Source organism: Marinobacter sp. Hex_13 (assembly GCF_001566815.1).
In the GTDB taxonomy this organism is placed as follows: domain Bacteria; phylum Pseudomonadota; class Gammaproteobacteria; order Pseudomonadales; family Oleiphilaceae; genus Marinobacter; species Marinobacter salarius.
The window spans coordinates 1-57,399 of sequence record NZ_LSMM01000028.1 but is presented as its reverse complement, the minus strand read 5'-3'; the positions used below and the strand labels follow the sequence as shown (position 1 = coordinate 57,399).

General features: G+C 59.4%; 53 protein-coding genes. 25 read left to right on the top strand and 28 right to left on the bottom strand.

All coding sequences use genetic code 11. The features are described from left to right. Window positions 1–82: 82 nt before the first annotated feature. The 5 genes from AXW11_RS07170 (at window position 83) to argA (ending at window position 7,639) form a co-directional block, all read left to right on the top strand. Complete coding sequence (locus AXW11_RS07170) at window positions 83–2,710, top strand: phosphomannomutase/phosphoglucomutase (RefSeq protein WP_041332513.1); 2,628 nt, start codon at window positions 83–85, stop codon at window positions 2,708–2,710. Window positions 2,711–2,758: 48 nt separating this feature from the next. Beyond that, complete coding sequence (gene argB, locus AXW11_RS07165; protein ID WP_007153745.1) at window positions 2,759–3,655, top strand: acetylglutamate kinase; 897 nt, start codon at window positions 2,759–2,761, stop codon at window positions 3,653–3,655. A gap of 67 nt (window positions 3,656–3,722) precedes the next feature. Then, the gene (locus AXW11_RS07160) at window positions 3,723–4,961 is read left to right on the top strand and encodes an aq_1923 C-terminal domain (RefSeq protein ID WP_041332514.1); all 1,239 of its coding nucleotides are present in this window, start codon (window positions 3,723–3,725) and stop codon (window positions 4,959–4,961) included. 26 nt (window positions 4,962–4,987) lie between these two features. Further along, the gene (argE, locus tag AXW11_RS07155; RefSeq protein ID WP_041332515.1) at window positions 4,988–6,148 is read left to right on the top strand and encodes an acetylornithine deacetylase; all 1,161 of its coding nucleotides are present in this window, start codon (window positions 4,988–4,990) and stop codon (window positions 6,146–6,148) included. Between the two features lie 180 nt (window positions 6,149–6,328). Next, window positions 6,329–7,639 carry an amino-acid N-acetyltransferase gene (gene argA / locus AXW11_RS07150; protein WP_036210878.1) on the top strand — a complete coding sequence of 437 codons (1,311 nt, stop codon included), beginning with the start codon at window positions 6,329–6,331 and terminating at the stop codon, window positions 7,637–7,639. On the opposite strand, the gene AXW11_RS07145 is transcribed toward argA, so the two are convergent. After that, window positions 7,610–8,680 (bottom strand): aminopeptidase, encoded by a 1,071-nt coding sequence (locus AXW11_RS07145; RefSeq protein WP_041332516.1) that lies wholly within the window; start codon window positions 8,678–8,680, stop codon window positions 7,610–7,612. The genes argA and AXW11_RS07145 overlap by 30 nt on opposite strands. A gap of 168 nt (window positions 8,681–8,848) precedes the next feature. Here AXW11_RS07145 and AXW11_RS07140 point away from each other — a divergent pair, with 168 nt between their 5' ends. Beyond that, entirely contained in the window at window positions 8,849–12,598 is a 3,750-nt protein-coding gene (locus tag AXW11_RS07140) for a DUF1631 family protein (protein WP_036210884.1), read from the top strand. A 19-nt stretch (window positions 12,599–12,617) separates the two neighbouring features. Beyond that, the gene (locus AXW11_RS07135; protein WP_075194216.1) at window positions 12,618–13,484 is read left to right on the top strand and encodes a phosphoribulokinase; all 867 of its coding nucleotides are present in this window, start codon (window positions 12,618–12,620) and stop codon (window positions 13,482–13,484) included. Between the two features lie 6 nt (window positions 13,485–13,490). On the opposite strand, the gene AXW11_RS07130 is transcribed toward AXW11_RS07135, so the two are convergent. The 4 genes from AXW11_RS07130 to AXW11_RS07115 form a co-directional block, all read right to left on the bottom strand. Continuing rightward, window positions 13,491–14,348, bottom strand: a complete 858-nt coding sequence (locus tag AXW11_RS07130; protein WP_091642502.1) for a pirin family protein — start codon at window positions 14,346–14,348, stop codon at window positions 13,491–13,493. Between the two features lie 35 nt (window positions 14,349–14,383). After that, window positions 14,384–14,986, bottom strand: a complete 603-nt coding sequence (locus AXW11_RS07125; RefSeq protein ID WP_036210893.1) for an FMN-dependent NADH-azoreductase — start codon at window positions 14,984–14,986, stop codon at window positions 14,384–14,386. Between the two features lie 157 nt (window positions 14,987–15,143). Next, window positions 15,144–15,935: an adenosylmethionine decarboxylase gene (gene speD / locus AXW11_RS07120; protein WP_036210896.1), complete on the bottom strand. Its 792-nt coding sequence runs from the start codon at window positions 15,933–15,935 to the stop codon at window positions 15,144–15,146. Between the two features lie 256 nt (window positions 15,936–16,191). After that, entirely contained in the window at window positions 16,192–16,614 is a 423-nt protein-coding gene (locus tag AXW11_RS07115) for an OsmC family protein (RefSeq protein ID WP_036210899.1), read from the bottom strand. A gap of 236 nt (window positions 16,615–16,850) precedes the next feature. Between AXW11_RS07115 and crp the strand changes: the two genes are divergently transcribed. After that, window positions 16,851–17,492 carry a cAMP-activated global transcriptional regulator CRP gene (gene crp / locus AXW11_RS07110; RefSeq protein WP_007153756.1) on the top strand — a complete coding sequence of 214 codons (642 nt, stop codon included), beginning with the start codon at window positions 16,851–16,853 and terminating at the stop codon, window positions 17,490–17,492. Between the two features lie 66 nt (window positions 17,493–17,558). On the opposite strand, the gene AXW11_RS07105 is transcribed toward crp, so the two are convergent. The 7 genes from AXW11_RS07105 to AXW11_RS07075 form a co-directional block, all read right to left on the bottom strand. After that, on the bottom strand, window positions 17,559–18,440 hold the full coding sequence (locus AXW11_RS07105; RefSeq protein ID WP_041332517.1) for an alpha/beta fold hydrolase: 882 nt from the start codon (window positions 18,438–18,440) through the stop codon (window positions 17,559–17,561). A 96-nt stretch (window positions 18,441–18,536) separates the two neighbouring features. After that, window positions 18,537–19,613, bottom strand: coding sequence for a molybdenum ABC transporter ATP-binding protein (modC, locus tag AXW11_RS07100; protein ID WP_085678748.1), 1,077 nt, complete (start codon window positions 19,611–19,613; stop codon window positions 18,537–18,539). After that, complete coding sequence (modB, locus tag AXW11_RS07095; protein WP_041332518.1) at window positions 19,610–20,290, bottom strand: molybdate ABC transporter permease subunit; 681 nt, start codon at window positions 20,288–20,290, stop codon at window positions 19,610–19,612. Before modB ends, modC begins: the two co-directional genes overlap by 4 nt. Beyond that, window positions 20,290–21,090 (bottom strand): molybdate ABC transporter substrate-binding protein, encoded by an 801-nt coding sequence (gene modA, locus AXW11_RS07090; RefSeq protein ID WP_091642499.1) that lies wholly within the window; start codon window positions 21,088–21,090, stop codon window positions 20,290–20,292. Before modA ends, modB begins: the two co-directional genes overlap by 1 nt. Before the next feature lie 23 nt (window positions 21,091–21,113). Continuing rightward, on the bottom strand, window positions 21,114–21,911 hold the full coding sequence (locus AXW11_RS07085) for an SDR family oxidoreductase (protein WP_091642493.1): 798 nt from the start codon (window positions 21,909–21,911) through the stop codon (window positions 21,114–21,116). Window positions 21,912–21,975: 64 nt separating this feature from the next. Then, window positions 21,976–22,893, bottom strand: coding sequence for an alpha/beta fold hydrolase (locus AXW11_RS07080; RefSeq protein WP_041332519.1), 918 nt, complete (start codon window positions 22,891–22,893; stop codon window positions 21,976–21,978). 98 nt (window positions 22,894–22,991) lie between these two features. Next, complete coding sequence (locus AXW11_RS07075) at window positions 22,992–23,915, bottom strand: sterol desaturase family protein (protein WP_041332520.1); 924 nt, start codon at window positions 23,913–23,915, stop codon at window positions 22,992–22,994. A gap of 134 nt (window positions 23,916–24,049) precedes the next feature. Between AXW11_RS07075 and AXW11_RS07070 the strand changes: the two genes are divergently transcribed. Further along, window positions 24,050–25,063 (top strand): helix-turn-helix domain-containing protein, encoded by a 1,014-nt coding sequence (locus AXW11_RS07070; protein WP_041332521.1) that lies wholly within the window; start codon window positions 24,050–24,052, stop codon window positions 25,061–25,063. Here the strand turns inward: AXW11_RS07070 and AXW11_RS07065 are convergent. Continuing rightward, window positions 25,053–25,790: a glutathione S-transferase family protein gene (locus tag AXW11_RS07065; RefSeq protein ID WP_091642490.1), complete on the bottom strand. Its 738-nt coding sequence runs from the start codon at window positions 25,788–25,790 to the stop codon at window positions 25,053–25,055. The genes AXW11_RS07070 and AXW11_RS07065 overlap by 11 nt on opposite strands. Before the next feature lie 139 nt (window positions 25,791–25,929). Here AXW11_RS07065 and AXW11_RS07060 point away from each other — a divergent pair, with 139 nt between their 5' ends. Further along, a complete protein-coding gene (locus AXW11_RS07060; protein ID WP_041332522.1) occupies window positions 25,930–26,892 on the top strand; it encodes an META domain-containing protein in 963 nt (320 codons plus the stop codon). Here AXW11_RS07060 and AXW11_RS07055 read toward each other — a convergent pair. The 4 genes from AXW11_RS07055 to AXW11_RS07040 all read right to left on the bottom strand — a co-directional run bounded on the left by AXW11_RS07055 (window position 26,867) and on the right by AXW11_RS07040 (window position 31,015). Further along, on the bottom strand, window positions 26,867–27,733 hold the full coding sequence (locus AXW11_RS07055) for a substrate-binding periplasmic protein (RefSeq protein ID WP_036210927.1): 867 nt from the start codon (window positions 27,731–27,733) through the stop codon (window positions 26,867–26,869). The genes AXW11_RS07060 and AXW11_RS07055 overlap by 26 nt on opposite strands. Window positions 27,734–27,837: 104 nt before the next feature. After that, window positions 27,838–28,896, bottom strand: coding sequence for a quaternary amine ABC transporter ATP-binding protein (locus AXW11_RS07050; protein WP_091642488.1), 1,059 nt, complete (start codon window positions 28,894–28,896; stop codon window positions 27,838–27,840). 11 nt (window positions 28,897–28,907) lie between these two features. Continuing rightward, a complete protein-coding gene (locus tag AXW11_RS07045) occupies window positions 28,908–29,942 on the bottom strand; it encodes an ABC transporter permease (RefSeq protein WP_091642485.1) in 1,035 nt (344 codons plus the stop codon). Between the two features lie 104 nt (window positions 29,943–30,046). Next, the gene (locus tag AXW11_RS07040; protein WP_041332523.1) at window positions 30,047–31,015 is read right to left on the bottom strand and encodes an ABC transporter substrate-binding protein; all 969 of its coding nucleotides are present in this window, start codon (window positions 31,013–31,015) and stop codon (window positions 30,047–30,049) included. 297 nt (window positions 31,016–31,312) lie between these two features. Here AXW11_RS07040 and AXW11_RS07035 point away from each other — a divergent pair, with 297 nt between their 5' ends. The 11 genes from AXW11_RS07035 (at window position 31,313) to AXW11_RS06985 (ending at window position 42,041) form a co-directional block, all read left to right on the top strand. Beyond that, window positions 31,313–32,413, top strand: coding sequence for a M14 family zinc carboxypeptidase (locus AXW11_RS07035; protein ID WP_085678757.1), 1,101 nt, complete (start codon window positions 31,313–31,315; stop codon window positions 32,411–32,413). A 2-nt stretch (window positions 32,414–32,415) separates the two neighbouring features. Then, window positions 32,416–33,150 carry an alpha/beta fold hydrolase gene (locus AXW11_RS07030; protein WP_041332524.1) on the top strand — a complete coding sequence of 245 codons (735 nt, stop codon included), beginning with the start codon at window positions 32,416–32,418 and terminating at the stop codon, window positions 33,148–33,150. A 96-nt stretch (window positions 33,151–33,246) separates the two neighbouring features. After that, window positions 33,247–33,864: a glutathione S-transferase family protein gene (locus tag AXW11_RS07025; RefSeq protein ID WP_091642482.1), complete on the top strand. Its 618-nt coding sequence runs from the start codon at window positions 33,247–33,249 to the stop codon at window positions 33,862–33,864. Between the two features lie 4 nt (window positions 33,865–33,868). Then, window positions 33,869–34,480 carry a DUF4202 domain-containing protein gene (locus tag AXW11_RS07020; RefSeq protein WP_041332525.1) on the top strand — a complete coding sequence of 204 codons (612 nt, stop codon included), beginning with the start codon at window positions 33,869–33,871 and terminating at the stop codon, window positions 34,478–34,480. A 78-nt stretch (window positions 34,481–34,558) separates the two neighbouring features. Then, on the top strand, window positions 34,559–35,293 hold the full coding sequence (locus AXW11_RS07015) for a response regulator transcription factor (protein ID WP_228301367.1): 735 nt from the start codon (window positions 34,559–34,561) through the stop codon (window positions 35,291–35,293). Continuing rightward, entirely contained in the window at window positions 35,290–36,648 is a 1,359-nt protein-coding gene (locus AXW11_RS07010; protein ID WP_091642559.1) for a sensor histidine kinase, read from the top strand. The genes AXW11_RS07015 and AXW11_RS07010 overlap by 4 nt, the downstream gene beginning before the upstream one ends. Before the next feature lie 84 nt (window positions 36,649–36,732). Then, window positions 36,733–38,718, top strand: coding sequence for a TonB-dependent receptor domain-containing protein (locus AXW11_RS07005; RefSeq protein ID WP_228301368.1), 1,986 nt, complete (start codon window positions 36,733–36,735; stop codon window positions 38,716–38,718). 8 nt (window positions 38,719–38,726) lie between these two features. Further along, window positions 38,727–39,875, top strand: a complete 1,149-nt coding sequence (locus tag AXW11_RS07000) for an ABC transporter substrate-binding protein (protein ID WP_041332527.1) — start codon at window positions 38,727–38,729, stop codon at window positions 39,873–39,875. Beyond that, on the top strand, window positions 39,872–40,942 hold the full coding sequence (locus AXW11_RS06995) for a FecCD family ABC transporter permease (protein ID WP_041332528.1): 1,071 nt from the start codon (window positions 39,872–39,874) through the stop codon (window positions 40,940–40,942). The genes AXW11_RS07000 and AXW11_RS06995 overlap by 4 nt, the downstream gene beginning before the upstream one ends. Continuing rightward, window positions 40,939–41,718 carry an ABC transporter ATP-binding protein gene (locus tag AXW11_RS06990; RefSeq protein ID WP_041332529.1) on the top strand — a complete coding sequence of 260 codons (780 nt, stop codon included), beginning with the start codon at window positions 40,939–40,941 and terminating at the stop codon, window positions 41,716–41,718. The genes AXW11_RS06995 and AXW11_RS06990 overlap by 4 nt, the downstream gene beginning before the upstream one ends. A gap of 41 nt (window positions 41,719–41,759) precedes the next feature. Further along, the gene (locus AXW11_RS06985; RefSeq protein WP_041332530.1) at window positions 41,760–42,041 is read left to right on the top strand and encodes a DUF2218 domain-containing protein; all 282 of its coding nucleotides are present in this window, start codon (window positions 41,760–41,762) and stop codon (window positions 42,039–42,041) included. On the opposite strand, the gene AXW11_RS06980 is transcribed toward AXW11_RS06985, so the two are convergent. From AXW11_RS06980 to rpe, 7 genes are all read right to left on the bottom strand, one after another. Next, window positions 42,038–43,408 (bottom strand): MATE family efflux transporter, encoded by a 1,371-nt coding sequence (locus AXW11_RS06980; protein WP_091642479.1) that lies wholly within the window; start codon window positions 43,406–43,408, stop codon window positions 42,038–42,040. The two genes, AXW11_RS06985 and AXW11_RS06980, sit on opposite strands and share 4 nt — an antisense overlap. A gap of 18 nt (window positions 43,409–43,426) precedes the next feature. Further along, entirely contained in the window at window positions 43,427–44,239 is an 813-nt protein-coding gene (gene trpC / locus AXW11_RS06975; protein WP_041332531.1) for an indole-3-glycerol phosphate synthase TrpC, read from the bottom strand. Window positions 44,240–44,252: 13 nt separating this feature from the next. Further along, complete coding sequence (gene trpD / locus AXW11_RS06970; RefSeq protein ID WP_091642476.1) at window positions 44,253–45,281, bottom strand: anthranilate phosphoribosyltransferase; 1,029 nt, start codon at window positions 45,279–45,281, stop codon at window positions 44,253–44,255. Window positions 45,282–45,292: 11 nt separating this feature from the next. After that, window positions 45,293–45,874, bottom strand: a complete 582-nt coding sequence (locus AXW11_RS06965) for an aminodeoxychorismate/anthranilate synthase component II (protein WP_036210957.1) — start codon at window positions 45,872–45,874, stop codon at window positions 45,293–45,295. Window positions 45,875–45,890: 16 nt separating this feature from the next. Beyond that, window positions 45,891–47,378: an anthranilate synthase component I gene (trpE, locus tag AXW11_RS06960; RefSeq protein ID WP_041332532.1), complete on the bottom strand. Its 1,488-nt coding sequence runs from the start codon at window positions 47,376–47,378 to the stop codon at window positions 45,891–45,893. Between the two features lie 176 nt (window positions 47,379–47,554). Beyond that, window positions 47,555–48,244 carry a phosphoglycolate phosphatase gene (locus AXW11_RS06955; RefSeq protein WP_036210963.1) on the bottom strand — a complete coding sequence of 230 codons (690 nt, stop codon included), beginning with the start codon at window positions 48,242–48,244 and terminating at the stop codon, window positions 47,555–47,557. Further along, complete coding sequence (rpe, locus tag AXW11_RS06950; protein WP_036210966.1) at window positions 48,241–48,927, bottom strand: ribulose-phosphate 3-epimerase; 687 nt, start codon at window positions 48,925–48,927, stop codon at window positions 48,241–48,243. Before rpe ends, AXW11_RS06955 begins: the two co-directional genes overlap by 4 nt. A gap of 167 nt (window positions 48,928–49,094) precedes the next feature. Here rpe and AXW11_RS06945 point away from each other — a divergent pair, with 167 nt between their 5' ends. Further along, complete coding sequence (locus tag AXW11_RS06945) at window positions 49,095–50,114, top strand: DUF3530 family protein (protein ID WP_091642473.1); 1,020 nt, start codon at window positions 49,095–49,097, stop codon at window positions 50,112–50,114. 7 nt (window positions 50,115–50,121) lie between these two features. Here AXW11_RS06945 and AXW11_RS06940 read toward each other — a convergent pair whose 3' ends face one another. From AXW11_RS06940 to AXW11_RS06925, 4 genes are all read right to left on the bottom strand, one after another. After that, window positions 50,122–50,409, bottom strand: coding sequence for a type VI secretion system PAAR protein (locus tag AXW11_RS06940; RefSeq protein WP_007155253.1), 288 nt, complete (start codon window positions 50,407–50,409; stop codon window positions 50,122–50,124). Between the two features lie 138 nt (window positions 50,410–50,547). Further along, window positions 50,548–51,303, bottom strand: coding sequence for a DnaJ domain-containing protein (locus tag AXW11_RS06935; protein ID WP_036210969.1), 756 nt, complete (start codon window positions 51,301–51,303; stop codon window positions 50,548–50,550). Between the two features lie 3 nt (window positions 51,304–51,306). Further along, the gene (gene murU / locus AXW11_RS06930; RefSeq protein WP_041332534.1) at window positions 51,307–51,987 is read right to left on the bottom strand and encodes an N-acetylmuramate alpha-1-phosphate uridylyltransferase MurU; all 681 of its coding nucleotides are present in this window, start codon (window positions 51,985–51,987) and stop codon (window positions 51,307–51,309) included. Next, window positions 51,984–53,021, bottom strand: coding sequence for an aminoglycoside phosphotransferase family protein (locus tag AXW11_RS06925; RefSeq protein WP_036210976.1), 1,038 nt, complete (start codon window positions 53,019–53,021; stop codon window positions 51,984–51,986). Before AXW11_RS06925 ends, murU begins: the two co-directional genes overlap by 4 nt. A gap of 341 nt (window positions 53,022–53,362) precedes the next feature. Here AXW11_RS06925 and AXW11_RS06920 point away from each other — a divergent pair, with 341 nt between their 5' ends. The 3 genes from AXW11_RS06920 to AXW11_RS06910 all read left to right on the top strand — a co-directional run. After that, window positions 53,363–55,663, top strand: coding sequence for an LPS-assembly protein LptD (locus AXW11_RS06920; RefSeq protein ID WP_091642554.1), 2,301 nt, complete (start codon window positions 53,363–53,365; stop codon window positions 55,661–55,663). Between the two features lie 64 nt (window positions 55,664–55,727). Next, entirely contained in the window at window positions 55,728–57,050 is a 1,323-nt protein-coding gene (locus AXW11_RS06915; protein WP_036210979.1) for a peptidylprolyl isomerase, read from the top strand. Next, a partial coding sequence (locus tag AXW11_RS06910) for a 4-hydroxythreonine-4-phosphate dehydrogenase PdxA (protein ID WP_286792041.1) occupies window positions 57,047–57,399 on the top strand: 353 nt, incomplete at its 3' end. The genes AXW11_RS06915 and AXW11_RS06910, both read left to right, overlap by 4 nt.

Below are 57,399 nucleotides of genomic sequence, written 5' to 3'. Positions count from 1 at the left end.
CGTCAGGCGCAGATCGCTGCTCAGGGTCTATACTTCCCTGATAATTGAAGAATTCGGGCGAATAACACCTGCAGGATGGACTATGAAGCTTGGTAAAAAGAAGAACTCTGAGGACGCTGCACCCGATGCCAAACCGGACGGGAAGCAGACAAAAAAACAGAGCAAGGAGAAAAAATCAGCCACCGGCCCACGGCATAAACGGCTGACGTCCGTTGCCGTTTCCCAGGCTGTCGTGGTGGTGCTTGCCGGCGTGGCTTCGGCAGCATTGCTGTATTTTCTGTTGGCGGTTCCGGCAGAGTCCCGTCGTTACGACAGTCAGGCTGCCCTGGAGGCAGACGCCGTGGCCGTGCGCGTCAATCAGCAGCTTGCCTTGCTGCAGTCCACGGTTGAGGGTGTCTCCGATCAGGATTATGTGCGCGCAGCACTGAGAGGGGAGGCTTCTCTGAGTGCCGCCGCAGCAAATCTTGCCAAGGTGTTGCCGGATATTGAGGCCGTCTACCTTTTCCCCTACGGAGACATCCCCCGTACCTCCTCCGAACCCACGCTGGGTTTTTCCGGCCTGGACCTTGCTCGTCGCGCCGAGACGGGGCAAAGGCTTTTCCCGGATGCGTTTCCGCGCAACGGCCAGTGGTATCTGCAGATGTCGACCCCGGTTCGCAACCCCCAGAGTCGAGCCGTCACTGGCAGTGTCCTGGTGGTGTTTGATGCTGCACGGCTGCAACCCCTGATGACCGGTATTAACTCGGCATTGGGCGGAGAGTTTTCCCTGGTACAGTCGGTAAATGGTTCAACCCGCAACATCGTCAGCCGCGGTAGTGGCAATGGCCCGACGTACGAGCGGGATCTTATCAACCCTGACTGGAAGCTCCGATACAAACCTGCCACTGCCCCCGCGCCGCTTTTCAGTGGCACGATGGCTATTGTGTTTGCGCTGGTTCCGGCCCTGGTCGCCGCAATCATTGTCTGGGTCTTGCTCGGCAATGCCCAGAAAGGGCTGCGACAGGACGTAACGGCCGTTATCCAGTGGACCCATAAGGTCTTTGGTGGTGAGCGGGTGAAGCCACCGACGTTGAAGTGGGACATGGTGGCGTCGACGGCTGAAGTGCTGCACCGGCTCGCCCAGATGGTGGAAAAACGGGTTGCCAAGGCCGGTGAATCGGCGCGGCCGAAACCGGGCAGTCGGCAGCCTTCCCCATCAACCGCCGATGAGCCGTTGTTCCAGGACAAGGATGTACTGGACATTGATATGCTTGATGGCGATGACGATGTGCTGGGCTTCGGCGGGTCCGATGGCCTTGACGATACGCCAGACGTCGAAGAGGTCAGCCTGCCTGAGGCCGAGGTCTCAGGCACCATATTCCGGGCCTACGACATTCGTGGCATTGTTGGCGATACCCTGACGGCGGATATTGTCACCGTCATCGGCCGTGCCATCGGCAGTGAGGCTATTGAGCGGGGAGTGGACAGTCTGTGCATCGGGTACGATGGCCGGCATTCCAGCCCCGACCTGGCCGATGCGCTGGCGCGGGGCGTCATGGCCACTGGATGCAACGTCATCCATGTGGGGGCCGTGCCCACCCCGGTACTCTACTTTGCGACCCACGAGCTGGATAACGGTTCCGGTGTTATGGTGACCGGCAGCCACAACCCGGCCAACTATAACGGTCTGAAGATCATGCTGGGTGGCGAAACCCTGTCCGGCGAGGCAATCCAGAAACTGCTGCAGCGAATCCGTACGGGTGACTTTGCCAGTGGCCATGGTGCCCAGTCTTCAGAGGATGTGCGCCGCGCTTATCTGGATCGTATCGTGGGTGACATTGCGGTTGCGGCGCCCTTGAAGGTGGTGCTGGATGCTGGAAATGGCATCGCCGGAGAGCTTGCACCGCTACTGATCGAAGAGTTGGGCTGCGAAGTGATACCGCTCTACTGTGAGGTGGATGGTAATTTCCCCAATCATCACCCCGATCCTGGCAAGCCGGAAAATCTGGCGGACCTTATCGAGCGCGTGAAGGCCGAAGGCGCCGATATCGGCCTGGCTTTCGATGGCGACGGCGACCGCCTGGGCGTTGTGACCAACACCGGGAAGATCATCTGGCCGGACCGCCTGCTGATGCTTTTTGCCCGGGATGTGGTGTCGCGCAACCCCGGTGCCGATGTTCTGTACGACGTAAAGTGCAGCCGTCGCCTTGCGGGTGTGATCTCCGAGGCTGGTGGCCGGCCAATCATGTGGAAAACCGGTCACTCGTTGATGAAGGCCAAGATGAAGGAATCCGGTGCCTTGCTGGCGGGGGAAATGAGCGGGCATATCTTCTTCGGCGAACGCTGGATGGGCTTTGATGACGGCTTGTACTCCGCTGCCAGATTGCTGGAAATCCTTGGCATCGAAGACCGGCACTGCGATGAGGTCTTTGAGGATTTCCCCGAAGATATCAGCACCCCGGAGCTGAACGTGGAGGTCTCCGACGAGACCAAGTTCCCATTGATGGAAAAGCTGGGCCGCGAAGGGGACTTCGGTGACGGAAACATCAGCACCATTGACGGTATCCGCGTTGAATTTACCGATGGCTGGGGCCTGTGCCGTGCTTCCAACACCACACCGGTGTTGGTACTCCGCTTCGAGGCTGAAACCGAAGAGGCGCTCGAGCGTATCAAGGCGGTATTCCGTGAGCAGCTTCAAAAGGCGGCTCCGGACCTTGTCGCGGATTTCTGACAGCTCTGAAATAATGAACCGACTTTTTTGACTAACAAGGCAAGATGAATGGCTCTGGATCGTGAAACAGCAATGCAGGTGGCGGCCGTACTGAGTAAGGGGCTGCCCTATATCCAGCGGTTTACCGGAAAAACGGTAGTGATCAAATACGGCGGCAACGCCATGGAAAATGAGGAGCTGAAAAGCAGCTTCGCCCGTGATGTCGTTCTGATGAAGCTGGTGGGTATCAACCCCATTGTGGTCCACGGTGGCGGCCCCCAGATCGGTGAATTGCTCGAGCGCCTCAACATCAAATCCAATTTTGTGAACGGTATGCGCGTTACCGATAGCCAGACCATGGACGTGGTGGAAATGGTGCTAGGCGGCCAGGTTAACAAGCAGATTGTCTCGCTGATCAACTCCCATGGCGGTACAGCAGTTGGCCTGACCGGAAAGGACGCCAATCTGATCCGCGCCCGCAAGCTGGAAGTCATGAACCGTTCCGCGGAGCTGCAGCGTCCGGAAATCATTGATATCGGTCACGTGGGCGAAGTTGCCAGCGTGAACGTGGAAGTGATCGACATGCTCACCCGTAGCAATGTTATTCCGGTGATCGCTCCGATTGGTGTTGGTCCCGATGGTGCGTCCTACAACATCAACGCCGATCTGGTAGCGGGCAAGGTGGCGGAAGCCATGAAGGCAGAAAAGCTGATCCTGCTAACCAATGTGTCCGGCCTCAAGAGCAAGGAAGACAAAGTGCTGACCGGATTGACCGCAAAACAGGTCAACGAGCTGATAGACGATGGCACCATCCACGGCGGTATGCTGCCCAAGATCCGCTGCGCCCTGAGCGCTGTGGAGAATGGTGTTCGAACCTCCCACATCATTGATGGCCGCGTAGCCCATGCAACGCTGCTGGAAATCTTCACGGATGAAGGTGTCGGCACCCTGATCTCCCGTAACTGACCAATGCCGCCTGTTGCCTCGCAATGCGAGGTAACATCCTGGCGTCACGCCCCAAGAGGACCACATCATGAAGCGCCTGCTGACCTTTCTGGTTGTCCTGGCCCTGATAGGCTACCTGTCGTTCAAAGGGGCGGTCTGGTGGCTGGCTGACCAGCGGCTGGCCGATGCCCAGCAGGCGATTGAGGAACTGGGCGTTATTGATCGGGGTAATATTCGCTCGGACCTCGTCGGCCGACTGGTGCTGGGTGATGGCAGCTACCAGGATTTCCGGCTTACCCGCCCGGTGGCGTTCGACCGGTTGATGTTCAATGCAGGCTCTCCGGTCGCCCTCGTGCGTGCGCTCCTGGACCCTGCGGACCTGCCCCCGCATTGGTCATTGGTGGCGGAGAACCTGAGCCTGGGTCTCGACACCAACATGTTCCGTAACTGGGTGACGGCAGCAGGCGACGCAACCCCGGCGTTGTTCTCACCGGTCTGCGGTCCTGATCATCGCCAGCAGTTGGGTAGCGGTGATCTGATGCGTCTTGGTGTCGATGGTGTGTCCGGGGAGGCTATGGTCATTCAGAGTGGCGATGGTCTCTACGCGGAGCTGACGACCGCCAACGCCGGCAGCGTGGAATTGGACTGGCCCGGCGCTCGCCTGAATCCCCTGTCATTGCCGGCCCTGCCGGAATCCACGCAGTCGCCGGTTACTGTGACATTGCGGGATGGTGGCCTGATGCGTCGTGTTGCGGCCTACTGTGCCAGGGAATCGGGTGTGGAAACCGGGGAATGGGCCGGTATCGTCATGGCAGCGTTTCGCGACTCGCTGGCGGCTCGTGGCTTTGGCGCCAGTGACCAGTTGCTGGCCCTCTACCGACAGTGGCTGACAGAAGGCGGAGAACTGACCCTGGAATTGAATCCTTCGGCACCGGTATGGGGCGTGCCTGTTCGCAGCGATGAATCCGCAGACGCCAGCCTGGCCGTCCGCTACAACCGTTCGGTGGTGCCCGATGTCTATCTTGAGCGCATCGAGCCCGCGGTGCCGGATGTGCCTCAGGAAGTGCTTGAACCGGTAGTGCCGGGAGAGGGTGCCCCGGTCGTCGATGGCTGGAACCTGGCCGACACGGAGAATGCTGAAACCTGGGTCGGGCGCACGGTGAGAGTTACGCTGGACAATGGTAATGTTGTGGAAGGCCGCCTGGTCAGCGTGGGTGACGAACGACTGGAAGTCGCACGGCTGATTGATGGCGGGGAAGTGGCGTATCCGATCGCCATCAGACTGATTGCAACGTTTGAGGTCTGGCGCCAAGGCCAGGCCCGCTAGCCCCACACCGGGGCGGAGAGTGTTCTATGTCCGGATCCATCCAACACCTGCCTGGCATTCGCGAGATGCTCACCAGGCTGATTTCACAGCCGTCGATCAGCAGTGCGTCTGCCGAGTGGGATCACAGCAACGAACCGGTGGTGCGTACTCTGGCCGAATGGCTGGAGCCCATGGGGTTCAAGGTCGAGATACTGGAAGTGCCCGGATTGCCCGGAAAGTACAACCTGATCGCGACACTGGGCAGCGGCCCTGGCGGTCTGGTGCTCTCGGGCCATACCGATACCGTCCCGTTTGACGACAAGCGCTGGCAAAGCGACCCGTTTACCCTGACCGAACGGGACGACCGCTGGTATGGCCTTGGCACCTGCGACATGAAAGGCTTTTTCCCGCTGGCCATTGAAGCGGCCAAAGCCTTTGTGGACCAGGACCTGAAGCAGCCACTGATCATTCTCGCCACCGCCGACGAGGAAAGCTCCATGGATGGTGCCCGGGCGCTGGCCGAGGCCGGTCGTCCCAAGGCCCGCTATGCGGTCATCGGTGAGCCTACCGGCTTGAAGCCTGTGCGCATGCACAAGGGCATCATGATGGAGCGCCTCGTGTTCGAGGGCCAGTCCGGCCATTCCTCTGACCCGTCCCTTGGCCGCAACGCGATGGAAGGCATGCACGAAGCGCTGGGTGAACTGCTCGCGCTGCGGTCGGGGTGGCAGGCGAAATACAGCAACCCCAATTTCAAGGTTCAGTTACCCACCATGAACCTGGGTTGCATCCACGGCGGTGATAATCCTAATCGCATTTGCGCCCGCTGCGAGTTGCATTTTGATCTGCGCCCCTTGCCCGGCATGGACATGAAGGCACTGCGCCAGGAGATACTCGACACCCTGCAGCCGGTCGCCAAAAGCCGTGAGTTGTCGCTGACATTTGAGCCGTTGTTCGATGGTGTGCCGCCATTTGAAACCCCGGCCGAAGCCGAACTGGTCCGCGCCTGTGAGAAACTGACAGGCCATACTGCTGAAGCGGTAGCCTTTGCCACGGAAGCACCGTGGTTGCAGAAATTGGGTATGGAAACCCTGGTTATGGGCCCCGGCTACATCGACCAGGCACACCAACCCGATGAATTCCTGGAGTTGTCGCAGTTGGACCCGGCGGTAAAAATCCTCAAAGGATTGATCACAAGGTTCTGCTTTTGATCGTTTGGAAGGCAGCTCAGAGGTATAACGAGGGTATTGGCGGGAGACTCTCCCAAAACCGTGGAGCGCCAGGGATGGCGCGACCGAGCCCTACAGGGACGTATTCACGGGCGTGTTTTGGGAGAGTCTCCCGCCAATACCCGGAACGCTCCATAAGCTGAAAACTCGCAGGAGAAGAGTTTGAAATCGAACGAATGGTTGCATGGATTCCGCCACTCATCGCCCTATATCAATGCACACCGTGGTCGCACTGTGGTGTTGACGATTGGGGGGGATGCGATTGCCCATGACAACCTGATCAACATCATTCATGACATTGCTTTGCTAAGCAGTTTAGGTATCCGGCTCGTGGTGGCCTTCGGTGCAAGGCCCCAGATTCAGTCGCGTCTGGACGCGGCAAACGAAGAATCCACTTTCCACCGAGGCTTGCGGGTAACGCCGGAACAACAATTGACGCCGGTGCTGGAAGCCATTGGTGGGCTGCGGGCGTATCTGGAAAGCCAGTTGTCCATGGGACTGGTGAACTCACCCATGCATAACGCACGAATCAGGGTAAGCAGCGGCAACTATGTCACCGCGAGGCCGGTAGGCGTTCTGGACGGCATCGATTTTGGCTATACCGGGCAGGTTCGTCGGGTAGACGTGGCCGGAATCGAGAAATTGCTGGAGTTGGGTCATATCGTACTGCTGCCGCCGCTTGGGTATTCGCCGACCGGAGATGCCTTTAACCTGTCTTATGAAGATGTGGGTAGCCAGGTGGCCGCTGCGCTGCAGGCTGAGAAGCTCATCATGTTTGCCGAGAATCAGGGGTTGCTGGATGAAAATGCCGGACTGATCCGTGAACTGTCCGCTCGTCAGGCATCTGATCGTCTGGCGGCAGGTATGGTGCAGGGGCATGATGGCGATCTGCTGCGGGCAGCCTGTGACGCCTGCGTGAAAGGTGTGCGTCGGGCTCATATTATCAGTTACGTCGATGATGGCGCGTTGCTGGAAGAGCTGTTTACCCGTGACGGTGCGGGCACGCTGGTCAGTGGTGACAACTACGAGCAGATCCGCCAGGCCCGGGTGGAGGACATTGGCGGTATTCTCGGCTTGATCCAGCCGCTGGAAGAGCAGGGCATTCTGGTGCGCCGTTCCCGGGAAATGCTGGAAACCGAAATCAGTCGGTTCGTGGTGGCTGAGCGGGACGGCACGATTGTGGGATGCGCTGCGCTTTACCATTACCCCGATGAAGGTGCGGGCGAGCTTTCATGTTTCGCCGTGGACCAGGCCTATCGCCGTGCCGGTCGCGGTGATGACATCCTGGCGATGGTTGAAAAGCTGGCCCGGGGCCAGGGCATCCAACGGTTGTTCGTGCTGACCACCCAGACCGAACACTGGTTCCGGGAACGGGGGTTCCAACCTTCCACGGTGCGTGAATTGCCGGGGCCGAAGCTGGCGTCCTACAACACCCAGCGTAACTCAAAGGTCTTCGTGAAAGCGTTGTCCTAGATCGGATAGCCGGCGCTGTCGAATGTCTTGGGACTGATCTGCCAGGGTCTCCACCGCTTTATAGAAGTCGCTGAAGTCGCCAGCATGGTCCCGGAGTAACTGTCGGAAGGCGGGCACATGCTGGTTGTACTGGCTGAACAGGGCGAGGTTGGCGTTGTTCAGTCCGGTCGGATTTTCTCCAAACGGTCCTGGCTGCTCCCAGGTTGCTGACAGGGCCAGGTAATCGTCCTGGAGGGCCTGGAACAGCTGCGCTTTCTGATGTCGGAGTTCCGTCTTGGGCAGGGTGCCCTGTCGGGCGTAGAGTGCTTCAAGCTGCCGTGATACGTCCTCGACCAGGGCGAGGGTCTGGTTGCGTTGACGTAGACGCGCCAGCGCCCTCTGGAACCCCGAACCATCGCCCTCTGTTTCTAGCCACAGCCGGAGGCCCTCCAACTCCACGGCAGTTGCGAAGCTCTCATTAAAGGCCGTATCGTCGCTTATATAGACCACGCGATGCGCCAGTTCATGGAACATCAGCGCTACCATGCGGTTGTCTGGCAAGGACGTGAAGCCGGTGTGTAGAGGGTCGTCGAACCAGCCCAGGGTTGAATAGGCGGTGACACCACCAATGAACGTGTCGTAGTTGTCCGCCATGAATAATTTCTGCTCGGTCCGGGCGTTCTCCAGCTCGTAGTAGCCCCGGTAGGCCTGGCAGCCAACCACTGGGTAGCACCACCGATGGGCCTGAAGGGAAAACTCCGGAACGGCCACCAGATTGACAACCACCCAGGGCCGCCCGAGCTCAGCGTACTCTGCAAAGGCGTCTCCCACCGGCAGTGCCAGACGATGCGCGGCAAACTGACGGGCTTCGTTCGCCACCAGGAGTTTCTGCTTCAACGCCGGCGGTGTTGATGGTGTGTCGATCAGTCCGGACACGGATTGCGTGGACATCATCAGTGACAGGTGGCCACTGACCGCCTGGCTGTAATAACCTAAAGTCGTACACCCTGAAAGTGTCGTTATCAGTAGCATAACGAAGTAGATCTGACTAAGCTGTTTCATAGTCCAGGCTGTTATTTTGTGGCTGGCTGGCATAGCTGCCAGACGCTATATTACAGCCATGTTCCCCCAAGTAGCAGGTAGCTACCGCTGCCTTTCAGGGATACCGGCCGGTGACAGAAACAGTTTACCCTATCGGGTCACTCGGCTTTACCAGATATCAGGTAGTTCATGGATCCGAAAGAACGTCGTTCTAGTCCCCGCCAACCGATTAAACTCGCTGCTCAGCTGGATGTAGGCAGTGGTGACAATCTACCGTGCCAGATCGCCGACTTTTGCGCGGAAGGCCTGTTTGTACGTTATTCCGGGGAAACGTCCAGAAAACTGGATCAGGTGCTCTCACGGGGTGCCGAGGAACTGGTGGTACGCTTTCGCAGCCCTGATGGCCGTAAGCGCCATGAGCTTCATGTAAATATCAGGCGGCGGATAGAGGGCGCCATGGGCGTGAGTTTTACCCGCTCCAACCCGGAAGCCGTCAGCGCCATGCTGGAGCAATGTGGTGCCAACCGTCATCAGGACCGTGCGTCACTACGGGCACCCAGTGACAAGGTCCAGTTTGTTCTGCATCAATCCGCGAAGGCGGTGATTCAGTATATTGAGCCGTTGATGGATGCCTGTCTTGTGCAGATGACAACCGCCTTGCGGGATGCTGCCCAGAAGGCCGGTAATGACCAGCAGGCGAATGAGTACATGGACGCCTCTGGCCAGCTTCAGGCCCGTCAGCGGGTCATCTGGCATCAGATGGCGCGTAGCCTGGAATCGCCACTAAAGCCTGCTCCGAAGGGGTTTCCAGGGTCTGAATTGTCGGTTGTCGACAAGGGCGAGTTCGAAGACTGGCTGACGATTCGGGTGATGGTCACGAAGGCGGATACCCAATATCGGGGTGAATTGCTTCAGCTGAAGTTGCGGCTCGATAAACTGGGCATTGCCAATTCCACGGGGCATCATAATCCGTTGGGGCCTTCGCTGATCTGTGAGTCATTCCATGTTGGCTTGAGCCAGCTCAAGGCGGATCGCGAGGTAGAAAAAGTCTGCTTGCGTGTCTTCGAGAAATCGGTGCTGATGCACCTTGGGCCGCTGTACCGGGAGTTGAACAGCATCCTGATCCGCCATGGTGTGCTGCCGGACCTGGATCTCAGCAAGTATCTCAGTGAGCAGGCGCCAAAGACATCCGAACAGAGCGAGAAAAAACCAGCTCCGCCGACGGAAGCACGGCAACCGGACGACTCTGGAGCGGCGGTACAGCAGGCCCCGGCGCAAAAGAGCAGCCAGCAGTCATCCCGTAAGTCGGTGACCGAGTTTCGGGGCTATGCCAGCGCCGCCCAGAACGCTTTTGCCACGGTAAAAAACCTCCTCGGTACCCTGTCTGCCAGCCGCCTGGCAAGGGGCGACGTTGCTCCTGCTGATTTTTCCCCCGGTGCGAGGGAGCTGTCTGCCGGAGAGTTACAGAAGCAATTGCAGGAGCTCCAGGTACAGGCTGCGACGGTGGCTCCGGACCAGCCCTCCCTCCGCGAACGTGTCGTGGAAAGAGTGAAGGAAAGCGGTGAACATGCCCTGGGCGAAGAGCAACAGGGCACGCTGGACGTGGTGGACCGCTTCTTCAACAGTGTGGTGGAAAGCCCGAAACTCAGTGAATACGCCCAGTCGCGGATGCGCCAGCTGGAAGTGCCAGTGTTGAAAGTGGTGATGCGCGACCCGGAATTCTTCGACGACCAGGAAAGCCCGGTGCGCGGTGTGATGAACCGGCTGGCCCAGTTGGGTGTGAAAGGCGGCCGCATCAATCCGGTTGTTCAGCGGCGTATTGATGAGCTGATCCAGCGGATAGCCACCGATTTTGAGCAGGATACCAGCGTGTTCGAGAACGCGGTGCAGGAGTTGGACTCGCTGATTGATCGCCAGAACCTGGTCTACCGCCGCAACGTGGAAAGGGTAACGGCAGCAGCGGAGGGCGCCCAGAAGGTTTCTGAATCCAAGAAGGCGGTTGCCCGGGTGCTGGAGCTTAAACTGGCCGGGAAAAAAGTGCCGAAAGCCGTGGTCAGTCTGCTGGATGGCGGCTGGCGAGACCTGCTGTCGCTGACCTGGATACGCCAGGGAGAGGACAGCCCACTGTGGCAGGATTACCTGTCGGTGATCGATTCGCTGATGACCTTCGCGGAGGATCCGCAAAGCAATATCAATCTGCCCGAACTGCTGCGGGTGATCCAGGATGGGCTGGCGTCTATCTCCAGCAACCACATGCCGTCCTCCCAGATACGCGACGAGCTCAAGCAGTTCCTGGTGCGCAGCCCTGAAAACCCGCCCGAGATGGTGGAGATTCCACCGTCGAAAAGCGAGGACGACAAGCGTCAGGCAATGTCCGAGCGTGATCAGCGCAGCCTGCAGCGGTGGATCAACCGGGCACAGCAACTGCGTACCGGCGACTGGTTGCGGGATCAGGAAAAACCGGATGAACCCCAGTATATCCGCCTGGTATGGGTAGCCCGAGGCTTCAGTCGATTTGTATTCGTCAATCATCAGGGTATGCGCGTGGTCGAGCTGGCTCTGGAGGCTTTGGCCCAACACATGCGCAAAGGCATTATCGTTCCGGACAACCAGTACGACCGGCCCCTGGTGGATGAGAGCATCGACCGGATGGTGCGTAAGGTCTATGACCAGTTGTCGTGGGCGTCCACCCATGACGAGCTGACCGGCTTGCTGGGGCGCCGCGAATTTGAACGTATGTTGGATCAGCAACTGGCCAGGCGCGAGGACCAGCGGGCTCTTGTGTTGCTGGACCTGCGGCAGTTCCGTCTGCTCAACGATACGGCCGGCTATCAGGCCGGTGATGAAGCATTGCGCAGGGTGGCTGATGTGCTTCGCAGCCATGTTGGTGATGGCATGCCGCTGGCCCGGTTCTCGGGGAACGAGTTCGCGTTTATGTTGCCGGCGGAAAACGCCCTGGACGCGTCCCGTGGGATAGTTTCAGCCATAGAAGCCATGGAATTTGTTTTCGACAGTGGCAGTTACCATCTCTCTGCCAGTGTTGGCCTGGCACCTGAGTTGCCGGCGCTGGCAAATGCCGAACGTTGGCTGAAGGCGGCGGAGGAAGCCATGAAGTCGGCCAAGAAACGCGGCCATGGCAAGGTGATGGAATACACCCTGGATGCGCATGACCATGCCCGTCAGGAGCAGATTGCAGCGAAGGTGGCCAACCTTGGGGATCTCAACGAGGAGCGTATGTTGCTGCGTTGCCAGAAGATTATCCCGCTGCACGCGCGTACGTCCATGGCAGCGCAGTATGAGGTTCTCATCAGTATGTATGGTGATGACGGCAACCTTATCACCGGCAAGGATTTTGTCCGCATGGCGGAGCGTTATGATCGCATGCAGGCGGTGGACCGCTGGGTGGTGGGGCATATGCTGGACTGGCTGCGCGACCACGCACCGGATCCGAAGCACATGGGGGGGATTTGCATCAACCTTTCTGGCCACTCGTTGAATGATCAGCAGTTGATGGAGTTTATTTACGACAAGCTGAGCCAGAAGGACGCACCCATTGAACGACTGTGGTTCGAAATAACCGAGGCCTCCGCGATCAACGACATTCAGGGCATTTCAGAATTCATTGAGGAAATGAAGGAGCTGGGATGCCGTTTCTGCCTGGGGGATTTTGGCAGTGGGCCAACGTCGTTCCAGTTCATGCGCAGCCTGCCGGTGGACATGATCAAGCTGGACAGCGCCTTCACCAGCCAACTGGACACCAGTGAAACCGATCAGGCCATGGTGAAGTCCATGGTGGATATGGCGCACTACATGAAACGGGAAGTGATTGCTTCACGGGTTGAAACCCGCGCGGTTCTCGATATGCTGACCAGTCTGGGTGTGGATTACGCTCAGGGTTTCACCATCGAAAAGCCGCGGCTGCTGACCAGCCTGGACTGACTTTCCGGACCTCCTGCTTATGTCTAAACGCCATCCGATCATCGCGGTTACCGGCTCCTCCGGCGCTGGAACCACCACTACGGGTGAGATATTCAGCCGCCTGTTTGCCAGCGAAGGGCTGCGGGCCGCCATGGTCAGTGGTGACAGCTTCCACCGCTACAACCGTGAGCAGATGGCCCGCCTCGCGGCGAAGGGGCAGTTCGGTGAACGCAATCATTTTGCCCTGGCGGCGAACCATGTCGACAAGCTGGAAGCCCTGTTCTATGACTATGGGCACACCGGCAACGGCCAGTTCCGCCAGTATGTGCATGACGAAGACCGGCGGTTGATTGAGGCCGGCCACAAACCGGGTACCTTCACCCCCTGGGGACCGCTGGCGGCGGAAACCGATCTTCTGTTCTACGAGGGGCTGCATGGGGGCGTGGTCAGCGATGCCTACAACATTGCCCAGTACGTGGATCTGTTGGTGGGAGTGGTACCGATCGTCAACCTGGAATGGATCCAGAAAATTCACCGCGACACCAATAAGCGAGGGTACTCACAGGACGCCGTCGTTCAGACCATCGTCAACCGTATGGACGATTACGTGCACGATATTGTCCCTCAGTTCGCGCACACCCATGTGAATTTCCAACGCATTCCGCTGGTGGATACCTCCAATCCTTTTGTGGTCCGCGATGTGCCGACAGAAGACGAGAGCCTGATCGTCATCCGGTTCCGAGACCCATCGGAGGTGGATTTCCCCTATCTGTTGCAAATGATTGGCGGCAGCAGCCTGTCCCGGTACGACACGCTGGTCATCCCGGGAACCAAGCTATCGCTGGCCATGGATCTGACCATGCGCCCGCTGGTGCAGGAACTGATCGCCCATAAGCCCTTTGCCTGAAGGCCTTCAGGCCGTCAGGCGGCCGTCCCTGTAGTCCCGCAGAGTCTGCTCGATCTCTTCACGACTGTTCATCACGAACGGGCCATACTGCACCACAGGCTCGCCAATCGGTTTGCCGGCAATCAGCAGCACTCGGGCTCCGTTCTTACCGGCGCCAATGTGGACACTGTCACCTTCGGAAAGAATGCTTGCCGCTGAGCGTTTCAGGGGCTGGGGGTCTGTCGCTGAATGCAGGGACGCTTCTCCGGCGTACAGATAGAGCAGGCCTTCCAGTTCCGGATCGATCGGCAGCAGGGTTTCCTGTCCCGGTTCCAGGTGGATATCTGCATACAAAGGCCGTGTGCTACAGCCGGTGACGGCGCCCTGGTGTATCTGGCCGTCAACGGTCAGCTCTCCAGCCACCAGCTTGATAACTCCACCATCGAAGGTAATGGCTGGTATTTCATCAGGCTGGATATCGCGGTAACCCGCCGGTTTCATTTTCTCCGCAGCCGGCAGATTGAGCCACAGCTGGAAACCGCGCATTTGCCCCGATTCCTGCTGGGGCATTTCAGAGTGGACAATGCCCCGCCCGGCGGTCATCCATTGCACGCCGCCATTCTTCAGGTTGCCCCGGTTACCGAGATGATCCTCGTGCAGCATGTGCCCTTCGATCATGTAGGTCACCGTTTCAAATCCGCGATGCGGATGTGACGGGAAGCCGGCCATGTAATCCTGCGGTTGGTCGGAACCGAATTCGTCCAGCATCAGGAAGGGATCGAGACGGACGTTCTGCTGCTGTCCGAGGGAGCGCTTGATACGAACGCCGGCGCCATCGGACGTTTCGGTACCGGGAATAACCTGTCTGAGGGTTCGTTCTGTCATGACGGATCTCCTTCCAATGCCAAAAATCGCCGGGTTCAGGCGGTCAGGGTTTCAATGGCTCGTCCGGCCTCTTGCAGGGAATTCTCTTTTTTATCATCCCCCATATTCAGGCCCTCGGCGTAGACAAAGTGAACGTCCTTGAGGCCGATAAAACCAAGGAAGGATCGAATGAACGGCGTCTGGGAGTCGTTCGGCGTGCCGGCGTATAGGCCGCCGCGCGCCGCCAGGATGTACACCGGCCGATCTTCCAGAAGGCCAACAGGGCCGCTTGCCGTGTATCGGAAAGTGATGCCGGCACGGGCAATGTGGTCGAAATAGGCTTTCAGCACCGACGGTACACCGAAGTTGTACATCGGCACACCCATAACAATGACGTCTGCGTCGACAACTTCACTGATCAGCAAATCTGAATAATCGACGACGCCTTGCTGTGAGCCATCGCGGTCGTCCGCGTTGGTCAGGAAGGCACCGAACCGTTCAGCGTCCAGATGCGGTACCGGCTCTGCGGAGAGATCCCGATAGGTGGCCTGGATGTCGCCGTAGGTCTGCCGGAGCTGGTCCAGTGTCTGACTGACGAGTCTGGATGACTGGCCGTCCTGACCAAAAATGCTTGCGGTAATAATGAGAATATTCTTCATGTTCAGAGCCTCTTGGTTGATTAGAACGCTATGAGGCTATTGAACTGCGTGACGGGAGAAGATGAAATCGGAGAATCTTGGAATGGTTGTTCAGTTAAATTGAACAAGTTGGCCCGCGCCCCGGTAAGGCGCAGGCTCAATCTTTCTGTGCGTGTTACTACTCTACGTTGCGGGAGTAGAAAATCTCCAGCATTTCCCGGCGCAGACGATCCTCGATGGACTGTGCTTCCTGGGGGTCAAGATCGCTGGCATTGACTCCGAACACATAGTTATCCAGATCGAAATTCTTGAGCATCATCTTGGTGTGGAACAGGTTTTCCTGATACACGTTGACGTCAATCATCTGGTAGGCGTTCTGGGTGTCTTCGGTCAGGTAGTTCTGGATCGAGTTGATGTCGTGGTCGATGTAGTGCTTGGTGCCGTCCACGTCGCGGGTAAAGCCGCGCACACGATAGTCCACCGTGACCACATCGGAGTCGAAGCTGTGGATCAGGTAGTTCAGTACTTTCAACGGCGAGATCAAACCGCAGGTCGACACGTCGATATCCGCCCGGAAGGTGCTGATGCCTTCGTAGGGGTGGCTCTCCGGGTAGGTATGTACTGTTACGTGGCTTTTATCCAGGTGGGCCACGATGGCATCCGGCAGGGGGCCGGGTGACTCTTCGTTGTCCGGTTCACCGTTGCTGAGTTCGTGTTCGGCAATCAGCATGGTGACAGAGGCGCCGTGGGGCTCATAGTCCTGACGGGCAATATTGAGCACGTTGGCACCGATGATCTTGACCACGTCGGTGAGGATCTGGGTCAGGCGTTCGGCATTGTACATCTCATCGATGTAGTCAATGTAAGCTTCACGTTGCTCTTCGGTCTGCGCATAACAGATGTCGTAGATGTTGAAGCTCAGTGATTTGGTCAGGTTATTGAAACCATGTAACTGTAGTTTGGTTTCCATGTTCAGCCCCCCCAATTGTCTGGAGATGAATGTCAGTGGTCATGTCTGTCTGATGCATGCCACCAAGGCCGCCACCGATAACTGACCGGATTGTTTACCTTTTGCGCAGACCGGCGGAGAAGGGTGCGTATTATGCACATCGACCTTCAATTTGGGTAGAGTACGGGGCAACATTCTAGCATCCGTAATAACCGCCGGTTTGCCACAGACTGGCAGGCCGCTGTGACCGCGTTGTGGGAACCTGTTGTTTGCCGGTTCAGGCGGTGTCGCGTATCTCATGGCTGTGGGTGATGGCAACGCCCGCCTTTTCCAGCATGATAGACGCAGAGCAGTACTTCTCTGCCGACAGGCTGACGGCCCGCTTCACCAGGTTTTCCTTGAGGTTGTTTCCGGTGACCACGAAATGCAGATGGATGCGGGTGAACACTGCCGGAACGGCGTCGGCCCGCTCCGCTTCGAGTTCGGCATGGCAGGCGGTGACGTCCTGACGGCTTTTCTGCAGAATGCTCATGACGTCGAAGGACGAGCAGCCGCCCAGCCCCATCAGCATCATTTCCATGGGGCGTGGCCCCAGGTCCTTGCCGCCATGGTCGGGTGGCCCGTCCATTTGCACCGAGTGGCCGCTGCCGCTGGTTGCCCGGAAGCTGGCGTCGCCGGTCCAGTCAATGGTTGCTTTCATCTGATTTCGCGCTCCGAGTGGGATATAACGTACGATTGGCAGCGATGCTAGCACATCCCGTCAGCACCAGCAGCCCGCTGAAAAGCAGCCCCGCTGATGTGGTCTATAATGTTTCAGGTTGCCGAAACCGGGCCATCTTGTTATAAGTTGCGCTCATAATGAATAAACCCGCAGGGAAAGCAGGGTGAATAAAAACATTGGGATCCCGCCAGTACAAAGGAGGCATGACTCGCACTATGGCCACTATCGTCAAGCCGGTTGAGCAGAAAACCAAGCATCTGGACTATTTTCTTTCGCAATGCCATCGCCGGCGTTACCCTGCCAAGAGCACCATTATTTATGCAGGGGACAAAAGCGATTCCCTGTTTTACATCGTCAAGGGCTCCGTTACCGTCATTATTGAAGACGACGATGGCCGCGAGATGATCATGGCTTACCTGAACGCTGGGGATTTCTTCGGTGAAATGGGGCTGTTCGACAACATGGATTCGCGCAGCGCCTGGGTAAAGGCGAAGACGGAGTGCGAAGTTGCCGAGATCAGCTATACCAAGTTTCGTGAAATCGCCCAGCAGGACCCCAGGGTTCTGTACTTCATCGGCGAGCAGATGGCCTCACGTCTGCGCCAGACCACCCGCAAGGTGGGTGATTTGGCTTTCCTGGACGTGACTGGACGGGTTGCCCGCACCCTGCTGGACCTGTGCAAGGAACCGGACGCCATGACCCACCCTGATGGCATGCAGATCAAGATCACCCGCCAGGAGATCGGTCGGATCGTGGGTTGCTCCCGGGAGATGGTCGGGCGGGTTCTGAAAACCCTTGAAGACCAGGGCCTGGTGCGAGTCAAGGGCAAGACCATGGTGGTGTACGGTACCCGCTAAAACCGATTACCACCCTGTCCCGAAAGGCCGCTGGAACCAGCGGCCTTTTTCGTTGTATGGGGCAGCTCAGGGGTGTGCAGCCACGAATGTGCGGACGGCACGAGATACGGCTTCGGGTTCCGTCAGTGGCGCCCAATGGGTTGTATCCAGCGTTTGCAGGGTTAATTTTCCGGTCCAGCGAACCAGATGCTCGTTCAGTTGAGGGCGCACATATGCGTCCCTGGTCGGGATGATTACCTGGACCGGACAGCGCGCCACCCGGGTTCGTGGCCGCAGCAACCGGGTCAGGAAGTTCGCCCGGTAAAGCTTGACCCCATACAGCCCGTCGGACTTCTGGGAGGCGCTGAACCTGGCATCGGCAACCTGCTCATGATGCTTCAGGTACCCTGGCCAGAGCCTGTCGAGGCCGGCTTTCCAGATCATTTCCGGGATCACAGGCACTTGGAACAGGAACACGTACCAGGAGCTTGTGAGTTGCTGGAGTACCTTCGCTGCCCCTGCCAGCCCGGGTGTTTCCAGCTGTTTCCGGAGCCAGAAGCCGATGTGGTCCAGACAGGGGCCGGAAATGGAGGTGTAGGAGCGAATGCGATTCTGCAAGGGCTCTCCGGTGACGGACTCCCAACTCTGGATCGCCCCCCAGTCATGCGCGATCAGGTGGAACTCGCGTCCGGGGATCAGGGTGTCTACCACCGCTTGGAGGTCGTCGGCCAGCAGGGCCAGGCGATAATCCCGGGTTTTTCGGGGCTTGCCGGACTTGCCGGCACCACGGACATCGTAACGGATCACCAGATACTCCTGGCTCAAGGCGGCGCTGACCTTGTCCCAGACCTGAAGATTGTCCGGGTAGCCATGAACCAACACCAGCGGCGTCGAGTCCGGATGGCCTTCGGTAACGGCATGGATAGTGAGCCCGCCGCTGTGCACCCAGTGTGTTTGATTATTGCCCACAATCAATACCTGCCCTGTGTTTGAGAGTCAGGTCAGGGTAACCATCCTGGCGCCGACGCCGGATAGCAGGGCGGGCCAAACACCGGGCCAAAGGTGTCAGTCCACGAGAGCTACGGACTTTATTTGCATCCACACGGTCTTGCCGGGTTCAAGGCCGAGCTGGTCTACGGAGCGGGTGGTCAGCCTTGATAACAGCGGGGTTGGCCCCGCCAGAAGCCGGACAAGGCTAACGCCCGGCGCCACATCCGGATCGACCTGATCGATGATGGCCGGAACCAGGTTCTGGATGCTCTGGTCGGAATGCTCAGCCAGCGCGAGGCTGATATCCCTCGCCAGGACCTGCACACGAACCCTGTCTCCCGGTGTCAGCCGGTCGTCCTGGCGCAACCACAGTTGGCCCCCGTCGAACCTGAACAGGGCCAGATGCCAGCGTGGGTCCAGATGGTCGATCCGTCCTTCCAGCAGAACCCCGGCATCGTCTTCCAGTCGAAAGGGGTTGTTGGTGCGGGCGAGCGTTTCCTGCAGCGGGCCCTGGGCCACCACCCGGCCATCCTCCATCATCACGATGTGGTCGGCCAGGCGGGCGACCTCTGGCGTGGAGTGGGACACGTAGATGATGGGAATCGCGAGGGTGTCCCGGAGCCTCTCGAGGTAGGGCAGGATGTCCTGTTTACTGGCTCGGTCCAGAGCAGACAGCGGCTCATCCATCAGTAACAGCCTTGGACTGGTCAGCAGTGCCCGCGCAATCGCGACCCGCTGGCGCTCACCGCCGGAAAGTCCGGCCGGCATGCGCTCCAGGAGGGATTCCAGGCCAAGCCAGCGAACGGCGTCATCGAATCTGATCTGTCGTTCGCCGGCGGGAATACGGCGGTAACCGAACTCCAGGTTCCTGCGGACGTTCAGGTGGGGAAAAAGCTGGGTTTCCTGGAACACGTACGCCAGGGCGCGCTTGTGTACCGGCCGGACGAACTCTTCCGTCTGCCAGGGTTCGCCCAGAACGGTCATGGTTCCGGGCGCGTTCTGAAGGCCTGCCATGCACCGAAGCAGCGTGGTCTTGCCGCAACCGGAGTGCCCGAACAGGGCGGTAATGCCGGTACCCGGGAGGGTCAGGTCAACGTCCAGGTCGAACCCCGGAAAGGCACACCGGAAGCGGGCATGGATAGTGGCGGTCATCTGAGAGCTCCCGCGCGGGCTTTGCCGTTAAGCGCGTAGAGGGTCACCAGAACCACAAAGGAGAACACCACCATGCCGGCGGACAGCCAGTGGGCCTGGGCGTACTCAAGGGATTCCACGTGGTCGTAGATGGCCACCGACAACACCTTGGTTTCACCCGGGATGTTGCCACCGATCATCAGGATCACGCCGAACTCACCGATGGTGTGGGCGAAGGTGAGCACGGAGGCGGTCAGGAATCCGTTTCTTGCCAGGGGCACGGCGATAAACAGGAACCGCTCCCACGGGGCGGCACGAAGGGTTGCGGCGGCTTCCATGAACCCCTCGCCTACGGCTTCAAAGGCATTCTGCAGAGGTTGAACGGTGAATGGCAGGGAGTATATGACCGACGCCACCACCAGGCCCTCAAAGGTAAATGGCAACAGGCCGATCCCGAGGGACTGTGTTATCTGGCCAACCCAGCCGTCAGGCCCCATGACCAGCAACAGGTAGAAACCGAGCACTGTGGGTGGCAGCACCAGGGGCAGGGCGACGATCGCTGCAACCGGCTGGCGCAGCCAGCGCCGGGAGCGGGCCAGCCACCAGGCGATGGGCGTGCCAATGAGCAGCAGCAACAATGTGGTGGTCGTGGCCAGCCTGAGTGTCAGCCAGACCGGGTCCCAGTAGGTTTCAAGCATCAGTCAGCCGTGTCGTAAGCGGGGTCATAGCCATAGCCCCGGATCGTGGCGATGGCAGTGTTCGATTTCAGGAAGTCCATCCAGGCCAGGGCTGCCTCATTGCTGGTTCCCCGGTTCAAAAGGATAGCCTGTTGGTCAATGGGTTGGTAATAGTCCTGGGGCACGTTCCAAAGGGAGCCTTCCTTGTCGTCCCAGGATGTTACCTGAGACAGGGCTACAAAGCCGGCCTGGGCGTTGCGGCTGACCACAAACTGAAAGGTCTGGGCGATGGAATCGCCACGAACCAGCTTCGCCTGCAGTGCCTGCCAATGGCCTAAATGTTCCAGAACCTGTTGTGCTGCAAGGCCGTAGGGCGCGGTCTTCGGGTTTGCCATGGCCAGCCTTGCGAACGTTTGCTGGGCCAGGTAGCTCTCAGCGTCCCCGAAAGCGTCCGGGGTCGGGCTCCAAAGCACCAGCTTGCCCCGGGCATAGGTGAAGCGGGTATTGGGGGCGCCGGCCCGCGCCTTCTCAATAAGCGACGGTCTGCGTGCATCGGCGGCCATGAACACGTCGAAGGGCGCACCGTTCCGGATCTGGGCGTACAGCTTGCCGGTGGACCCGAAGCTGGCTGAAACCGTGTGGCCGGTCTTGGCTTCAAACTGTTTGGCCAGTTCGCGGGTGGTGTCGGTGAAATTAGCAGCAACGCCGAGGCTGACTTCACCGGCCATGACCGGGAGGCTGGCTATTGGAAAAAACAGCAGCGTGGCAATGCGTAAGAGGCAGACTCTTGGTAGATGATCCGCTGACGTGGATTGGTACATAACCGTTTTCAGTGACTCCAGATTCAGTTCTGCTTGCGCGCCAACTTAAACATCATCTCGGGAGCGACACGCTTGACCCAAAGCGCTGCCATTTCCTTGCCCTTGCCGACGGGAATCTCGCGTTTTCCCTTGGCCAGCGCACTGACGATGACATCCGCGCACTCGCCGACGTCCATGCCACCGGCAATGTTCTCGTCTTCCTCGCCGAAGGCAGAGCCATCGGCCGCCAGGGCATTGAGGGAAATGTCCGTGCGGATAAATCCGGGGGTGATGGTGGAGACCAGAATGCCATCGTCTTCCACCTCGGCCCGCAGGGCGTCGAAGAAGCCCATCACCGCGTGCTTGGCGGCACAGTAGCCGGTGCGCAGGGGGACGCCGACTTTACCGGCCACGCTGGCGGTCACCGCCAGGTGTCCGGATTGGCGCTCTAGCATATGGGGGAGCACGGCCTTGGTCAGCGCAATCTGCCCCATCACATCCACATCCAGTAGCTTCTGGTACACCGACAGCTCGGTATCCTTGCACAGAGAGCGTTGGGAAAGGCCGGCGTTGTTGATCAGCAGGTCGATCTGGCCGAAGTGACTGATGACGTGGTCGGCAGCTACCGGAAGTGAGGGCAGGTCGGTAACGTCAAGAGGCAATACCAGCATGTTTTCCGGGGCGGCGCCGGCATCAATGCAGTGCTGGCGGACCCTCTCCAGCTCTGGCTGGCGTCGCGCCGAAAGAACAACTCTTGCATTTTCGCGCGCAAACCTGGCTGCCAGGGCCTCACCAATGCCGGACGAGGCGCCGGTGATCCACACGACTCTGTTGGTAAACATGGGCTTACTCCGATTAGTTGGGTGGCATTGATCTTAGCGCCCCGGGCCGGTCGGCGTCATGTTTTTACGCGCCGGAGTCTGTCCCGGTACGCAGGCAGTCGAGGATGTGGTGCCAGACCGCGTCAGCATTGGTTTCATTGACCAGTTCGTGACGGGCGCCGGGAAACAGACGGTCGGAGGCAACGAGCAGGCCGGCGCCACGAAGGTTGGCAACATGCCGGTTGAAACCGTGTCCCATCTCGCCAACCGGGTCGCTGTCACCGGCCAGCAGGTGTATCGGAAGGTCCTTGCGCCATGTTTTTGGATTGATGGTCAGCATGCCACCAATGAAGTCGGACCATAGGCCTGCCGTGCAGGGAAAGCCGCAGAGTGGGTCTCTCAGGTAGCGGTCCACCTGTTGCGGGTCGCGGCTGAGCCAGTCATGGCTGGTGCGATTGGGGGAGAACGCTTTGTTGAAGGCACCGAAGGTCATATTGTCGATCAGGCGGCTGTGGTGCCGTTTCCCGCGCAGTGCCCGGAGAGAGCGGACCAGTGCCAGGGAGGCCCGCAACTTCGGTTTGTCGATACGATTGGTCGCGCAGAGGATCAGTCTGTCGATCTGGTCACCATACTGCTGGCTGAAGGCCTGGGCGATGAACGAACCCATGCTGTGGCCGAACAGCGTTAGCGGGAGGTCGGGGTGTTGCTTTCTGGCATGGACAACGACTTGCTGCAGGTCGTCCACTACTTTCTGCCAGCCCTTGTGGTCGGCGTAATGGCCAAGGTCAGTTTCGGGGCAATGCGGTCCGTGGCCTCGATGCTGGATCGCAATCACCGATACCCCCTGCTGGTTCAGCCAGAGCGCCAGCGGCTGGTAGCGGGCTGCATGCTCCGCCATGCCGTGGGCAATGACCAGCACGGCCGACGGGGCCTCCGCCGCCCACGACAGCAACGGAATTCGATGGTGATCGGGGCTGTTGATGAAACTTTCCTGCAGGTCCATGTTGGTCGATTCCGGGCGGGTTGTTGGCGTAAACGGGAGTCTAGCCGGAAATCGGGCCTTAATGTGAGACGGAGCCGGAAAATCCGGCTTTTGTGGCGCTAGTCCGCGTCCCGATCCCATTCGGGTGGCTTCCACAGGTGCTTCAGGCGGGCTTGCAGGCCGCCTGGTCGGGCCATGGCCCGGAACAGGTCCACGTACTCGTGGGTCCACAGCACTAGCAGGTTCCTGGAGTGTATCGGTCGGGTAATGCCGTAGTCCGGTGGTGCCTGTTCGTCTTCGGCGACAAAGGTGCCGAACAGTCGGTCCCAGACGATCAGAGTGCCACCGTAGTTGCGGTCGATATAGCCGGGGTTGCGGCCATGGTGAACCCGGTGATGGCTGGGGGTGTTGAGCACGGTTTCCACCCAGCCTGGCAGTTTGCCAACCAGCGTGGTGTGAATGAAAAACTGGTACACCAGTGAGAGGGCATAAGCCACGCCGATCCACACAGGATTGAAGCCGATCAACGCCAGGGGCACATAGAACAGCCACATGCCGTTAAAGATATTGGTGGCATTCTGGCGCATGGCGGTGGAGAAATTCATACGCTCGGAGGAATGGTGGACCACATGGGCGGCCCAGAACCAGCGTATGCGGTGGCTGGAACGGTGCATCCAGTAAAAACAGAAATCCACTCCAACAAACGTCAGAAGACCCGTTGCCCAGTTCAGTTCCAGATCCAGCAGGCGGTGATGGTAGAGGAATGCGTATACGGGAAAGGCGATCAGGCCCGCGAACAGCAACTCTGTCAGTTGGTAGCCGGCACCCAGGGCAAAATTCCGCAGGGCTTCCGGTATGTCCATGCGCGTGGGGTCGTGGCGAATCCGCAGGTACTCCCACAGGGTGACGGCAATAAACACCGGCGTAGCGACAACGAATATCAGTTGGCGTTCGTCCAGTGCCAGCCAGGGGGCGAGGGTGTTCCAGAGGGGCAGCAACCCGCTCTCCTCAAGAACCGCCCTCATCATGTCCATCAATGCCATGGTGAAACCGTATTGTGATTGTAGGTGTGACTGTATTCTGCGCCGATGGCGATGCCATAAATTGACAATAAACGCCACAAAATTGATAATTAGTGCCAACAATGAATGACGCAGCGCGTGGAGGACGGTGAACCATGGCCAAGGTAATGCGGGTAACCGGTGCCTGGACGGGACTGCTATCGGACTGGCTTGAACAGGAGGGACTGGAGAATGCCCCGGTCAGGATAGCGCTGGCGCGCTGGGCGTCGGAAGACAACGTACCGGTGCCGGTGTGGCGTGACCTGCTGGCGCAGGGACTGGCTCTGGCGCCTCAGTATGCCGCTCCCGAGCTAAAGGTGGGGGCCTGTGTGCGTCCTGCCCATGTGGGTGTGCTCGGCTATCTGGTGCTGGCGTCCGACACCCTCGGCGAGGCCATGTTGGCCTACCAGCGCTACGAAACCCTGTTTTATGGTGCCAGCCTGGCGGAAATCGAGGTCGTCGGCGATCAGGCGGAAATGCGCTGGCCGCCCTCGGAGAATGAGCTTGGCCAGCAGGCGGACGGCGCTGCAATTGCAGCATTGGTGACCTTTATGCGTCGCCAGATTGATCAGCCCCCTCCGCCCTCGCTAGTGAGTTTTCTGGGTGACGTCAGTGCTGAGGCGGCCAGGGAATACGAACGGTTTTTTGGCTGCTCGGTGACCTGGAACGACAGCCATGTGCGAGTCCGGTTTCCGCTGCATTACCTCAGCCTGCCCATGCCCCGGCGAGACCCGACACTTCGCGAGTTGCTGGACCGGCAGGCCCGTGCCCTGCTGCGGGCGTTGCCGGAGGCGTCACAGGCGGGCTCGGGCATTGATCGCCAGCTACAGCAGGTACTGCTGAAACTGTTGTCTGATGGCGAGCCCACCCTTGCGCGTGCATCCCATGCCATGCACATGTCACCGCGAACGCTGCAGCGACGCCTGGCCCGGTATCAGTTGAGCTGGCAGCAGTGGCTCGATCGGAACCGGGAACAGCTGGCGCGACAGTACCTGGACGACACCTCACTGACGCTGACCGACATTGCTCTGCTGTTGGGCTTTTCCGAGCAAAGTGCTTTTACCCGGGCCTACCGCCGCTGGACCGGCAATTCACCCGGCCGAGAGCGCCGTCAGTGGCTCAGCGATTAGCAGCATAGACCTTTTCCAGCGTGTGGATCTGTGGCTGCCATTGATCCAACCAGGCCTGGATGTCTTTGGGGATTTTCGCCGGTTTGGGCCAGGGCACCGGGTATTGGCCGGGCTGGAACATGGGTGCGAACAAGGAGGCCGCGGCGAGGTCGGCGCGGGAAAAGCTGTCTCCAGCCAGGTAGGGCTTCTCCTGGTAGGCATTCGCCAGTTCGGTCAGGTAGCGCTCCATGGTTTCCCGCGACTGCGCGGCGGTTTTCTCGTTGATCTTCATCCATTTGCGCATGACCTCGTCCACCCGGCTGAAGGCCAGTCTCAGTAGAATCCGATTGTAGAAGGGCGTGCCCGCAGCCAGCATGGGAACGACCACCTTGGGGCGTTGCAGGAAGTGGTGGTAGGAGTAACAGCGCACGCTGGGGCCGGCTTCGTCGTCCAGCCGCTGTTCCCAGGACAGCGCGGCCTCGCGGGCCTGCGGGTCGGTCGGCGTCAGCGGGTTCTCGGGAAACGTGTCGTCCAGATAGTCAATGATGGCTTTCGATCCCTGAACCCGGTGACCGTCATGGTCCAGTACCGGTACCGATGAATCAGCGCCCGTCAGTTTGCGGATGGTGTTGATGTGCTGGCCGGGCAGAAGGCTGATGGCTTCGTAGCTCAGACCTTTGTGATCCAGGGCCCAGCGAGCCTTTTCGCAGTAGTGTGAAATAGCAAACTGGTAGAGTTTTATCGCCATGACGTGGAATGCTCCCGGGTGTTTTGATGGCCTAAGCGTAATGCTTAAAGACAGGAAATGGTAACGGCTCTGCTTTAAAATCGGCAGCCATCATGGATAATCTGCAACTGTTACAACCACAGGGAATGAGGAATAAACAATGAAAGGAATCGCCGCCTCTTTGCCGGCCTTGGTCAGCATCCTGCTGGTCGCGGGCTGTGCATCCACCGAGGATCAACGCGCCGGTGACGGCCTTGCCGTCAATACCATGGCATGCGGCCAGACTGATATAGGCCTCGACTACCACGAAGACCGCAGTGGTCTGACGATAACGTTCGGCAGCGACAAAATGGTGTTGAAGCAAAAGGAAAGTGCCTCCGGTGCGCGCTTTGTGGACCCCGACAACGATGGCACCCAGTTCTGGAACAAGGGTAACACTGCCACATTGACAATAGACGGGCAGGCGTTGCCGCTATGCCTGGTTCCGGGCGCTGTCGAGAAGCCGTTTATCGCCCGGGGGAACGAGCCGTTCTGGCGGGCAGTTCTTGAGCCGGGGCAACTGGTGGTGGAGCAAATGGGCAAGGAGCCGATTGCACTACGCTACGAGGTTGTCGAGAGCGCGACCACGGGACGTACTTTCGAGGCTGAAGGTGATGGCGTTCGGGTATCGCTGAAGACAGCAAGCCAACTGTGTCGCGATTCCATGACCGGCATGCCCTATCCTCGACAGGTGCGGCTGGCCGTAAACGGAGAAGAATCCCAGGGCTGCGGAGGGGATCCTGAGCGGTTGCTTCGGGGAACCGAATGGGTTGTTGAAGACATTGGCGGCCGCGGGATTATTGACAGTTCCCGGGTGACACTGAACTTCCTGGCGGATCAGCGTGTGGCAGGGCGTGCGTCCTGCAATCAATTCAGCGGTGGATGGAATTTGACGGGTGAAGGGCTCGAGTTCACCCGGATGGCGTCCACCAAAAAGGCTTGTGCCCCGGCGCTGATGAACCAGGAAGACCGATTCCTGTCGCTGTTGGGTGAGGTTCAACGCTTCGACATCGGCCGGCACGGTGAGTTGCTGCTGGTGACCGGAGATGGACCTCTGATCAGGGCATTTCAGTCCACAGACTGAGTCCGTACTGGTCCAGGATCTGCTGTACCCGGCCGCTGTCCATGAGTTGTCGGGTGCCTTCCGTTAAGAGTTTCGCAAGTTCTTTTGCGTCTTCCCGTACCGGGGAAAACGCGACGAAGGCATCGATTTCGTCGACCAACCCTGCTTGCCGTGGCGCGGGGACAGTGTCGTTGTTGTTCATTTCCCACCAGGCCATCACGTAGATATCTTCCGCAAAAATGTCAGTACGGTGTTGGTCCAGCAGGTAGATGGCCCGATCAAGGGGTGACGGCCCCGCGATCACCCAGATTCGTTCCGGGTTGGCCTGATGCTCCTCAATGTACTGGTCCAGCTCATCGGTATAGGAGTACCCATTGATGACCAGCAGCTTCTGGTTATGGAGCGACGCCAGCCCGTCGTATACCCAGCGGTTGTCAGGGTGGGTAAATAGCGCAATGGCTGAGCGCCCCTGGGGGGTGTCTGGAAACACGAAATCCGGGGCATCGGTTGTGAAGGCACCGACCACTGCGTCCAGTTGACCTTCACGCGTTAATTGCAGCGCCCGTGCCCAGCTAACGTTGACGTACTCCACGGTATAGCCGGCTTCGCCAAGGACCTCGCGGGCAATGTCCACCATGTAGCCCTCGCGATCGCTCCCCGCTTCGCAGTTATGGGGGCACCAGGGATCGGATGCGATAACGATCGTCCGGGGCCGGGGTGTCGTATTGGAAAGGGCAGCGGACAGGGCCTCATTGGTTGGCGTCTGCGTGTCGACGTCTGAAGAAGGGCTCTCTTCGTCAGGAGGAGGTGAGCAGCCGTGCAACAGGAGTACGGTTAGTAGAGCCACTGCCAGTCTGGGCATGATCGTTGTCTGGGGCACCGCGAAGCTACGGCGACCTATTTATAATAGCCCGTCTGTCACGCTGCTGTCATCCAGGAGCCCACCTCCACCGGGATGGCCCCCGATCAGTAACGGCTGCGATTGTCTCCTTCCGATGCATCGACCGGCACCAGTGCCTTGACCAGTTCTTTCATCTCGAGAATGCCTACCTGGTTGCCTTTTTTGACCACCCGATAGACAAGGTCGGTATCGCCGTCGGATCTTGCGATCACCGACTCCAGGTTGTCCCGATCGGAAATGTCGCCGGCACTGTCAGCGGGAGGTTCCGTGGTTTTTGCCATCACGGAACGCACTCTCAGAACCCGTGCACGATTGATGTCGCTGATGAAATCCGTAATGTACGGATCGTTGGGATGCATGAGAATTTCCTGGGGTTCGCCCTGCTGGACGATGTGTCCGTCCTTGAGGATAACCAGGTGGTCCGCCAGCTTTAGCGCCTCGTCCAGATCGTGGGTGATGAACACCACGGTTTTCTTCAGTTCCTCCTGCAACTCCAGCAGCAGGTCCTGCATGTCGGAGCGAATCAGCGGGTCCAGGGCGGAGAAGGCCTCGTCCATCAGCATCACGGGCGAGTTGGATGCGAGTGCCCGTGCAATGCCCACGCGCTGCTGCATACCGCCGGATAGCTGGTGCGGGTATTGGTTTTCGTTGCCTTCCAGCCCCACCCGGGCGAGCCATTTCTTGGCTTCGTCCTCGAAGTCCCGCACCGTATGGCCTCTTACCAGCAGCGCCATGCCGGCGTTCTCCAGCACGGTCTTGTGGGGAAGCAGGGCGAATTTCTGGAAAACCATCGACATTTGTTTACGCCGTAGCTTCCGCAATCCGTCCTCGTCGAAGGCGAGTACGTTTTTGCCATCCACCTTGATCTCACCGGCAGTGGGTTCGATCAGCCGGTTGAGATGGCGTATCAACGTGGACTTGCCTGAGCCCGACAGACCCATGATGACGGTGATCTCGCCTTCTCGCATATCCACGTTGATATCCTGGAGACCCAGTACGTGGTTGTGCTTTTCCAGCAGTTCGGCCTTTCCCATGCCCCGGCGGACATACGCCAGGGCGACATCGGGAATGGGGCCGAAAATCTTGTAGAGGTTCCGGATGGAAATCTTGATATCCCGGTCCACGATTCGCTCCCTTACTGTTTCTGTGAGGCGTTGATGCGCGCCAGTGAGGCCTTGGTTACCCGGTCAAGGATCACCGCCAGAATCACGATGCCAAGGCCGGCAACCAGCCCGACACCCAGCTCCAGGTTGCGAATGCCCTGAAGCACCAGCACCCCGAGCCCCGGTGCCGACACCAGGGAAGCGATAACAACCATCGCCAGGCTCATCATAATGGTCTGGTTTACACCCGCCATAATGTTGGGCAGCGCCAGTGGAATCTGGACCTTGAAGAGTTTCTGCTGGCTGGTCATCCCGAAGGCGTCAGCGGCTTCGATCACATCCTTGTCCACCAGGCGGATACCCAGGTTGGTGAGACGGATGACCGGCACAATGGCGTACAGGATGATGGCAATGCCGTAGAGCTTGGACTCGGTCACGCTGAACAGGAAGATCAGCGGAATCAGGTACACAAAGGGCGGCAGTGTCTGCAGCATGTCGAGCACGGGAATGGTCAGGCGCTGCATCATGTCGCTGCGGGACATGGCAATGCCGATGGGCACGCCCAGCAGCACACAGAGGAACGCGCAGACAAAGATGATCGACAGCGTCTCCATCGCATACTGGTAGTAGTCAATAAAGGCCAGCAGAACCAGGCTGCCCGCCACAAATCCCACCAGTTTCCAGGATTTGGTGACGACAAACACCACGGCCAGCAGCGCCGGTATCACGATCCACCAGGGCGTGTTCAGCATGCCGTAGAGTGTCCCGTCCAGAAACCAGCTTAGTGGTTGGGTCAAAGGGTCCAGAACAACACTCAGACTGTCCTTGATGGACAGGAAGCCCTCTTCAAGACCTTTTGTCAGTTCCCTGGATTTGGGGAAGGCCGCGCAGGACTCGTTAAGCGCGTCCATGGATGGAAAAGGCAGGTCCCATAGTGACTCTGCTTCGGCGTCCGTTCCTTTGGTTTTTTGCAGCAACGCCGCCATTGACATGGGGGCATCACTTTGGCCGTCAGAGCACCAGTCTTCCAGACCCAGTGATGAAAACACGAAATCGTAGGTCGCCATTTGCGGTCAGTTCCCAGAAGCGTTCAGATGAAAATGGGTAATGTGAGTTCGCCTGTTCGGTTTGACAGGGCCGGGAGACGGCCCTGTCAGGGTAGGTGGAGAGATTACTCTCCCAGCACCGAAGCCAGGCGTTTCTTGGCCGAATCGTTCAGCCAGCTTGACCACTCGTCGCTGTTGTTGCTCAGGAAATACACGGCCGCTTCTTCTGCCGACGCGTTGTTGGAATCCATCCACGCCAACAGGGCGCTCATGGTGTCGGTTTTGAATGTCAGCTTGCTGAGCATTTCCGCAACTTCCGGCTCACGATCCTTGAAGTCCGTGGTCACGGACGTCAGTACGGTGGCGGCAGGAAATTCAGACACGCCAGGGTTGTCCGCTTCCTGGGTCTGATTACGGGTATGAACCTCCGGCTTGTAATCACCCAGTTCGACGCGGGTCATGTCGAACTTGCCGAGCGGGACAGTGGGGCCCCAGTAATAGCCAAACCAGGGCTCTTCAGACTGCACGGCGGAGGCCATTGACGAGGCCAGGGTTTCACCGGAACCGTGGTTGAACACCTCAATGCCAGAGCTTTCCAGGTCGAGCGCCCTAACCAGGTTGTCACTGACCACACGACAACCCCAGCCACTTGGGCAATTGTTGAAGCGGTTGTCCACCAGTTCCGGATTAGCCATGACACCTTCGATGGTGGTCAATTCGGGGTGCTTCTCGGCCAGGTAGGTTGGAATCCACCAGCCTTCAACGCCACCGGGCTCCAATACTTTGGTCAGACGCTCGATCTTGCCCTGTTCTTCCAGTTCCAGGTAGGCCTCACCTGCGGAGTTGAGCCACAGTTCGGTAACGATGTCCGGTTCACCATTTTCGGCGACTGAGGTAACAGCGGGGACGGTGTCGGAGGGAACCACGGTGACATCACAGCCGTACCCCTGCTCCATGATGAATTTGGCGACGCTGGTGACAACTGTGTTGGATGCCCAGCCCATTTCGGTGATGGAAACTTCACCGCAATCGGCCTGAGCAAGTGCAGGCACGGACATCGCGCAAAGCAGCGCGACTGGCGTTAGCTTTCGCATGATTGGTTCTCCTTATGGATTTTGAAAATACGCGGAAACAGATCCGCTGGAGCGGTTCTGAAGACCGCTCTAGAGGTGAAGACGCCGTATTGATACTGCGTTTTCAGAGGGCAAGACAAATGTTGTGACCTCGGTTACTACGTATCTTTAGAGTAACGCCCTGAGCGTGAGTTACAAGCCATTCATGTAAAATGTCGCCAGAAAATGCACATGCTTTCCGGTGTTTTGAGCCCCAGTGTCAACGAATTGAAGCAATTCAGCAGTAGTTTGAAGGGTTGTCTGAAACGGGAGAGCCCCATGACCGAGTTGCGCAAACTGACCCCCCATTCTGCTATTCCTGCCGAACAGGCCCGTCGGGATAGCCGCCAACGCCATCTGCTGAGAACCTTTCTGCCGGAGATGATTCGTCTTGAGCGTGTGCTGGCGGAAGCGCCGGGACAGGTTACTGTGAAGACGCTCTCTCGGGTTGCGCTGAAACACATTGACCTTCCGATCTACCGGGTTGACCTCGGCAGCGAGGCACCCGATGCGCCAGTGGTGATGCTGGTGGGTGGCGTTCACGGTCTTGAACGCATCGGCAGCGAAGTCGTCATGGCCTGGTTGCGCAATCTGCTGGCAAGGATGTCCTGGGACGGGCATCTCCAGGCCCTGCTGAAAAAAGTGCGGGTTACCCTGCTGCCCATCCTCAACCCCGGCGGCATGTACCTGAATCAGCGCAGCAATCCCAACGGGGTCGACCTGATGCGCAACGCACCGATCACCGCCCAGGACCGCAGTGCGTTCCTGTTGGGCGGGCAGCGCTTCTCCCCGCGCCTGCCGTGGTTCATTGGTGATCCCGAGCAGGGTATGGAAGCGGAGAACCAGGCCCTTGAGTCGGTGATCTCGGAGCTCCTGCCAGGCCGTCCATTCAGTGTCGCGCTGGACTGTCATTCCGGTTTCGGCTGGCAGGACCAGATCTGGTTCCCCTATGCCTACCGTCGTCGCCCCATGCGACGGATCGAATCGGTGATGGCATTGAAGCTGATCTGGGAGCAGGCATGGCCGGAACACAACTATCGCTTCGAGCCCCAGTCCCGTCATTACCTGACCCACGGTGATCTGTGGGACTATTTCTACAAGAAGATCAACCGCAGCGGTGAGGGCGCCTTTATTCCCCTTACCCTGGAACTGGGCTCCTGGCGATGGATCAAGAAGCGCCCACGACAGTTGCTGCGACTGGACGGCTTTTTCAATCCGCTGGTACCCCATCGCCATCGGCGCGTACTGCGAAGTCACCTGACCTTTATCGATTTCCTGGTCAGTGCCGCCGCCCATCACGAAAACTGGTTGCCGCACTCGGATGAGGCGTCCATGCTAAGGGAGGCCGCCATCGCCCACTGGTACAGGGATCATCACTGACAATGCACTGGATTCTGTTGCGCGGACTGACCCGGGAGCAGTCACACTGGGGCTCGTTTTCCCGCAGGCTTGAGGAAGCCTTTCCCGGCCATCAGTTTCATCTGGTTGATCTTCCGGGCACGGGCGTGCATTTCAAGGAGCCCAGCCCTGACCGAATCGCGGAGATTCGTGAAAAGGTCCGTCACAACGTTGGTCACATCCCAGCGCCATACAACCTGATTGCTCTGTCCATGGGTGGGATGGTTGCCCTGGACTGGGCTCAGCACGCTACCGAGGGCGAAATTCAGAACCTGGTGCTGATCAATACGAGTTCCGGATTCAGCCTGCCCTGGCGACGGATGCGTCCGGGTGCCTGGCCCCGTATCATTCGCCTCCTGGCGCGCCGGGAACTGTTCGATCGTGAGGCGGATATTCTACGGTTGACGAGCAACCGACCGGTCGACCTCGATGTCATGAAACACTGGTACAGCATCCAGCGCCAGCGGCCAGTCAGCTATGCCAACGCCTATGCCCAGATGAAAGCAGCGATGGCCTACAAACCCCTGCCTCAACGCCCTCTGCCGAACGCACTTGTGCTCGCCAGCAAGGGTGACCGTATTGTCCATTGGAACTGCAGTAAAGTGTTTGAGCAGCGCTGGCAATGGACGCTGAAAGTCCATTCGTCCGCCGGCCATGACCTGCCGATGGACGACCCTGAATGGGTCATCCAGCAGATAAAAAACTGGCTGCCCAAATGATTACGGTTGCTTGACGCAACCGGTGTTCCGCGTCAGTCTTCTACACAATTCCTCAGATTCACCCCGAGATACTTATTTGGATTGGAGTCGATAACAATGAAAATCTTTGAGACCAAGACAGCGCCCAACCCACGCCGGGTAAGGATGTTCATGTCTGAAAAGGGGCTGTTGGACAAGGCCGAGTTTGTTGAGATCGATCTGCAGAAGGGTGAGAACCTGACGCCGGAGTACGCGGCCAGGAACCCGATGAAGAAAGTACCCGTGATGGAACTGGACGACGGCACCTGCATCGCCGAAACCATGGCAATTTGCCGCTATTTCGAAGAAAGCTATCCGGATGCGCCAACCCTGCTCGGGGACACGGCGTTGGAGAAAGCGCAGGTGGAACAGTGGCTGCGGTGGATCGAGTTCTCCTTTTTCCTACCCACCGGTATGTGTTTTCAGCACACCAGCGGCTATTTCAAGGACCGCATGAACCCGATCAAGGAATGGGGTGAGGAGTGCCGCACCTCGGTGGAAAAATTCCTGCACTTCCTGAACAAGCATCTGGATGGCAGGGAATACATCTGTTGCGACCGGTTCACGGCCGCGGATATCAATGCCTTTACCACCGTGGCCTTCGCCCGTGTGGTGGATATTCGCGTCAAGCCGGAGCAGGCCAACCTCCAGGCCTGGTATGATCGCATCAAGCAACGTCCTTCCGCCCAGGTATGACCCGATGACCCAACAGACCCTACTGGCCTGTGCTCTTGATAGAATCGATACCGCCAACCGTGCAGACCCCAACATCGAGCAGGTTGGCGGAATACCCTTGCCCAAGGAATACGCCTACAGCCAGCACATGACCCGCTGGCTGTTTGAGCTTGAGCCGCAGCCCTCCGAACGCATGCAGATTGCCTGCCGCGCCCAGCACATAGAGCGCTGGACCATCCCCCGTAGCGATTTCCCGGAAGGTCGCAAGGCCTATTACGAGTGGCGCCAGGCCTGTGGCCGCATGCATGGCCGCCGGGCTGCCGGAATCATGGAGGAATGTGGCTACCCACAGGAAGAATGCCAGAAGGTGGAAACCATCCTGACCAAGCGGGAGTTGCGCAAGGACGCAGACACACAGCTGCTGGAAGACGTTGCCTGCATGGTATTCCTGGAGCGCTATTTCGCGGATTTCTATGAGGAAAAAGCCGATTACGACCGGGAGAAATGGCTGCGCATTGTCCGCCGTACCTGGGGCAAGATGTCTCCGCGTGGGCATGAAGCCGCGCTGAAACTCGCCGGAGGAATGCCAGCGCATTTACTCGAATTGCTGCAAGAGGCCCTGGCCGACGAGGCGTAGGCAAAAGCGTGTCATCTTGCCATCCTCGATCGTCCTGATTATGATAATTATTATCATTAAGGTGAAGGGCTGCCCGGTATGGGCGGCACTGCCGTTCAGGATGTCGAGATGCCGTCAGCCAACTTGCCGCAGCCCAGTATTCTGGTTATCGAAGACGACCACGCGCTCAATGGTCAGATTGCGCAGCTTCTGGGAAGCCGCGGATACCACACTCACCAGTGTTTTGAAGGGGAGAGCGGCTTGTTGTCGGCCGTTAGCCACCGCTTCGATCTGATCCTCCTGGATGTCCTGCTGCCGAAACTGAACGGTTTCGAAATTCTCAATCGCCTGCGCAAGACACACCAGACGCCCGTCATGATGTTGACCGCTTGCGGCGCTGAGGAGGAGAGGATTACCGGCTACAGTCGTGGCGCGGATGACTATGTCCCCAAACCTTTCAACTTTACGGAATTGGTGCTCAGGATCGAAGCGCTTCTGCGACGCTCCCGCGGCAGCCACGATACCCGGTCAGACCTCGATACGATGGAAGTGGGAAAGCTGCGCCTTGATCGAACATCACTCAGCGTAGTGTATGGCGATGTCGACGTTTCCCTGACCCAGATCCAGTTCCGGCTTTTATGGGTGCTGGTTCTGCACCAGGGAGAGGCACTGAGCAAACCCTACCTATACCAGGTGGTGCTGGAGAAAGAATTCAGCCGTTACGACCGCAGCCTGGATATGCATTTGAGCAGGGTGCGGCGTAAGCTGGTCAATGCCGGTATGGCGGCGGATCGCCTTCAAACGGTACATGGCAAGGGCTATTGCTTCCTGTGAATCGTCGTTTGTTGTGGAAGCTGTGTGGCATCCTTGCGCTGGGAACTTCGGCGCTGTTCTGGGTGATTTCCTTTGTGGGTTCCGAAACCGAACGCCAGATGAGCTTTATTGCCGAGCCGCACCAACAAACCCTGAGGGACTGGGGGCGCACCGCTGAAGCCATGTACCGTGCGGGAGATGAGCAGGCACTGGCACGGTGGCTGGAAGACCTTCAAACCAGGGAAAATACCTGGGCGGCCGTGGTCCGGTCCGACATCCAGCCCCTGGTAGGAAGCAGGCTCACAGACCGGTTTCGAGACGGGTTCCGCCTGGGCCGTGATGAAACGTGGAAGATTCACCTCTACTTCACCGAAAACCCCATCATGGAAACCACCTTTGCTGACGGCAAGACCCACTTTCTGGTGCTCCTGCCTCAACGAATGCGCCCGGGAACCTATCTGCCCGAAGTCAGGATCCTGCTCAAGGTTGCCCTGCCGCTGGCGGTGCTCGTTATGATGTGTCTGGTGATCTACCGGCATGTGATGAACCCTCTGCGCCAGCTCGAACTGGCCACCCGGCAGTTTACTGAGGGCAACCTTGGCGTACGGGTGAGAACACTGTTGGGTAACCGTAACGACGAATTGGCGGCCCTGGCGGACACTTTTGACCAGATGGCCGAGCGCACCGGCGACCTCATACTCACCCAGCGCCGGCTGATCGCGGACCTGTCCCACGAGCTGCGAACTCCGCTGACCCGCATCGACATGGCGGTAAGCTGCGTGGAAGAGGGTATCGACACACAGCATTTTCTACCCCGCATTCGCCACGAATGCCGCATCATGCGAGGACTGGTGGAAGACACCCTGACCCTGGCGTGGCTGGAAAACGAAAAGCCGAGTCTCGACCACGAATCCCTGGATCTTACCGACCTGCTCGACAGTATCCTCGACGACGCCCGCTACGAATATCCCGACCACCACCTTCAGGTTCACCTCCCGGACCGGGCGGAACTCACCGGCAGTAGCCATCGCGCCCTGGCACAAGCCATCGAGAACGTCATCCGCAACGCCTGCAACCACACGCCAGCCGGTGGCACCATCACCATCAGCCTGCGGCGGGAAGAGAATGGTTACCGGCTTGTCGTCGACGATGAAGGCCCCGGTGTTCCCCCGGAACACCTGGAACTGATCTTCAAACCCTTCTTCCGCTCCTCGGTAGCTCGCGACGAAAAACCGACTGGCCACGGCCTGGGTCTGGCGCTGGCAAGGCGACAGATGGAAGCCGCTGGCGGCTGGATAAAAGCCGGGAATCGGGGGGAGGGTGGTTTAAGAATGCTGTTGTGGTTTCCCCTGCCGAACCCTGGTCCGCATTCGTAACAATTGTAAAAGTATTTCACTTTGTTCACTTGCTAAATAAGAATGTGCGCCAAATAGGAATCATTTTCAGTTATCGGAGCGCACATGAACACCATGACAACAGACGTCTTCCGTCTTCAGGCTAACCGCCGCAATGCCGTCGCGGTTGCCGTTGCTGCCATCATTGTCAGCCCGCAGGCCCTGGCACAGTCCGAACCCCGGACACTCGAGCCGATTGAAGTCACTGCCGACCGTGAAGCCAGCAGCGACAGCGTGGTCACTGAGGAGCGCATCGAAAAGTACCAGGCTGACGACCTGGAAGACGTTTTTGCCGGCCAGCCTGACGTAACCGTGGGTGGCTCCATTGGTATCGCTCAGAAAGTGTATGTACGTGGTGTTGAAGACCCGCTCCTGAACGTTACCATCGATGGCGCTACCCAGGCCGGTGCACTGTTCCACCACACTGGCCGTCTGGCCGTGGAGCCGGAACTGCTCAAGCAGGTGGAAGTGGATGCCGGTGCTGGCAGAGCCACGTCAGGCGCTGGCGCGCTTGGTGGTTCCATACGGTTTGTTACCAAGGACCCGGAAGATCTGCTGCGGCCCGGTGAACAGGTCGGTGCACTGGTCAAACTGGGCTCCTTCTCCAACACCGACGGCTATAAAGCCAGCACCACCCTGTTTGGGCGACTGAACGACCAGTGGAGTACCATGGTATCCGTCAGTCAAAGTGATCATGAGCGGTTTGACGATGGCGGTGGGGATGAAGTCCCTGGCACCGATGCCAAGCAGCAGCTTGGCTTCGCCAAACTCGTTGGCCAGTTGCCCGGCGACCAGACTCTGAAGCTCAGCCACGAGGTCCGCACTGACGAAGGCGAGCGGCCCCAGCGCCCGCAGTGGGTCGTCAGCGGCTTCAACTCCCTTTACGAGCTCGATGGCCGCCGCGATACCACAACCGTGAATTACGGTATAGCACCTGAGGGTAATCCCTGGGTGGATGTGGCCCTCACCGTCTACTACACCGAATCTGAAATTGAGCAGAACGTTGAGGACCGCTGGGGCCGCTACTTTGGTTTCTCCCGCAACATTGGCGGCGATCTGCGCAACACCAGCGAGCTGGCCAGCCATTCCCTGACCTATGGCGTGGATTATCGTGAGGACAAAGTGAACGCTGGTGGCGCGGCTGATCGCAGGGCCGAGGAGGAAAGCGGCGAGATCCTGGGAGTCTACCTGCAGGACGATTATCAGATCACCGAGCGCCTGCTATTGAGTGCGGGCGTGCGCTATGACGATTACCACCTGGACGACAACAACGATGAAAGCTTCAGTGCGGATGACGTTAGCCCCAATGCCAACATTGCCTGGGAAGTGCTGAGCGGCCTGACCCTGAGGGCCGGTTACGCGGAAGCCTTTCGGGGCCCGAGCACCCACGATACCTTCAAGATTGACCGCGCCCAGAACGATCCGGATCTGAAAGGCGAGAAAGCGAAGAACCGGGAAGTGGGTTTTGATTATGTCTACGGAAATTTCACCCTGTCCGCCGAGGTCTACCGGTCGGAGATCAAGGATGCCATTGCTGATCCCCTGTTTGGCCCGGCCATCTACGAAAACATTGGCGATCTGGAGTCCGACGGCTACCTGATCGGCACGACCTATCACATCGGAGGCCTGCAGGCTGGCCTCAGCTACCACAGCAACGAGGCCGAGCTGGATGGCGATCCACTGACCGTGTACGAACATAATCTGTTGGGCAATACCGTGGGTGACACCTGGGTGGCCGATCTGTCCTATCGTTGGGACCGCAACCTGGAGTTTGGCTGGCAGGGCCGTTTCGTAGAGAACATCGACAACGTGGAAACCTCTGTCGGCACCATCGACAAACCCGGATACGGCGTACACGACCTGTTCATGCACTGGTTGCCCACCGGAGACGAGGACCTGCGGCTGACCCTGACGGTCAAGAACGTCGGCGACAAGCAGTACCTGGATCACGCCAGCAACGCGGACTACCAGCATATCGCGGGCTATGATGGCATTGTGGGCTTGCCCGAGCCGGGGCGTGACGTGCGGGTCGGCCTGGCCATGCGGTTCTGAGGCCACGAATGATTGCGATAAGGACAATCGCCGCCCTGCTGGGCGGCGTACTTCTGTTTCAGGCCAGCCTTGCCCAGGCAGCCCGCACGGTGACCGACCTTGCGGGCCGAACGGTCGAGATCCCGATGAAGGTCGAGCGGGTGGTGCTTGGCGAAAGCCGCTATATTCCTGCCCTCGCCATCCTGGAAGGTGACCGAGTGGTGGACCGGTTGGCCGGCCTCTTGCCGGATTTTGAAAAGACCGACCCCGCCGGCTATGCCCAGTACCTTGAACGTTTCCCCGCCCTGGCCGGTATCCCCCGGGTGGGGCACGCGTCTGCTGACAGCTTCAGCCTCGAGAGCGTGCTGAGCATGGGCGCCGACCTGGCGATCTTCAGCGTTGAGGGGCACGGCCCCGGCGCCCGTAACAGCGAACTGATCGAGCGACTGGAGCGGGCCGGTGTGGCCGTGGTGTTCATTGATTTCCGCCAGAACCCCCTGCGTAATACGCCAAAGAGCATGGCGGTGCTGGGGGAAGTGCTGGGTCGCCAGAATGAAGCGAATACCTTCAATGACTTCTACCGGACTGAGCTGGATCGGGTCACCGATGCGGTGGCGGAGATACCCCGGGATCAGTGGCCCACGATCTTCCTGCACAGCCGCGTAGGCCTGCATGACAGCTGCTGCGAGACCATGGTGCATGGCATGATGGGGCTGTTCATCGAGGCCGCCGGAGGCATCAATATTGCGGCTGACCGCATTCCCGGCGTTAGCGGTGTGCTCAATCTCGAATACCTGATTACCGACCAGCCTGACCGCTATCTGGCCACGGCGATAGGCTCGGTCGATCTGGAGATGGCGGTTGAAGAACAACCCTATGTGGTGCTGGGCGCTGGTGTTTCAGAGCCCGTCGCCCGTCGCTCCCTGGCGCGGGTGACGGACCGCCCGGGCCTGGCAGCGCTGGACGCCATCCGCGAGCAGCGGGCCTTTGCCATCTGGCACCATTTCTACAATACCCCGCTGAATGTGGTGGCGGTGCAGGCCCTCGCCCGCTGGTTACACCCGAAACAGCTTGGGCACCTGCAACCGGAGCGGACGCTGGCGGAATTCTATGAACGCTTCCAGCCGGTTGAACTGAACGGAACCTATTGGGTGACTCTCGGAGAAGAGACACCATGACGCCAACCGGGGAAAGCGAAGCTGGCGGACTGGCGAAGGCGTATCGCCGCTTTGTCTTGCGCCGGGTGTTGTGCGTGACAGCCCTGGCGGTAGCAGCGGTCATTGCATTGCTGGTGGACGTTGCCTCGGGCCCGGCGATGCTGGGCCTGCAGGATGTGGTTAAAGGCTTGTGGAACCCTGAAGCGCTGGATGCCGGTACTCGTGTGATCATCCAGGATATCCGCGTGCCCTATGCCCTGATGGCCGTGGTGGTGGGCGCCTGCCTGGGCCTGGCGGGTGCCGAGATGCAGACCGCGCTGAACAACCCCCTGGCCAGTCCCTACACCCTGGGGGTCGGAGCTGCTGCCACACTGGGCGCCGCCCTGGTAATCGTTTTCAACCTGTCGCTGTTCGGCCTGGCGACGGACATCCTTCTGCCCCTGTCTGCTTTTGTGTTCGCCGCTGCCGCCTCGATACTGATCCTGGTGCTGTCGCGTACCCTGGGCGCCTCGGTGCATTCGGTCGTGCTGTTCGGGATCGCACTGCTGTTTGGTATCAACGCTGTGGTGGGGCTGATCCAGTTCGTCGCCGACGCCGAATCGGTGCAGCAAATCGTGTTCTGGACCATGGGTAGCCTGGCGCGGGCGACGATGGATAAGGTTGCCATTGTTGCGCTCGTTCTGGCTATCTGCCTGCCGTTTTCCCTGCGCAATGCCTGGGCCATGACACTGCTGCGCAGTGGCGAGGAACAGGCCCGCAGCCTTGGCGTAGCGGTGGAGCGCATGCGCCTTCTGGTATTGTTGCGGGTTAGCCTGCTGACCGCGGCGGCCATGGCGTTCGTGGGCGAGATCGGTTTCATCGGGCTGGTCGCCCCGCACATTGCCCGGTTGATGCTGGGGGAAGATCACCGATTCCTGCTACCGGGTAGTGCCCTCGCCGGTGCCCTGCTGCTGTCATTGTCATCCATCGCCAGCAAGCTGCTGGTGCCCGGGGTGGTGCTGCCGGTGGGTATCGTTACCGCCTTAGTGGGTATTCCGTTGTTTATCACGCTGATCGTTGGCCGCAGCCGGCGGGGGGCGGCGTTGTGAGCCTGAAACTGGAGAAACTGACGGTAGGCTATCGCCGGCGCCCGGTGTTCCGGGACTTGAGTCTTCCTGCTATCGAACCGGGTGCCCTGGTGGCTGTGGTGGGCCCCAACGCCGTGGGCAAGTCGACCCTGTTGAAAAGCATTGCCGGACTGCTGTCGATGAGCGGTCGGGTCTGCTTGAGTGACGATAACCTGACGGCCATGCCGGCTACGCGTCGGGTCCATCGCCTCGGTTACCTGCCGCAACCGTTGCCGCAGGCGATCCCCCTGGTTGCCTACGAAACCGTTTTCAGCGCCTGTCGATCGGCCCGTGGTGACTGGAGTCGCGGCGACACTGAACAAGCCATCGAGCAGGTCTTTGAGACCCTGGGTATTCGCGACCTGGCGCTGCGGCGACTGTCGGAAATGTCCGGCGGCCAGCGGCAGATGGTGGGCCTTGCCCAGGTGCTGGTGCGCCAGACCCCACTGATGCTGCTGGATGAGCCCACCAGCGCCCTGGACCTGCACTGGCAGCTCAACGTGCTGAACGCCGTGCGTAACGCTACCCGTGAGTCCGGTGCCATAGCCCTGGTGGCCAGCCATGATCTTAACCTGGCCCTGCGATTCTGTGATCAGGTGCTGGTGCTGGCACCGGGCGGCCAGGCGGTGATGGGCCCGCCCGCCGAGGTTCTGACCCCGGCACTGCTTGCCCGCACCTATGGGGTCGACGCCCGTATCGAAACCTGCTCCCGTGGCCACCCGATCGTGCTTGCGGATCGGCCGCTGGCGTCTCGGTAAACATTCAAGATGCAAACACATTCATTAATGGAGACTTCACCATGCCATCAATGACCGCCAGCGTGGCCTCCGCCGAACCGGCCCGCCTGATCAATCGCCTGTGCAAACATTTCAGCCACATAATTGATGCCCAGTGGAACGATACGACTGGCCATCTGACGTTCAGCATTGGCCAGTGTGAACTGGCAGCGCACTCCGGCATTCTGACACTGACCTGCCAATCGGAGAGCCACGACAAACTGGAGGAATTGGGGGAGGTGGTCGCTTCCCATCTGATCCGCTTCGCTGGCGGTGAGGTCGACCAGGTCCGATGGCAGGATTAACCCGCTGTGGACATCTGCGGCACCAGCCGTTGAGGGCGAAAGCGCAGGAACAGGGTGACTGCCAGTGTAAAGGTCAGCCACTCGGCGAGCGGCAGCGCCACCAGTAGCGGCCATTGCGGCGCGAACGTGGCGATCAGCACCAGCAGCAGCGCCGGCAGGATCAGGCTGCGGGATAGTGCGACCGACGCCGAGGGCAGGGGTTTGTGCATGGCGGTCAGGTAGACCGACAGCAGTACATTGAGCCCGTTAATCAAAAACAGCGGCCACAGGATCGCCAGAAAGGTGTCCGCCAGTTGCGCGGTGGCGCTATCGGCTCCGGTGTCCAGGAACAGGCGCACAAGCGCCGGACCATGGAACCACACTGCCAGCACCAGAATCGCACCCAGCCCCAGGATAACGAGCACGGCGCAGCCTAGGAAGGTGCGAATGCGTGGGGCATTTTTCGCTCCCAGGTTGTGACTGAGCAACACGTGCATGGCATCGGAAATGCCATAGAACACCATCAGGCTCAGGAAAATCAGGTAATTGACCACGGTGAAAGCCGCCACACCAGTAACCCCCTGGCTGGTGATCAGCAGCCAGTTGATCAGCAGCATTACCACCCCCACCGACACCTCGTTGATCCACTCGGACACGCCATTGGTGAAGGCTTTGAACACCTCGTTCCATTGCTGTTGATGCAGCTGGAATTTGAGCCGCCGTTTCCAGGCGCTGATATAGAACAACAGCACCCCGAATTGAAGGATTTGTGCGATGCCCGTAGCCACCGCTGCCCCGCGCAGGCCATAGTCCAGGTACCCCACCAGCAGGGCGTCGAGCAGGATATTGGCGCCTGAGCCGACCACCAGGGCGGTCGTGGCCAGCACCGGAAACCCATCCACCCGGATAAAGTAATAAAGCACCATGGTCACCAGTTGCACCACCATCACCCACACGATGATCAGGAAGTACTCGGACATCAGTGGGAACAGATCGGCCGAGGCCCCGAGGGCGCGGTAAAGCGACTCATGGGATACCAGACTGGCCAGGGCACCAATAAGCGCGATGGCGAACGTGGCCATCAGGCATTTGCTGAAAATGGCCGAGGCGGCGCTTGGCCTGTTCTCACCGAGGTATTTCCCCGCCCGCACAGTGCCACCGATGGCGAGCGCCAGGGCCAGGCCGAAGAGGAAAGTGAAGTAGGGAATAAGCAGGTTCAGGGCAGCAAGGGCGTCGGCACCGGCGTAGTTTCCGATGAAAATGCCATCGACGATATTGGCCGTGGTTAGCGCAAGCAGCCCTGCCACCGACGGCAGGGCGTAGCGGAAGAAGACCGGCCAGTGCGGCCCGCTGAGTATCGGGTCATCCGTTTCCCGGCGTTCGGTCATCTCCGTTGCCCCCGGCTCTTAGTAGAACAGCTCCCGCAGCTTTTCTCCTGGTTCGTCAGCCCGCATGAAGGACTCTCCCACCAGGAAGCCGTAGATGCCGCGATCGGTCATGGCTGTCACATCGGCCCGGGTCATGATGCCACTTTCGGTGATCGTCAGGCGGTCGGCCGAAATCCGTTCATGAAGGTCGAAGGTGGTATCCAGTGAAACGTCAAAGGTGTGCAGGTTGCGGTTGTTGATGCCCACCAGCGGTGTTTTCAGGGTGAGGGCATCGTCCATTTCCTCGCCGTCGTGAACCTCGACCAGCACGTCCAGGCCAATTTCATGGGCAATGCCTTCCAGTTCCTGCATCTGGTCCCTGGTCAGGCAGGCGGCGATCAGCAGGATACAGTCGGCGCCAATGGCCCGGCTCTCGTAGACCTGATACGGCGCCACCATGAAGTCCTTGCGGATGACCGGCAGGCTGCAGGCGTCGCGGGCGGCTTGGAGGTAGTCTTCATGGCCCTGGAAGAAATCCTTGTCAGTGAGTACTGACAGGCAGGCGGCACCGCCTTTTTCATAGCTTTCGGCGATGGCCTCGGGAATAAACGGATCGCGGAGAATGCCTTTGCTGGGGGAGGCTTTTTTGATCTCGGCAATGACCGCAGGCGTTTGCTGTTCGATGCGTCGGCGAAGGGCGCTCGCAAAGCCCCGCGCTGGCGGTTGATCGCCAGCCATGGCCTTCCTATCGCCAATAGAAATCCTGCGCGTACGCTCATCAATTTCCTCCCACTTCCGATCAACGATCTTTCGCAGGATGGTAGGCGTCTTGTCCAGATGTCTGTCAGTCATTGTCAGGCTCGTATTAGAAACACTGCGAAAAGTCAGCAAGCTCGGACATCTTGCCGGCTGCCAAGCCTGAGCCCATGGCGTCCAGTGCCATCTCCACGCCTTCCGCCGTCGTCTTCGCCAGGCCTGCCACATAAATTGCTGCGCCGGCGTTCAGGGCGATCAGATCCCGCGCTTTCTCAGCCATTTCATCATGACCACGACCGAACGCGGCACGGATCAGTTTCAGAGAGTCCTCGGCGGTATCCACCGTGAGACCAACCAGCGCCTGGCTCTTGATGCCCAGGTCTTCCGGGGTGATGTCGTACTCAGTGACTTCGCCGTTTTTCAGCTCCGCCACATGGGTGGCGCTGGCCAGGCTGATTTCGTCCAGGCCATCCTTCGAGTGCACCACCATAATGTGTTCGGCGCCCAGGCGGTGCAGAACCTCCGCCATGGGGCGGCACAGCTCTTTCGTGAACACACCGATCAACTGGCGCTTGACGCTGGCCGGGTTGGTCATGGGGCCAAGGATATTGAATATGGTACGGCAACCCAATTCCTTGCGCGGGCCAATGGCGTGTTTCATGGCGCCATGATGGGCCGGGGCGAACATGAAGCCAACGCCGATCTCCTCCACGCAGCGTGCAACCTCCTCAGGCGCCATCTGCAGGTTGATACCCAGCTTTTCCAGCAGGTCCGCGCTGCCGCTCTTGGAGGACACGGCACGGTTGCCGTGCTTGGCCACAAAGCCACCGGCTGCGGCGACCACAAAAGACGCCGCGGTGGATACGTTGAACAGATTGGCACCGTCACCGCCGGTGCCCACGATATCCACCAGTGGGTCGGCGTTGACCGTCACGCGGGTGGCCAGTTCCCGCATGACTTCGGTGGCGCCGGTGATTTCGTCGATGGTTTCGCTCTTGATGCGCAGCCCCATGAGAAAGGCCCCAATCTGCGCATCGGTGGCTTCACCCTTCATGACGATGCGCATAACGTCCTTCATCTCCTCCGTGGACAGGTCCAGGTTGGAGGCGATGCGGTTCAGTGCTTCTTTCATGTCCATGTGGTGGCCTCTTATCGTGTCTTCAGAAAGTTGCGCAGCAGCTCATGGCCCTGTTCCGTCATAATAGACTCTGGATGGAACTGTACACCTTCGATGGGCAGTGTTTTGTGCCGAACGCCCATGATTTCTTCCACCGAGCCATCGTCATTACGGGTCCAGGCGGTGACTTCCAGGCAATCCGGAAGGGTGTCTTTGTCGATCACCAGGCTGTGATAGCGGGTCGCCTTCAGCGGGTTGCTCAGGCCACGGAAAATGCCCTGGTCCTTATGGTAGACCGCAGATACCTTGCCGTGCATCACCTGCCCGGCGCGAATAACCTTCCCGCCGTATACCTGCCCGATGGCCTGGTGGCCGAGGCAAACGCCCAGAATCGGCAACTTGCCGGCAAAGTGGCGAATGGTGGCCATGGAAATGCCTGCCTCGTTGGGCGTGCAGGGGCCGGGAGAGACAACGAGGCGCTCCGGTTTCAGGGCTTCGATGCCCTCCACGGTGATCTCGTCGTTGCGGTAGACATGAACATCTTCGCCCAACTCGGCCAGGTACTGCACCACGTTGTAGGTGAAGGAGTCGTAGTTATCGATCATCAGCAACATAATCTTATCCTCCGCCTCAGTGGTCGAAATCGTTGTAGGTCATGGCGACGGCGCGGAAGATCGCGCGGCCCTTGTTCATGGTTTCCTTCCACTCAAGGCGGGGCACCGAGTCGGCCACCACGCCGGCCCCTGCCTGAATATGCAGGGTGTTGTCTTTGATTACCGCCGTGCGGATGGCAATGGCGGTATCCATGTTGCCATTAAACGACAGGTAACCCACGGCGCCGCCGTAGACGCCGCGCTTCACCGGCTCCAGTTCGTCGATGATTTCCATGGCGCGAATCTTCGGGGCACCGCTCAGGGTGCCGGCGGGCAGGGTGGCGCGCAACACGTCCAGGCAACTGGTGTTGTCTTTCAGGCGGCCGGTGACGTTGGAGACGATGTGCATCACATGGGAATAGCGCTCCACAATCATCTTGTCCGTCAGCTTTACCGTGCCGGTTTCAGACACCCGGCCAGCGTCGTTGCGGCCCAGATCGATCAGCATCAGATGCTCGGCGATTTCCTTGGGGTCGGCCAGCAGTTCCGCTTCCATGGCCCGGTCTTCGGCATCGGTGGCGCCACGCTTTCGTGTGCCGGCGATCGGGCGCACGGTGACTTCGTCATCTTCCACCCGCGCCAGGATTTCCGGCGATGAGCCGACGATCTGGAAGTCTCCCAGATCCAGGAAATACATGTAGGGGGACGGGTTCAGCACCCTCAGAGAGCGATACAGGTTCAGCGGTGGCGCCTCGAATGGAATCGACATGCGTTGCGAGATCACCGTCTGCATCACGTCGCCGTCCAGCACGTATTCCTTGATATGGCCGACGGCCGCTTCGAATTTTTCCTGGTTGAACCCGGAAATGAAGTCGCTCTCATCCACGGTTTTACCGCGCAGATGTTCCGGTGTGCGGGGCGCGTTGGCCGTCTGCCGGTGCAAGCGGGACTCCAGATCGTCAATTCGCTGGAGTGCCTGTTCGTAAGCGCCCTCCTGATTTGGGTCGGCATGGACAATCAGGTGCAGTTTGCCGCGCAGATTGTCGAACACCACCACGTCATCGGACACCATCAGCAGGATGTCGGGCGTGCCGATCTTGTCCGGCGGGCAGGTGTTGCGCAGGCGCTTCTCGATGTAGCGCACGGTGTCATAACCGAAATAGCCAACCAGGCCACCATTGAAGCGGGGCAATTCCTCCAGGTCCGGCGCGTTGAAGCGGGCCTGATAGTCTTCCACGAAGGCCAGTGGATCGTCGACCGTGGTTTCTTCGATCACCTCGTCGTCGCGGGTAATGGTGACGGTGTGATCATGGACCTTTAGAACTTCCCGGCTTGGCAGACCAATAATGGAATAGCGGCCCCACTTTTCACCGCCCTGGACAGATTCAAACAGGTAGGAATAGGGGCCGCTGGCCAGCTTGAAATAGGTGCTCAGGGGCGTGTCCAGGTCGGCAAGGACTTCGCGGTATACGGGGATACGATTAAAGCCGGCCTTGGCGAGCTCGGCGAATTGCTCGGGTGTCATGATAACGGTTCCTGAATCTGATCTGTATGGAGGACGTTCGGGCGGCATTCAGCCGGTGCGCCATCGCCACCATCGTGTTGCGCGGGTTGTCAGTATGCCCTGCGCTGTTATCAGACTCAGTCCCTGCACGGCAGGAATCTCCCGAATTGAAGGTTTCAAATCAATATCCTGTGAGATTACAAAAGCTGGGCCAGGGAATCAACAACGGCATCTGCACCGAGCGAATCCACGGGCGCCCCATAATTGTAGCCGTAGCGAACCGCCACCGAAGGAATACCCGCCGCCAGGGCCGCGCTGATGTCGGTGACCGAATCGCCCACCATCACCGTGGTGCCCCGGGTGCCGCCGAGTTCGGTCATGGCATGGATCAACGGTTGCGGGTCTGGTTTGCGCACCGGCAGGGTGTCTCCACCGATGCTGATATCGAACCAGTGTTCAATGCCCATCTGCTCGAGCAACGGTGCCACAAACTGTTCCGGCTTGTTGGTAACGATGCCCATGCGGCAGCCGTGGTCGGCAAGACGGGTCAGACATTCCTCCACGCCGTCGTAGAGCACGGCATGCTGGCCGTTAAGGTTTTCGTAGGCATGGTAGAACATCGCCAGGGCGTCATTGAACAGTGCGTCGTCCTTCGGGGTTGCCGGTTCCCAGTCCGCTTGCCCGGCAAGGGCACGCCGCACCAGCACGCTGGCGCCATTGCCCACCCATTGGCGAACATTGTCAGCGCCGGCTTTGCGGCGACCCAGCTGTTCCAGCATAGCGTCAATGGCCGCTGCCAGGTCGGGGGCGCTGTCAACCAGGGTGCCGTCCAGGTCGAACAGGGCCACTCCCGGCCAGCGTTGGCTGAACAACCCCGCCAGGCTCATCGGTTCGAACTCTGCTTGGCCAGTTCCAGCTCTGCCCGCATTTTGTCGATGGTGGCTTTGTAGTCGTCAGTGTTGAAGATGGCGGAGCCAGCGACAAAGGTGTCGGCGCCGGCTTCGGCGATCTCGCGGATGTTGTCGGTTTTCACGCCGCCGTCGATTTCCAGGCGAATGTTGCGACCGCTGGTATCGATGCGCTTGCGGGCTTCGCGCAGTTTGTCGAGAGTGCCTGGAATAAACTTCTGGCCGCCGAAACCAGGGTTTACGGACATCAGCAGGATCATGTCCAGCTTATCCATCACGTGATCGATGTAGTGCAGTGGCGTGGCTGGATTGAACACCAGGCCCGCCTTGCACCCGCCTTCACGAATCAACTGCAGGGAACGGTCAATGTGATTGGAGGCTTCCGGGTGGAAGGTGATGTAGCTGGCGCCGGCATCGATGAACATCCGGATCAGGTCGTCTACCGGTGATACCATCAGGTGCACGTCGATTGGAGCGGTAACCCCGTGTTTACGCAATGCTTCGCAGACCATGGGGCCGATGGTCAGGTTGGGTACGTAGTGGTTGTCCATGACATCGAAGTGGACAATGTCGGCGCCGGCGGCCAGTACGTTATCGACTTCCTCGCCCAGTCGGGCAAAATCGGCTGACAGGATGGACGGGGCAATCTGGAAAGGGTTCATGACGGCTCTCTTGAACGGTTTGATAGTGATATCGACGATGGCGCGTACAGCGGTTTTCTCTGTAAAAGCCTGCAAAAGGCTGCAAGAGTCTGCAAAGGCTGCTGGGCCGCAAAGCTGCTAGTCTACCAGTTTGATGGTGATTTTTCGCACGGAATGAGTGACAGCCTGTGAGCAAATGGATTAAAAAACCGGTTGTGCAATGTCGGGTCATCCTGGCCTGCCTTGTTGCTTTCTGGGCCTCGTCAGCGTTGGCGCAGGCACCGAAAGAGGCGCAGAAAGGCGCGCAGAACCCGACCGGGCAGGAAGCCGGAAAACCCTCCGGGGCGGCTGTTGAAAGGCCGTTGATATCGACGGGGCTCGATTCGGATGCAATCGCCCGGACCTGGCCGGACTCGTCTGTATGGCTGGAGCCACCAGAAGAAGAACCGGTGCTGGCCCTGTTTGAGCCGGAAGCCGAGACGCCTGCGAAGGGCGCAGTGGTGATTCTGGCCGATGAGGGGCAATCACCCGCTTCCGGATTGGCCGCTGCCCTGAGACAGCCGATGGCACGTGCCGGTTGGGCGGTGATGGTGCTTGGGCTCGAGATGCCGCCATACGAGGTACAGGAAGCGCGTCGACAACGGGGCTTAGAGGCGCCTGAAGAGGCGGGCGCGCCGGATACGGACGCCGCCGATGAAACGGGCGATAAACCTGGCGAGTCGGTGATGATCGATGTGATGGCCAGTGACGATGTCGAGGCCTTGGCAAACCAATACCAGGCACGCATTCAGAAGACCCTGGCCGCGGCGGCTGGCAACTTGGATGGTCGTGGTTACAGCCGGGTGGCCATGGTGGGAGTCGGCCGGGCGGCTGGTCACGTCACCCGCGCGGCCACTGCCAGCGGGGGGCAGGATGTGTCGGCGCTGGTCTGGATTGCGCCAGCGTTTAGTCAGAGCGATTCGATAGCCCTGACGGAGTCGCTTGGTGAGCCTGGTGCGCCCAAAGTCCTGGAGCTCCACAGTGCCCGCAGTTCATTGGGCGCTGGAGGTATGGCTCAAAGGTCACCAAAGCAACGGGAGGCCGCATTCAGGCGGGCGGGGATTGCAGGCTACTCCCGACAACCTGTCGCAATGACTGAACAGCCACAACCCAGAGAGGCGCAAGCGCTTACCAACCGCATTTCAGCCTGGCTTGACTCCGAACGCTAGAAAACAATCAGCCACCCACGGCGGTGGATGAGCCGATGACAACGCCACCACAGCTGACGGCATCGCCGGTCAGGGCGGCAGGCTTGCCTTCAATCATCACCGTCGGGCTGCCAGCTGCGATGGCGCGGGGATGTGGTGGATGCTTGGGCTTGGAGTGCATGGCGAGCTGGTCGCCCAGCCTCGCAACGGGCTTGCCGTCGATCAGTACAGTAGCGCTGCCGGTAATGACAGGGGTCGGGGGAAAGCCTTGGTGATCGGTTCCGATGTCGCCGAGCAGGACGAGTTTTTTACCCATGGGAATGCTCCTTTTCAGTGGGTCTGCAGGCCGCTGGTCCGTGGGCCTTTCTTTTGCACTTTTGTGCTTTTGCACTTCTGTGGTGTGGTTCTGATCTCGGAGTTTAGCAAGCTTGGCGCTGAACTCAAAACGCCGGATTCAAACCGACAGGCGCTGGCTGATCAGTTCCCAGGCTTGCTGGTAGCGTAAAAGGCGGTCCTTTGCCCTGGTCAGTTCCGCCGGGCTCAGCTTCTGCTGTGCCAGTTTGTCCGGGTGGCATTCCGACACTTTTTTTCGGTAGGCCCGTTTGATCACCTCGCGGCTGTCACGGCGGGTAACGCCGAGAACCTGGCAGGCCTGCTCGAAGGTGGAGGGTCGGGGCTGGCTCTCCGGTTCGGTGATCCAGACCTTGCTGGCGTAACTGTCGAGAATGTCATCGCTGACCCTGATCGGCAGCCCCATCTGGTCAATGGCGTCCTCGCAACGATAGCGGCGGGGCTTCTCCGGGCGTCCCTGCAACTGCGCTGCGTGGCAAAGGCAGATGGCAACACGCAATGAGGGAGAGGGCCAGATTCTGTGGGTCAGGCGCAGGCCCAGCGCTTTCAGGGCAGGGATGCGCTCTGCAGTCTTACCCTTGCGGAAATGGCCAATGGCCTTGCGCCGCTGGCGGCCGGAGAGCTTCAGTGCTTTCATCAGGGTTTCGGCGAAACCGATGTCTTTCTCCGTTACCCGCCCTTCCGATTTGGCGATGTAGCCCAGAAAAAAGAACAGGCTCCGGCGACACCAGCGCGGCAGTCGGGTTCTGACCAGCAATTCGGTGGCCTGGTGGCCGCAGGCGGTCAACTCTCCAAGGAGCTCACTGAACTCTGCTTCCATTCGTGCGGGCAGGTTATTGTCTCTGGTCTCAGAGGTCATGGCTCAGCCCCCGCCTTCCATAAGCATCCGGTCCAGCTCCCGTAGCCGTTCCGGGGTACCGATATCCATCCAGTGTCCGCTGTGGCGAATGCCTTGCACCCGCCCCCGGGTCATAGCATCCCGCAGGATGGGCGCCAGTTTTCGGGCACCCGGTGTCAGCCCCGAAAACAGGCGACGGTTTAGCAGGCTGATGCCGGTAAACGTCAGTGTTTCAGGGCCGCTCTCAATCACCGTGCCATCCGCCCGCAGGCAGAAGTCGCCCGCCGGGTTGTGGTCAGGGTTACCTGTCATGACCAGTAATGCGTCGGCATGTTCGGGTGGCGTCAAATGGGACAGATCAAAATCACACCAGATGTCGCCGTTGATCACAACGAACCAATCGTCGTCGCTGCTGGTCAACAGGGGCAGTGCCTGAATAATCCCGCCAGCGGTCTCCAGGGGGTCGCTTTCCCGCGAGTATTCAATGACCAGTCCGACGTTACTGCCATTGCCCAGCTCCGCTTCGATCTGCGTGCCCAGCCAGGCGTGATTGATCACGATCTTCCGGAAACCGGCGGCTTTCAGCCGTTCCAGATGGTGCACGATCAGCGGCTTGCCGCCGGCAGGCAGGAGCGGCTTCGGGGTGGTCAGGGTCAGCGGCCGCATGCGCTCGCCTTTGCCGGCTGCGAGAATCATCGCTTTCACTGGCCGAATGTCTCCACTGGGCCGATCTGCTGCTCAATGGGCGGCACCACGGTGTCTGTGAGCCATTCGTGGAAGTGGCGCAGGGCGGCCTGACGGCTGCTGGCCTCCACCAGATAGCCCACGGTGCGGGGAACATCCTTCAGGAAACCGGTCTTGCCGTCACGTATGGCCAGCCGGGCAAAGATGCCCGCGGCTTTCAGATGGCGCTGCATGCCCATGAGCTCCAGCCACTGGCGGAAGGTATCCCTGTCAGCCTTGTGGAGGCCGGCCTCGGCACTGAGCACGCGGAAATGGTCTGTCCACTGGTCGATGCGTTCTTCCGGCCAGCGGATATAGCAATCTTTCAGCAGCGATACCAGGTCGTAAGTGACCGGGCCGCGCACGGCGTCCTGAAAGTCGATCACGCCGGGCCTCGTGGTGCCTGCGCGGACCAGCAGATTGCGGGAATGGTAGTCGCGGTGCACCGCCACATTCGGCTGGGCCAGGGCGCTCTCCCGCAGGAAGGCGAAAGTGGTGTCCAGTAGCGCGCGTTCTCCGTTTGAGAGCGTCAGTCCCAATTGTTGTGTCAGCAACCAGTCCGGAAACAGAGCCATTTCCCGGTCCAGCAAGGCGATGTCGTAAGCCGGAAGTGGGTAGTCGGGAGCATCGTCGGCCTGCTGTATGCGGACCAGCTCGTCCATTGCAGCGCCATAAAGCTGGTCGGCGTTGGTGTGGTTTAAGGCGCCGAGCATCAGGGCGTCACCGAAGTCTTCCAGCAGCAGGAAGCCCCGGGTCAGGTCTTCGTGGACGATGTCCGGCACAGCGATATCAAGGCTGCGCCAGTGATGGGCGATCGCCACGAAGGGGTGGCAGTCCTCATGCTCGGGCGGCGCATCCATCACAATATACGGCTGGGCCCCGGTGCCATGTGGGTTGCCGCTGACGCGGAAGTAGCGGCGGAAACTCGCGTCGCCGGATACTGGCTCGGGTGTCGCCTGGTCAAAACCGGGAAGGTCTCTGACCCACTGGGTGAGCATTGTCAGGCGGGTATCCATGGAATTGGCTGTTATCCTGGCTCAGAAGTTATCGGTGACCTGGCCGCAACGAACCTGCGGGCTCATGGCCGAAAGTTAGCAGATCAGTATAGAGGCGGTAAAACGGTTTTGCAGCAATGGTCGGTTTCCGTTAACAAAGGCCGGTTTCCGTTAACAAGGCAAAGGGCGCCGTGTAAACTAGGCCGCTGTTAAGTGTCTCCGACAGCCGCGAATCCATTCTGGACAGGAACCCGCTCACCGTGCCAGCCCCAACAAGGAAGCTGCGAATGCCAACGCCCCGCATGCGGCACCGTCTCGGGTTGCTGTTCGCGTCCGCTACGGGTTGCACAATGTTGGCACCAATGCCGGTGGTTTATGCCCAGGAAGCCGCCCCTTCGGCTGCCGAGATTGACTGGCGGCCGAAGTCTGACTTGCCGGAGGATGTCCGTCGTTCCCTGCCGGACTTCTGCGAGGGCGGCTATTTGCCTTCCGCGGTGCCGGGGACGGTTAAAGGCGGCGCTGGAGAGCCAGCAGCGCAACATGGCCAGGCGCCCCTACAGGCCAGTGGGCTCAATGCGCGGTATGAACTCGACAACGAACTGTTTCTGCGGGGAGACGTTCGTCTGCAGCAGCCGGGATTCCAGGTGACGGGCTCCGAGGCCCGCTACAACCAGGCAACCGGTGCGGTGTCCATAGAGGGGCCGCTGACCAGCCGCGGTGACGGCTTCCTGCTGACCGGAGAACGTGCGGACTATGACGTCAACAGCGGCCGGGTGGACATCAATACCGCGACCTTTCTCCTGCACGGCCCGGAAATGCGGGGTTCCGCTACTCAGCTTTCCCGCACGGCGGAAGACCAGGTACGAATTCGTGGCGGCTCACTGACCACCTGCGCCCCGGACAACAACGATTGGTCCATCGTGGCGTCCGACATCCACCTGGACCAGGGCGAAGGTGTGGGCACCGCAAAGCACGTACGCCTTGAGATCAGTGATATCCCGGTGTTCTACTGGCCCTATGCCAGTTTTCCCATTGACGATCGCCGCAAGACAGGCTTTCTCTATCCGTCTTTTGGTACCTCCAACGCGGGTAGCGGCGCTTTCCTGTCGGTTCCCTACTACCTCAACCTGGCGCCACACTACGACGCGACGCTGACGCCCCAGTACATACATGGGCGTGGATTGTTTACCGAGGCGGAGGGGCGTTACCTCAGCAGTCTTGGGGAATCGGTGCTTCAGCTAGGCTACGCGGGCAACGACACCGAGTACGAGGAGGAGTTTCCCTCGCAAGGGGGTGAACGCTGGGGGCTTGATTTCAGTACCCAGGCGAGATTCGGATACGGCTGGACCGGCTACGGGGATTATTCCGTGGTTAGCGATGACGACTACCTCAGTGATCTCAACCGCAATCTGGAGATCAATCGCGCAACCCATCTGCGTCGCCGGGGTGGTATCCGCTATCGGGATTCCTCCCAGTATTTCGAAACCTATCTCAACGGCTACCAGACCCTCAGCGATTTCATTGCCGACGAGAACATTCCCTACTCGCAATTACCAGAAGTATTGTACGGCGCCACCGTGGATGCGGGGCCGGCGGAACTGAATCTGGAAAGCCAGTACACGTATTTCTACCGCGATAATGATGACCTGACGGGGCTCGACCGGGCCAACGGCCAGCGCTTTCGCGCCATACCCGAGCTGGCATTGCCCATGCGGGCGCTCTGGGGCTATGCCAGACCTTCCGTCAGTGTCGATTACACACGCTATGAGCTGGAGGACTACACCACACAGGACCCTGGCTTTGATCGTACCGTTCCGGTCGCGGAGTGGGATTCCGGCCTGTATTTTGATCGCCAGTCCAGCCTGTTCGATATTCCCTATAACCAGAGCCTGGAGCCCCGGCTTTACTATGCCTGGGCTGATGCCGATGCGGACCAATCGTTCATTCCGGATTTCGACACCGCCATTCGCTCATTCAGCTTCGACCAGTTGTTCCAACGCAATCGTTTCAGCGGCGGTGATCGGGTAGGTGATAGCAATCAATTGACCGTGGCACTAACCAGCCGCTTCAATGATCTGCTCACCGGCGCTGAACGTGCCCGCTTCAGCATTGGCCAGGTTCACTATTACGATGACCGGGAAGTGACGCTCGATGGGGAGGGGGCCTCTGACGCCAGTGACTCCCCGCTGGCCGGTGAAATGGTTTTGCGACCGGTGGACGGCCTGGAAATTCGAACCTCCGGCCTGTGGGAGCCGGACACCAGTAAGACGCAGGAAGGTCGCAGTCAGCTGATTTTCCACTCCGATGATTACCGTTATCTGGCCAGCCTGGGGCACAGTTACCGGCGAGACGAATTCGAGCAGTCGGATATCGGGGGCGTTTTTCCTGTCACAGACCGTGTTAGTCTGATCGGCCGCTGGGTCTACGATTCCGAGCTTGATCGTACGGTCGGTTCACTGGCCGGGCTGGAATACAATAACTGTTGCTGGAGTGTGCAGCTGGTGCACCAGAATTACCTGACGGACGACGAGCAGCTTGAGAGTCGCATGCTGTTTCAGATCCAGCTCAAGGGACTGGGCGGGAGCGGCGGATCGTCCAGCCAGATTTCCGAAGCCATCTATGGCTTTGACGAAAGGGAACGTCGCCGTTTCGGTGATCGCTGATGCCTGACAGTCAGGCTCGGGATGCCGGGGTGACAGGCAGTATTCTTCCATACTAGAGGTGACTATGAAGGCGAACCTTCGCCATTGCGCACAAATGATGCTGGCACTGATGGTTGTGATGGTATCCGCAACCGTACAGGCGGACCGTAAACTGCTTGATCAGGTGGTGGCAGTCGTCAACGACGACGTTATTCTTCAGTCCGAGCTCGAGGCACGGATCAACACCATCACCGGGCGGCTGCGCGCTCAGGGCACCGGATTGCCCCCAAGGGATATTCTGGAAGAACGGGTTCTGGAGCAGTTGATCAGCGAGTCCATCCAGTTACAGATGGCGGACAGGGCCGGAATGCGCATCAGCGACAACGAGCTCAATGAAACCCTGGCATCCATCGCCCAGCGCAACAATATGACGCTGGCCCAGTTCGAGCAACAACTGGTCCAGGAAGGCGTCACCTATCGCGAGGCCCGTGAGCAGATTCGCAACGAGATGATTACCAGCCGGGTACAGCAGCGCCAGGTTGGCAATCGCGTGCGGGTTACGGATCGGGAAGTTGAGAACTACCTTGCGGCAATGGAGGGTCAGGGCCGTAGCAATGCAGAGTATGAGCTTGCCCATATTCTCATTGAGGTGAACGATTTCAATGACGAGGACGAGGTCAGCGCTGCCCGCGAAAAGGTGGAGCAACTGCGTGAAGAAATTGCCGAGGGGCGGGACTTCCGCTCTGTTGCCGTTGCTGAATCCGATGCCAGCAATGCCCTCGACGGTGGCAACATGGGATGGCGTGCCGAGAACCAACTGCCGTCACTGGTGGCCGATGTGGTCCCGGATCTTGAAACCGGAACCGTCTCCCCGGTACTCAGGAACAGCAGTGGCTTCCACCTGGTGATGGTGATGGATCGCCGCGGCGGTGATAAAGCACAGTTCATCGAGCAGTCGAAAGTCCGTCACATCCTGGTACGCACCTCGGAAACCGTGTCGGAAGCCCAGGCGGAAGCAACCATTCGCGATCTCTATCAGCAAATCGATAATGGCGCCGATTTCGCCGTCATCGCCCGGGAGCACTCTGATGACCCGGTTTCCGGCTCTGACGGTGGTAACCTCGGATGGGTCAGCCCCGGACAGATGGTGCCGGAGTTCGAACAGGCGATGATGGAAGCGGATGTGGGCGAGCTCAAGGGTCCGTTCCGCTCCCAGTTTGGCTGGCACATTCTGCAGGTGCAGGACCGTCGTCAGCAGGACATCAGCAGTGATGTACGGGAATCCGAGGCGCGGCAGGCCATCTACCGCCGCAAGTTTGATACCGAACTGCAGAACTGGCTGCGGGAGATCCGCGACGAGGCGTTTATTGAGTTCAAGAGCGGCTACGGAGCTGACAGCGAATCATGACACAGCCGGTCATCTTCGCACTGACAGCGGGCGAACCTGCGGGCATTGGCCCGGAGCTTTGCTTGCAACTGGCCCTGAAAAAACGCGGGCCCGGCATTGTGGTGGTGGCCAGCAAACCTCTGCTGGAGGCGAGGGCCCGACTGCTTGGGTTGAATGTAGAGCTGGAAGACTGGGCGCCGGGAGCACCAGCCACTGCTGAACCGGGCCGGCTCTCCGTGCTTTGCGTTGATGGATTGGCGTCCACTACGGCTGGCCAGCTGGATCCGGCGAATAGCGCCTATGTTCTGGAAACCCTGCGAGTAGCCGCCCAGGGCTGCCTTGATGGTACGTTCGACGGGATGGTGACGGC

Bases quoted from the DNA above. Each gene is read 5' to 3' on its own strand.
- AXW11_RS07170 (WP_041332513.1), top strand. From the start codon at position 83: ATGAAGCTTGGTAAAAAGAAGAACTCTGAGGACGCTGCACCCGATGCC.
- argB (WP_007153745.1), top strand. From the start codon at position 2,759: ATGGCTCTGGATCGTGAAACAGCAATGCAGGTGGCGGCCGTACTGAGT.
- AXW11_RS07160 (WP_041332514.1), top strand. From the start codon at position 3,723: ATGAAGCGCCTGCTGACCTTTCTGGTTGTCCTGGCCCTGATAGGCTAC.
- argE (WP_041332515.1), top strand. From the start codon at position 4,988: ATGTCCGGATCCATCCAACACCTGCCTGGCATTCGCGAGATGCTCACC.
- AXW11_RS07145 (WP_041332516.1), bottom strand. From the start codon at position 8,680: ATGAAACAGCTTAGTCAGATCTACTTCGTTATGCTACTGATAACGACA.
- AXW11_RS07140 (WP_036210884.1), top strand. From the start codon at position 8,849: ATGGATCCGAAAGAACGTCGTTCTAGTCCCCGCCAACCGATTAAACTC.
- AXW11_RS07135 (WP_075194216.1), top strand. From the start codon at position 12,618: ATGTCTAAACGCCATCCGATCATCGCGGTTACCGGCTCCTCCGGCGCT.
- AXW11_RS07130 (WP_091642502.1), bottom strand. From the start codon at position 14,348: ATGACAGAACGAACCCTCAGACAGGTTATTCCCGGTACCGAAACGTCC.
- AXW11_RS07125 (WP_036210893.1), bottom strand. From the start codon at position 14,986: ATGAAGAATATTCTCATTATTACCGCAAGCATTTTTGGTCAGGACGGC.
- speD (WP_036210896.1), bottom strand. From the start codon at position 15,935: ATGGAAACCAAACTACAGTTACATGGTTTCAATAACCTGACCAAATCA.
- AXW11_RS07115 (WP_036210899.1), bottom strand. From the start codon at position 16,614: ATGAAAGCAACCATTGACTGGACCGGCGACGCCAGCTTCCGGGCAACC.
- crp (WP_007153756.1), top strand. From the start codon at position 16,851: ATGGCCACTATCGTCAAGCCGGTTGAGCAGAAAACCAAGCATCTGGAC.
- modC (WP_085678748.1), bottom strand. From the start codon at position 19,613: ATGACCGCCACTATCCATGCCCGCTTCCGGTGTGCCTTTCCGGGGTTC.
- modB (WP_041332518.1), bottom strand. From the start codon at position 20,290: ATGCTTGAAACCTACTGGGACCCGGTCTGGCTGACACTCAGGCTGGCC.
- modA (WP_091642499.1), bottom strand. From the start codon at position 21,090: ATGTACCAATCCACGTCAGCGGATCATCTACCAAGAGTCTGCCTCTTA.
- AXW11_RS07085 (WP_091642493.1), bottom strand. From the start codon at position 21,911: ATGTTTACCAACAGAGTCGTGTGGATCACCGGCGCCTCGTCCGGCATT.
- AXW11_RS07080 (WP_041332519.1), bottom strand. From the start codon at position 22,893: ATGGACCTGCAGGAAAGTTTCATCAACAGCCCCGATCACCATCGAATT.
- AXW11_RS07075 (WP_041332520.1), bottom strand. From the start codon at position 23,915: ATGGCATTGATGGACATGATGAGGGCGGTTCTTGAGGAGAGCGGGTTG.
- AXW11_RS07070 (WP_041332521.1), top strand. From the start codon at position 24,050: ATGGCCAAGGTAATGCGGGTAACCGGTGCCTGGACGGGACTGCTATCG.
- AXW11_RS07065 (WP_091642490.1), bottom strand. From the start codon at position 25,790: ATGGCGATAAAACTCTACCAGTTTGCTATTTCACACTACTGCGAAAAG.
- AXW11_RS07060 (WP_041332522.1), top strand. From the start codon at position 25,930: ATGAAAGGAATCGCCGCCTCTTTGCCGGCCTTGGTCAGCATCCTGCTG.
- AXW11_RS07055 (WP_036210927.1), bottom strand. From the start codon at position 27,733: ATGCCCAGACTGGCAGTGGCTCTACTAACCGTACTCCTGTTGCACGGC.
- AXW11_RS07045 (WP_091642485.1), bottom strand. From the start codon at position 29,942: ATGGCGACCTACGATTTCGTGTTTTCATCACTGGGTCTGGAAGACTGG.
- AXW11_RS07040 (WP_041332523.1), bottom strand. From the start codon at position 31,015: ATGCGAAAGCTAACGCCAGTCGCGCTGCTTTGCGCGATGTCCGTGCCT.
- AXW11_RS07035 (WP_085678757.1), top strand. From the start codon at position 31,313: ATGACCGAGTTGCGCAAACTGACCCCCCATTCTGCTATTCCTGCCGAA.
- AXW11_RS07030 (WP_041332524.1), top strand. From the start codon at position 32,416: ATGCACTGGATTCTGTTGCGCGGACTGACCCGGGAGCAGTCACACTGG.
- AXW11_RS07025 (WP_091642482.1), top strand. From the start codon at position 33,247: ATGAAAATCTTTGAGACCAAGACAGCGCCCAACCCACGCCGGGTAAGG.
- AXW11_RS07020 (WP_041332525.1), top strand. From the start codon at position 33,869: ATGACCCAACAGACCCTACTGGCCTGTGCTCTTGATAGAATCGATACC.
- AXW11_RS07015 (WP_228301367.1), top strand. From the start codon at position 34,559: ATGGGCGGCACTGCCGTTCAGGATGTCGAGATGCCGTCAGCCAACTTG.
- AXW11_RS07005 (WP_228301368.1), top strand. From the start codon at position 36,733: ATGAACACCATGACAACAGACGTCTTCCGTCTTCAGGCTAACCGCCGC.
- AXW11_RS07000 (WP_041332527.1), top strand. From the start codon at position 38,727: ATGATTGCGATAAGGACAATCGCCGCCCTGCTGGGCGGCGTACTTCTG.
- AXW11_RS06995 (WP_041332528.1), top strand. From the start codon at position 39,872: ATGACGCCAACCGGGGAAAGCGAAGCTGGCGGACTGGCGAAGGCGTAT.
- AXW11_RS06985 (WP_041332530.1), top strand. From the start codon at position 41,760: ATGCCATCAATGACCGCCAGCGTGGCCTCCGCCGAACCGGCCCGCCTG.
- AXW11_RS06980 (WP_091642479.1), bottom strand. From the start codon at position 43,408: ATGACCGAACGCCGGGAAACGGATGACCCGATACTCAGCGGGCCGCAC.
- trpC (WP_041332531.1), bottom strand. From the start codon at position 44,239: ATGACTGACAGACATCTGGACAAGACGCCTACCATCCTGCGAAAGATC.
- trpD (WP_091642476.1), bottom strand. From the start codon at position 45,281: ATGGACATGAAAGAAGCACTGAACCGCATCGCCTCCAACCTGGACCTG.
- AXW11_RS06965 (WP_036210957.1), bottom strand. From the start codon at position 45,874: ATGTTGCTGATGATCGATAACTACGACTCCTTCACCTACAACGTGGTG.
- trpE (WP_041332532.1), bottom strand. From the start codon at position 47,378: ATGACACCCGAGCAATTCGCCGAGCTCGCCAAGGCCGGCTTTAATCGT.
- AXW11_RS06955 (WP_036210963.1), bottom strand. From the start codon at position 48,244: ATGAGCCTGGCGGGGTTGTTCAGCCAACGCTGGCCGGGAGTGGCCCTG.
- rpe (WP_036210966.1), bottom strand. From the start codon at position 48,927: ATGAACCCTTTCCAGATTGCCCCGTCCATCCTGTCAGCCGATTTTGCC.
- AXW11_RS06940 (WP_007155253.1), bottom strand. From the start codon at position 50,409: ATGGGTAAAAAACTCGTCCTGCTCGGCGACATCGGAACCGATCACCAA.
- AXW11_RS06935 (WP_036210969.1), bottom strand. From the start codon at position 51,303: ATGACCTCTGAGACCAGAGACAATAACCTGCCCGCACGAATGGAAGCA.
- AXW11_RS06925 (WP_036210976.1), bottom strand. From the start codon at position 53,021: ATGGATACCCGCCTGACAATGCTCACCCAGTGGGTCAGAGACCTTCCC.
- AXW11_RS06920 (WP_091642554.1), top strand. From the start codon at position 53,363: ATGCCGGTGGTTTATGCCCAGGAAGCCGCCCCTTCGGCTGCCGAGATT.
- AXW11_RS06915 (WP_036210979.1), top strand. From the start codon at position 55,728: ATGAAGGCGAACCTTCGCCATTGCGCACAAATGATGCTGGCACTGATG.